Raw genomic sequence first — 56340 nt, forward strand, 5'->3', positions numbered from 1 at the left:
GGCGTTTTGGGTGAGGAGAGTGCGTTTCGTCATTTACCCCAATGACTAAAGCATAAGTTTCACGACTTGTTCGGAAGGATCGCGTGATTTGCCTGCTTTTCTCAGCTCCAGCAAATAGTCTTCCCACAGCGCGTCCTGGCGTCTGGCCAGTTCGTAGAGGTATTCCCAGGTGAATAAACCGCTGTCATGACCGTCGTCGAAGGTCAGTTTCAGGGCGTATTGCCCGGCGGGTTCGATCTTGAGGAGGCCGACGCCCAGTTTGCCGAATTGCAGGATCGGCTTTCCATGGCCCTGGACTTCGGCGGAAGGCGAGTGCACCCGTAGAAATTCGGCCGGCAAATGATAAGCCTCGTTCGACCCGTATTTGAGCGTCAGGGTCTTCGAGGCTTTGTGCAATTCGATGGCGGTGGGCATGGGGGGCATCAGGATAGCCTCAGCTGTAAGCGGCAAGCTTCAAGTGAAAGCAACTGTAAGCCGCAAGCACGATCAGCTTGCAGCTTACAGCTCGCCACTTGCAGCTCTTACAAAATATACCGGGACAGGTCTTCGTCGTTGGCCAACTCGCCCAGGTGGCTGTTGACGTAGTCGGCGTCGATCAGAATCGGGGCTGCATCCTGGCTGCTGGCCAGATCACCGGCGCTGAACGAAACCTCTTCAAGCAGACGCTCCAGCAGGGTATGCAGGCGGCGTGCACCGATGTTCTCGGTCTTCTCGTTGACCTGCCAGGCGATTTCGGCCAGACGCTTGATGCCGTCAGGCTGGAAGTCGATGTTCAGGCCTTCGGTCTTGAGCAGTTCGCGGTATTGCTCGGTCAGCGAGGCATGGGGTTCGCTGAGGATGCGCTCGAAATCCTGAGGCGTCAGGGCCTTGAGTTCGACACGGATCGGCAGACGGCCTTGCAGCTCGGGCACCAGATCGCTCGGCTTGCTCAGGTGGAAGGCACCCGAAGCAATGAACAGGATATGGTCGGTCTTGACCATGCCCAGCTTGGTGTTCACGGTGCAGCCTTCGATCAGCGGCAGCAGGTCACGTTGTACACCTTCGCGGGAAACGTCGACGCCACTGGAGTTGCCGCGCTTGGCGACCTTGTCGATCTCGTCGATGAACACGATGCCGTGCTGCTCGACGGCTTCCAGAGCCTTGACCTTCAGCTCTTCGTCGTTGACCAGACGGCTGGCCTCTTCGTCGCGCACCAGCTTGAGCGCTTCCTTGACCTTGAGCTTGCGGCTTTTCTTCTTGCCCTTGCCCATGTTGGCGAACAGGTTCTGCAACTGGTTGGTCATCTCTTCCATGCCGGGCGGCGCGGAGATATCGACGCCAACGGCTTCGCTGATTTCGATCTCGATTTCCTTGTCGTCCAGCTGGCCTTCGCGCAGGCGCTTGCGGAACAGCTGGCGAGTGTTGGAGTCGCTGGTCGACACCGGCTCTTCGTTGAAACCGGTACGGGCCTGGGGCAGCAGGGCATCGAGGATGCGGTCTTCGGCAGCATCTTCTGCGCGGTGGCGGACCTTGACGATTTCCTGCTCGCGCAGCAGCTTGATGGCCGCGTCGGCCAGATCACGGATGATCGACTCCACATCGCGACCTACATAGCCCACCTCGGTGAACTTGGTGGCCTCGACCTTCAGGAACGGAGCATTGGCCAGCTTGGCCAGACGGCGGGCGATCTCGGTCTTGCCGACACCAGTCGGGCCGATCATCAGAATGTTCTTGGGGGTCACTTCGACGCGCAGTTCTTCAGGCAACTGCATCCGGCGCCAGCGGTTACGCAAGGCAATGGCGACGGCGCGCTTGGCATCGTCCTGGCCGATGATATGGCGATTGAGTTCGTGGACGATTTCGCGGGGAGTCATGGACATGGTATTTGATGGTCCTCAGGCAGAAAGAAGTCGGCAGGGATGCGGGTGACGCAACCGGGCAGCGGCTTATTCAGCGAGGTCCTGCTCCTCAATGGTGATGTTGTGGTTGGTGAACACGCAAATATCGCCAGCGATGTGCAGCGCTGTCTCGGTGATTTCGCGGGCCGACAGCTCGGTCTTGAGCAGCAGTGCGCGGGCCGCAGCCTGGGCGAAGGCGCCGCCCGAACCCATGGCGATCAGGCCGTCTTCCGGTTCCACGACATCGCCGTTACCGGTGATGATCAGCGAGGCGTCCTTGTTGGCGACGGCCAGCATGGCCTCCAGACGGCTCAGGGAACGATCGGTACGCCAGTCCTTGGCCAGCTCGACGGCGGCACGTACCAGATGGCCCTGGTGTTTTTCCAGTTGACCTTCAAAGCGCTCGAAGAGCGTGAATGCATCGGCGGTGGCTCCGGCGAAACCGGCAATCACTTCACCGTGGTACAGGCGACGCACTTTTTTCGCGTTGCCTTTCATGACGGTGTTGCCCAGGGAAACCTGGCCGTCGCCAGCCATGACGACTTTGCCGTGGCGGCGCACTGAAACGATGGTGGTCAAGGGGAGAGTCTCCACGCAGCGGGGCGAAAATGCCCTGATGCAGACTCATATGGGGGTGGGCTCGGGTATTTCAACCGCCGGGGACAAATGGTCGGGTCGGTGCGAGAGCCGGTTTATTCGCGAAATGGCTGCCGGTGTGGCCTCTACGGGTTTTCGTGCAGGGGCAGGGCAAGGTCTGCCATGATGAGCGTCCATTGGTTGTCGCTCAGGAGTGAACATGAACTTCCACACTCGAAAGTGGGTAAAGCCCGAAGACCTCAACCCCAACGGCACGTTGTTCGGCGGTAGCCTGTTGCGCTGGATCGACGAAGAGGCTGCGATCTACGCCATTGTCCAGCTGGGCAACCAGCGTGTGGTGACCAAGTACATTTCCGAGATCAACTTCGTCAGCGCTTCGCGCCAGGGCGACATCATCGAATTGGGAATCACCGCCACCGAATTCGGTCGCACGTCGATCACCCTGACGTGTCAGGTCCGTAACAAGATCACGCGCAAGAGCATTCTGACCGTCGAGAAGATGGTGTTCGTCAATCTGGGGGAGGACGGCCAGCCAGCGCCGCATGGTCGTACGGAGATCCGCTATATCAAGGATCAGTTCGATATGCCGGAATAGAAGAGGAGTCCTGCCTCGGGTTGCGAGGCAGGACTTCGAGCGGTCAGCCCTGTAGCTGTCGCAGCCACGCCAGGCCTTCGCTGGTATCGCCCTTCGGACGATATTCGCAGCCTATCCAGCCTTCGTAGCCCAACTGGTCGATCACCTCGAACAGGTGGGCATAGTTCAGCTCGCCCAGGTCCGGTTCGTGACGATCCGGCACACCGGCGATCTGGATATGGCCAATCCCGGCAAAGTCACGACGCAGCTTGGCTGTCAGGTCACCTTCGACGATCTGGCAGTGGTAGCAGTCGAACTGGACCTTGAGGTTATCGGCCCCCACTTCCTTGCAGATGGCCTGCGCCTGATCCTGACGGTTGAGGAAGAAACCCGGCATGTCACGGGTGTTGATCGGCTCGATCAGCACCGTGACGCCGACACGCTTGGCCTGTTCGGCCGCGAACGCCAGGTTTTCCAGGTACACGGCCTGATGACGCTGGCGCAGATCTTCGCTGGGCAGCAAGCCTGCCATGACGTGAATCCGGTCGTTGCCCAGTACCTGAGCGTATTCCAGTGCGCGCTCGATGCCGCTGCGGAATTCGGCTTCGCGGCCCGGCAGGGTGGCAATGCCTCGTTCACCGGCAGCCCAGTCCCCTGGCGGAGCATTGAACAGGGCCTGAACCAGACCGTTGTCGCTCAGGCGTTGCTTGAGCTCCTGCGGGCTGTAGTCGTAGGGAAACAGATACTCGACCGCACCGAAACCATCGGCAGCGGCTGCGGCGAAGCGCTCAAGGAAATCATGCTGGGGGTACAGCATGCTGAGGTTGGCGGCAAAACGAGGCATGTTAACTCCAGTCTTTAAAGGTCAGACGAATGGCCAAAGCAGCAGGGTAATGACGAAGCCCAGTGTACCCAGCAGCGTGACCAGTACGGTCCAGGTGCGCAAGCCGTCACCGACGTTCAGGCCGGCCAGCTTGGTGAACATCCAGTAGCCCGCATCGTTGATGTGCGACATGGCCAGACCGCCACCGCCCATGGCCAGGCACAGCAGGGCCAGATGGTTGGCGCTCAGGTCCAGCGTGGCGATCAGCGGGCTGAGAATACCGGCCGTGGTCACCAGCGCAACGGTGGTGGAGCCTTGAACGGCACGCAGCAGCAAGGTCAGCAGGAAGCCCAGGGCCAGGACCGGCAGGCCGGTATTGCGCAAGGCTTCGGAAACCACGGCACCAATCCCGGTATCGACCAGCACTTTACCGAACACGCCACCGGCACCGGCGATCAGGATCACCATGGCCACGCCCGGCAGTGCCGAGCCAATCACGTCCGACACCTGGGTGCGGCTCCAGCCACGGCGCGAGCCCAGCAGCCAGGCGCACAGCAGCGTATCGATCAGCAGGGCAACCAGTGGCGCGCCCAGTACGGTCAGGACAGCGCGCAGCGTGGAGGTCGCAGGCAGCATGGTGGTGGCCAGCGTACCCAGCAGGATCAGAACGATAGGCAGCAGGATCAAGGCAATGATCAGCCCGAAGCCCGGAGCAGGCGCGGGTGGCAGCTTGCTTGCCAGACTGCTGGCGCTTTCTTCCACGCCGATGCTTTTAGTCTGGGTGGCTTCGCGAACGGCGGAGTAGTCGTTGCGTGCCCAGGCTTCCAGGTCTTCGTTGGTGACATGCGGGCCGTAGACTTCGGTACGGATGTCGTCGGTCATCGGGTAGGTCTTGCGTGTCATGCGACCGGCCACGAAGTAGCCGATGATGCACAGCACGGCCACGATCGGAATACCCAGCATCAGCACGCGACCCAGGTCGGCACCCAACTGGCTGGCAGCGGCAACGGCTCCCGGGTGCGGAGGCAGGAACGCATGCACGGCCAGCAGTGCGGCACACATCGGCAAGGCAAAGATCAGCAGCGGTTTGCGCGCAGCCCGTGCCACGCCGTAGGCCAGTGGCATGAGGATGATCACGCCCACCTCGAAGAACACCGGAATGCCGACCATGAAACCGGCCACGGTCAGCGCCAGCGGCGTGCGCTTGTTGCCGAAACGGTCGATCAGTGTCTTGGCCAGTGCTTCGGCACCTCCGGACAGTTCAATGATGCGCCCGATCATCGCGCCCAGGGCAATGATGATCGCGATATGGCCAAGGGTCTTGCCCATGCCGCCTTCGATGGTCGCGACCAGATCGGCAGGTTTTACACCGGCGACCAGGGCCACAATGATGCTGACCAGCATCAGGGCGACGAAGGGCTGGAATTTATATTTGAGAACCAGAAACAGCAGCAGTGCGATACCCGCGCCTGCGATGGTCATCAACATGATTGGAGTCATGCCCGGGCACTCCCGCACAGGGAGGAGGGGGCAAGCAGTGAGCAACATCTGACAAAAGCGAGGTATGAGTGAGTCATGCTCTTGAGTCCTGTTGTTATTGTGTTCGGCTGGGCCGGAGTTGATCGGGAATCGACAGGCGACTCCCGGTCAATTTTTCTGAATTACCACTTCGCGCCGAAAACCTGACGCAGCTCTTCGAGGGCTGCAGGTTCCAGTGGGGCTGGCTTGGGGTTGGTCATCAGCCAGAGACGAGCGGTTTCTTCGAGTTCTTCCAGGGCATAGCAGGCCTTGGCGACCGAGCTTTCCCAGACGACCGGGCCCAGTCGCTCCAGCATCACGCCACGCACACTGTTGGCCAGTTGTGCGACGCGCTCGGCGACTTTCGGGGAGCCCGGACGCTCATAACCGATCAGCGGGATGTGGCCGACTTTCATGACCTGGTACGGGGTCAGAGGCGGCAGAATGTCGTCTTCCTGCCAGACACCGGCCAGGGTCAGTGCAACCAGATGCGTCGAGTGGGTGTGCACCACGCCACCGACTTCAGGGTTGCGGTCATAGACCTGACGATGCAGGGCCAGGGTCTTGGACGGCTTGTTGCCGGAGACCCACTCTCCGGCCAGATTGACCTTGGCGATATCCGCCGGATCCAGACGGCCCAGGCAGGCGTCGGTCGGGGTAATCAACCAGCCATCATCGAGACGGGCGCTGATGTTGCCGGCGCTGCCGACCGTGTAGGCACGGTTGTAGAGCAGCCTGCCGACATCGCAGATTTCTTCACGCAGGGCTTTTTCGTTGCTCATTACGCTTCTCCTGCCAATTGCTTGAGTGCTTTGGCGAAGAAGTCGCGGGCACCGAAGTTGCCGGACTTGAGAGCCAGGGCCAGCGGTTGTTCGCCGCTGCTGACGGTTGCCGGAACGCCCGGATCGATCTGAGCGCCGATCTGCAGGAGTTGCACGCCCAGAGCCTGAACCACGGCTCCCGAGGTTTCGCCACCGGCCACGACAAAGCGGCGAACACCGGTTTCCAGCAGGCCTTTGGCGATCTGACCCAGGGCCTCTTCAACCATGGCACCGGAGCGTTCGACACCCAGTTCCTTTTGCACGGCCTTGACTTCGTCCGGCGTGCTGGTGGCGTAGATCAGGACGGTCTGCCCGGCGTCGCGAGCGAAAGCCAGAGCCTGCTCGACCACCGGTTTGCCAGCGGCCAGATCCAGCGGGTTGATGCGCAGTGCCGGACGGTTGTCTTCCAGCCAGGCCGCGACCTGACCGTTGGTGGCCACCGACGCGCTGCCTGCCAGAACCACTTCACCGCCGCTGACGGCGGTCTGTTTGGCTGCATCGATATCACGCAACTTGCCCGCCTTGCGGAAGTTGCCCGGCAAGCCCAGCGCCAGCCCCGAACCACCGGTCAGCAAAGGCAGGTCGGCACAGGCTTCGCCCAGCACGTACAGATCGGCGTCGGAGACGGCATCGGCAATCGCCATGCCCACGCCAGCGGCGCGCAATTCGGCGATCTTGCTGCGTACGGCATCCACACCATTGGCGACGGCGTCATAGCGCAGCAGGCCGACTTTCTTGCTTGTCTGCTCTTGCAGGACACGCACCAGGTTGGCGTCGGTCATCGGCGTCAACGGGTGGTTCTGCATGCCGGACTCGTTGAGCAACTGGTCCTGGACGAACAGGTGACCACGGAAGATCGTGCGACCGTTTTCCGGGAAGGCAGGGCAGGCCAGCGTGAAGTCGCTGCCGAGTTTTTCCAGCAACGCTTCGCTGACCTGACCGATGTTGCCAGCGGCTGTCGAGTCGAAGGTCGAGCAGTATTTGAAGAAGATTTGCTCGCAGCCGCGTTCGCGCAGCCAGTCCAGCGCCGCCAGGGATTCTTCGATGGCTTCGGCAGTGGGGGTGGTACGCGATTTGAGGGCGATCACGATGGCGTCGGCATCCAGACCGGCAGCCATTTCTGCGCTCGGAATACCGATGCTTTGTACGGTGCGCATACCGCCGCGCACCAGCATGTTGGCCAGGTCCGTCGCGCCGGTGAAGTCATCGGCGATGCAGCCCAGCAGCGGGCGAGAGGAAGTCAGGGTCATGGGGCGTTCCTCAGGCTTTTTCAGACTTGGCTTTCGGCAGTTCGATGCCCGGGAAAATCTTGATCACGGCCGAGTCATCTTCACGGCCGAAACCGGCACTGGAAGCCTGCATGAACATCTGGTGAGCGGTAGCCGACAGCGGCAGCGGGAATTTGCTGGTGCGTGCGGTATCCAGTACCAGGCCCAGGTCCTTGACGAAAATGTCCACCGCCGAGAGAGGGGTGTAGTCCGCATTGAGGATGTGCGGCACGCGGTTCTCGAACATCCAGGAGTTACCGGCGCTGTTGGTGATCACTTCATACAGGGCGTCGGCATCGACACCTTCGCGCAGGCCCAGGGCCATGGCTTCGGCGCTGGCGGCAATGTGTACGCCGGCCAGCAACTGGTTGATGATTTTGACTTTCGAGCCCAGGCCATGGACGTCGCCCAGGCGATACACCTTGCCCGCCATGCCATTGAGGACGGCTTCGGCCTTGGCGTACGAGTCGGCCGGGCCGGAGGTCATCATGGTCATCTGGCCAGCGGCGGCCTTGGCAGCGCCTCCGGAGATCGGGGCATCGAGGTACAGCAGGCCTTTATCGACCAGACGCTGGCCCAGCTCGACGGCGAAGGTCGGGGCCACAGTGGCGCAACCGATGACCAGGCTGCCAGGGCGCAGAGCGTCGATGGCACCGTTCTCGCCAAACAGGACGGTTTCGGTCTGCTCGGCGTTGACGACCACGGTAATGATCACATCGCAGGCGGCCGCCATGCTGGCAGGCGAGGCGCAGGCAACGCCGCCTTCCTGGGCAAAGGCTTCTGTCACGCTGGTGCGAACATCGCAGGCATGCACGTTGAAGCCGTTGCGCAGCAGCGAGCGGGCAATGCCAAGGCCCATCGCGCCCAGGCCGATAACGCCAACATTCTTAGTGGTCATGAAGTAATCCTCGAGTCTGTGCCGATGTTTATCGTGCCAGCAAAACGGACGATATTGTTCTGATCTGTGAATCGGATAGTGGATCAGTGAGTCAATAATGTGAAGTCTTTTTTGTTTTTAACAAATATTCACATCGCAGGGGCTTTTTCAGGCAGACATAAAAAAAGCCCCGAAAAGGGGCTTGCTGTAGGAGCGAATCGGGCGGCGATCCGCTTATTCGCGAGACATCATGGAAGACGATAGGTTTTCTTCTGTCTCACGGGCCTCTCGCGAATGAATTCGCTCCTGAGAAGGGTTTGTAAATCATACGGGCATCAGAATGAGTGCGACTGTTTGCGTCTGCGCCACTGGCCCAGTGCTTCTTCCAGGCGAAGCGGGTTGTCGATCTGCTGTCGGCGGGCATGGCTGAACAGGATCAGTGCCAGCTCGGCGGTCACCAGAGCATCGGCGCTGGCATGGTGCCGTTCTTCGGCGTGCAGGCCGAAAAAACGTGTCCAGTCGTCCAGCCCCGCCTGACGCAGATTGGCGTGAGAACAGAGCATCGGGGCGATTTCTGCCACATCGAAAAACGGGTTTTGCAGGCGATAGTCCAGGCTGTCTTTCAAGGCCCGCGACAGCATGTGCTGATCGAACGGCGCATGGAAGGCGAGTATCGGGCTGGTCCCGGCGAAGGCCATGAAGTCCAGAAAGGCTTCCACTGGCTCGCTACCGGCTGCGATCGCACTGGGTGCCAGACCATGGATCAGCACGGCGGGGCTGACCTTGTGATCGACCCGCAGAATCGTGCGCTCGAACTGCTGACCCAGGTCGATGGCGCCATCCTCGATCACGACGGCCCCAATGGACAGGACCTGATCGCGGTTCATGTTCAGGCCGCTGGTTTCCAGGTCCAGCACGACCCAGCGTTGCTGATGCAGTGGCTTGTCGTTCAGCGGGGCAAAGGCTGGCAGCTCGGCAAGCCGTTGCAGTTGATGGCTGTCCAGAGGTGTCTTTTTCGGGCGTGGTCGCAACCATTCGAACAGATTCATAGTTGATAACGCAGGGTCAGGCTGGTTTGCAGGCGTTGTGCCTGGCGGAAGGATTCGCGCAGGATGCGTCGGTCCAGATGGTTGAGCGTATCCGGGTCGATGCGGTTGGAGTACGGCAGGTTCTGTCGGCTTTGCAATTGATGCTGGAGCATGCGGGTCTGCTGAATGAAGTGATAGGCCTCTTCATAGGCGGCACCGTCCAGCGGGTCGATGACTTCACGCTCGACCAGTTGCCGCAGACGTTCCAGGGTGTTGTTGGCACCGACGCCATTGGCCAGGGCAAGCAGGCGGGCACCGTCGACGAAAGGCGTAAGGCCTTCGGTCTTGAGGTCCAGCGTGTCCTTGTCGCTGCCTTTGCGCGCCAGCACGAAATCCTTGAAGCGACCGACCGGAGGACGCTGGCGCAGGGCATTGTCCGCCATCATGCGCTGGAACAGACGGTTGTCTGCCACTTGATCGAGGATGCCGCGCCGCAACTGTTCACACCCGGCTTCATGACCCCAGACCACGCGCAGGTCGAAGTAGATGCTCGAGGCCAGCAGGTTTTCCGGCGTGGCCTCGCGAATGAATGCCGAAAAGCGTCTGGCCCATTCACTGCGGGACAGGCACAGGTCGGGGTTGCTGGCCATGATATTGCCTTTGCACAGGCTGAAACCGCATTGGGCAAGGCTCTGATTGATACGCTCGGCGATGGGGAGCAACCGGGCGCGAATCTCGGCGGCCTGTACCGCATCGCTGGCCTCAAACAGAATGCCGTTGTCCTGATCGGTGTGCAGCGTCTGCTCGCGCCGTCCTTCACTGCCGAAGCACAGCCAGCTGAAGGGCACGCCGGGATCGCCTTTTTCTTCCAGCGTCAGTTCAATGACTCGGCAGACGGTGTGATCGTTGAGCAGGGTGATGATCTGGGTGATCTGGGTCGAAGACGCGCCATGGGCCAGCATGCGGTCCACCAGTTGAACGATATCGCCCCGCAGGTTGCTCAAGGCTTCGATGCGTGGCGCATTGCGAATGGTACGGGCCAGATGCACCAGGTCCACACGCTGCAACGAGAACAGATCACGCTCTGAAACCACGCCACACAGACGCTCGTTCTTGACCAGGCAGACATGGGCGATATGACGTCCGGTCATGGCGATGGCCGCGTCGAAGGCGCTGGCATCGGGGCTCAGGTGGAACGGTGCCGGGCTCATGGTGTGTTTGATCGGCTGGCTGAAATCGGCATTCACATCGGCAACTGCTTCGCGCAAATCCCGCAGGGTAAAAATCCCCAGAGGGGCCTGGTGTTCATCGACGATCACGATGCTGCCGACTTGTTGCTCATGCATCATCTTGACGGCTTCGCGCATGGGCGTTTCAGGGCTGCACATCACTGGATGGCGCATGGCCAGTTCGCCAAGGCGGGTGTTCAACGAATATTGGGTGCCCAGGGTTTCCGCAGCACGCTGCTGGACTTGCTGGTTGACCTGATCCAGCAGGCTGCTGACCCCGCGCAAGGCGAAATCGCGGAAGGTGGTGGACAAGGCGAACAGCTTGATGAAGGCCTGTTTGTTCAGCTGCAGGCAGAAAGTATCTTCTGCGGCCAGATGCTCGGTCCGTGTGGCGCGTTCACCCAGCAAAGCCGCCAGCGGGAAGCATTCTCCGGTCGTGATTTCAAAGGTGGTTTCGGTGCCGCCCTTGGCCGAATGTGGTCGTTCCCCTACCACTCGGCCTTGCTTAACGATATAAAAGTGCTCTACTGGACCGTCGGCTGGCTTGATGATGCTTTCGTCGGCGGCGTAAAAACGCAGTTGGCATTGTTCAACCAGGTACGCGAGATGGGCGTTTTCCATCTGATTGAACGGCGGGAATTTTTGCAGGAACTGCATGGTGCCGTGGATGTTCTGCAACACCGCTGTCTTGCCTGCCTGGGTGAAAGCGTCTGCTTTACTCATGACCTTTACCGCGTTTTTGTTATTGGTGGTCATGGTCGGCCGCTTCCGGCGCAGTGCCCATTGGACGTAAGTCTTACGCTCGTGGATAGTGCCCGGGTAGCCGCGGTTTTTGTAAAACTGTTTTGACGAACGCATGGGATCGCGCTCGATCACCGGCCGGGAAGCCGATAAAGTGCGCCGCAGATTGACGCTGATCTGCTGTCAGAATGAGTCCAGGGAATGATGAGACTGCTGCAATGAGTGACCATGACATCTTGAGCGATGAAGAGCGCGACGCCCTGACTGAGGTCATGCTCCAGCCCAATCGCGACTTGCCGCAGCGTGTCCTGATTGTCGATGACGACAGCGATGCGCGTGAGCTGCTGGCCGAAATCCTGAGTCTCAATGACATCAGTTGCATGACGGCCGGGGGGGGTAACAGTGCGATGGAGTTGTTGCAGACGCGTCAGTCCATCGGGTTGTTGATTACCGACCTGCGCATGGCCCCCTGTGATGGCCTGGACCTGATCCGCCGGGTCCGTGATTCCGAACGTGCCGCCTTGCCGATCATCATCGTTTCAGGCGACGCGAACGTGCGTGATGCCATCGACGCCATGCACCTGAGCGTCGTGGACTTTCTGCTCAAACCGCTCAATACCAAGCAGCTTGTCAGGTTGGTCAAGCGTGAGTTGGGGATGGCCTGAGGCCTGATCATTCGCGAATGAATCCGCCCATGTAGGAGCGAATTCATTCGCGAAAACCTGTCAGCGATTCCGCGCCTTGAACTCACGACGCCGACGATGCAGCACCGGCTCGGTGTAGCCGTTAGGCTGTTTGGTGCCTTCTATCACCAGTTCGACGGCGGCCTGGAACGCGATATTGCTATCGAAGTCAGGGGCCAGCGGACGGTATAGCGGGTCATTGGCGTTCTGCCGATCCACCACCGGCGCCATGCGCTTGAGGCTTTCCAGCACCTGAGCCTCGTTGACCACCCCGTGACGCAGCCAGTTGGCCATGTGCTGACTGGAGATGCGCAACGTTGCACGGTCTTCCATCAGGCCGATGTCGTTGATATCCGGCACCTTCGAGCAACCCACGCCCTGATCGATCCAGCGTACGACGTAGCCCAGAATGCCCTGGGCATTGTTGTCCAGTTCGTTCTGGATCTCTTCCGGCGTCCAGTTGACCTGAGGAGCCAGTGGGATGGTGAGGATGTCATCCACCGACGCAGGCGCTCGCTGGGCCAGTTCTGCCTGACGAGCGAACACGTCGACCTTGTGATAGTGCAAGGCATGCAACGCAGCAGCGGTCGGTGAAGGCACCCAGGCGGTGTTGGCACCTGCCAGTGGATGGGCGATTTTCTGTTCCAGCATCGCAGCCATCAGGTCCGGCATGGCCCACATGCCCTTGCCGATCTGGGCCTTGCCTTGCAGGCCGCATTTGAGGCCGATATCGACGTTGGAGTTTTCGTAGGCACCGATCCACTTCTCGGCTTTCATCTGTGCCTTGCGCACCACCGGGCCTGCCTCCATCGACGTGTGGATTTCGTCGCCGGTGCGGTCCAGGAAGCCGGTGTTGATGAACACCACGCGCTCGCTCGCCGCCTGGATACAGGCCTTGAGGTTGACCGTGGTACGGCGTTCCTCGTCCATGATCCCGACTTTCAGCGTGTTGCGCGGCAAGCCCAGGACTTGCTCGATACGGCCGAACAGCTCGTTGGTGAACGCGGCTTCTTCGGGACCGTGCATCTTCGGTTTGACGATGTACACCGAGCCGCTGCGGCTGTTGTGACGCGAAGTATTGCCGTTGAGGTTATGGATCGCGGCCAGGCTGGTCACCAGACCGTCGAGAATGCCTTCCGGCACTTCATTGCCCTGCTTGTCCAGAATCGCATCGATGGTCATCAGGTGACCCACGTTGCGGATGAACAGCAGCGAGCGGCCGTGCAATGTCACTTCGCCGCCTTCGGCGGTGGTGTAGACGCGGTCAGGGTTCATGGTGCGGGTGAAGGTTTCACCGCCCTTGGACACCTCTTCGGCCAGATCGCCTTTCATCAGGCCCAGCCAGTTGCGATACACCACGACCTTGTCGTCGGCATCGACGGCGGCGATGGAGTCTTCACAGTCCATGATGGTGGTCAGCGCGGCCTCCATCAGGATGTCTTTCACACCGGCCGGATCTGTCTGGCCGATCGGGCTGGAAGCATCGATCTGGATCTCGAAGTGCAGGCCGTTGTGCTTGAGCAGCACGGCGAAAGGCGCAGACGCGTCGCCCTGGAAACCGACCAGTTGGGCATCGTCCTTGAGGCCGGTATTGCTGCCGCCCTTGAGGCTGATGACCAGTTTGCCATCGATCAGTTTGTAAGCCGTCGAGTCGGCATGCGAGCCGGCTGCCAGGGGCGCGGCTTCATCGAGGAAGGCGCGGGCGAAGGCAATGACCTTGTCGCCGCGAACCTTGTTGTAGCCTTTGCCTTTTTCGGCTCCGCCTTCTTCGCTGATGGCGTCGGTGCCATAGAGTGCGTCGTACAGCGAGCCCCAGCGGGCGTTCGAGGCATTGAGGGCGAAGCGGGCGTTCATCACCGGCACGACCAGTTGCGGGCCAGCCATGGCGGCAATTTCTTCATCGACGTTTTGCGTCGTGATCTGGAAGTCCGCCGCTTCTGGCAGCAGATAACCGATTTCCTGAAGGAAGGTCTTGTAAGCCGGGGCGTCGTGGGCCTTTCCGGCATTGGACTGGTGCCAGGCATCGATTCTTGCCTGCAAGTCATCACGTTTGGCGAGCAGGGCTCTGTTCTTCGGCGCAAGCTCGTGGATCAGTTTGTCCGCCCCGGCCCAGAACGCTGCGGCATCGATGCCGGTACCAGGGGTGGCTTCGTTCTGCACGAAGTCGAACAGGACTTTGGCGACCTTCAGGTCACCGACTTGAACGTACTCAGTCATTGCACTTGCCTCACTCTGCTCAGCAGGTCGAGCTCACTCAGGAGCGCTCTCTTATGTGATGTCGATGTTTTGTAGTTCGCGCTGCGGAATACTACATGAGGAGCAGCGGTGGAGGCTCAATATGTCACCAAACGACCGGATTATCACGACCGGTCACGCTGCAACCCCGAATGTTCTCAAAAATGACGTCGATTGTTCCAGATAATTATCAAAACGGTACACGGTCTGCGGTTTCCGGTGCCTGGAGGAACCTTGCCTATACTTTTGCGACAGTCGCCGTGTTCTGGCGGCCCCTTTTTGCAAGCAGAGGACGTCACCTGTGGATCATCTCGTAGTCACCGTGGTTGCCCCCGACAAGCCCGGGCAGGTCGAGCGTATCGCTCAATGCATTGCCGAACATGGCGGCAACTGGCTGGAGAGTCGCATGTCGCGCATGGCCGGGCAGTTCGCCGGCATTCTGCGAGTGGGCGTTCCTCCCGAAAACCACGATGAATTGATCCAGGCACTTCAGGTGCTGTCGGTTCACGGCATCCATGTTCAACTGGCCGAAAGTGCCGTCGAGACCGCCTGCACCTGGAAACCCATCAGCATGGAACTGGTGGGCAATGACCGGCCGGGCATCGTGCGCGATATCACCCGCCTGCTGGCCGAGCAGGGTGTCAACGTCGAAAGCCTGGTGACCGACGTCACCCCGGCCCCCATGAGCAGCGAGCTACTGTTTCATGCCGACGCCATGCTGGGTGTGCCTCTGACACTTTCACTGGATGACCTGCAGGCCCGGCTTGAAACACTGGCGGACGATTTGATGGTGGAGCTGGTGCTGAAGACGGATGTGTGAAGAGGGGTTATCCAGATTAACCGTGCATCCGTCTGTGGATAACCTGGGGAGACTGTCTTGGGTGCCACGCCGATCAAGGCTTTGCGGGATTTGATCAAAAATTCAACAGTTTCAAGGGCTTGTGCACAAATAACGTGAGCCTGCCTGTGGATAACCCTTGGAGAACCCTTTGCAGGCCACGTGAATCATGGCTTGCAAAGGATTGTGTGTTTTTTGATCAGGTGCGTTTGCGCAAGCTCAGCCAGGCATCGACGCTGTAGACAACCAGTCCGGCCCAGATGCAGGCAAACGTGATGACCGTGTTGCTGCTCAGATGCTCTCCGTACACCAGAACGGCCAGCGCCAGCACCAGCGTTGGTGCGACGTATTGCAGAAAGCCCAGCGCGGTGTAGGGCAGGTGGCGGGCCGCGGCGTTGAAGCACACCAGCGGAATAAGGGTGACAGGCCCGGCCGCCGCCAGCCAGAGTGCCTGGGAGGTGGTCCAGAATTCAGGCTGTGCGGTCTGTGCCATGGGGTTGAGCAGCAGCCAGGCCAGAGCCAGCGGGACCAGCATCCAGGTTTCCACGACCAGACCGGGCAGCGCCGCGACGGGAGCCTTCTTGCGGATCAGGCCATAGACGGCGAAGGTCAGCGCCAGTGCCAGAGAAACCCAGGGCAGGCTGCCGACATGCCAGACCTGTTGCGCCACCCCGGCAGCGGCAAGGCTGACTGCCAGCCATTGCAACCGCCGCAGGCGTTCGCCCAGGATCAGCATCCCCAGCAAGACGTTCACCAGCGGGTTGATGTAGTAACCCAGGCTGGCTTCGAGCATGCGCCCGTTGTTCACGGCCCAGACATACACCAGCCAGTTGCTGGCGATCAGGCTGCCGGAGAGCGCCAGTACGGCGAGGCGCCCTGGATTGTCACGCAGTTCGCGCCACCAGCCGGGGTGTTTCCAGACCATGAGCAGCAAGGAGCCGAACAGGGCCGACCAGAGTGCGCGATGAATGATGATCTCGAGCGCGGGAACGGCAGAAATGAGTTTGAAGTAGATCGGGAACAGGCCCCAGATGATGTAAGCACTCAGGCCAAGAATGTATCCACGGCGTGGATTGGCAGCTTGCATGTGGTGTCCTTGCACGGAAAGGCGGTTTTCTGTTTTTTATAGTGATCGGGTATGCGCCGGGTGCCTTGGGCGGGCGGCGCACAGACCGGATCAGAACAGCTTGAGAGGTTCTTCGTTCAGCGCCGACAGTTGCTCACGCAAGGCCAGGATATGGTCGCCCCAATAGCGTTCGGTACCGAACCACGAAAAGCTGCGCGGAAAGGCCGGGTCGTCCCAGCGGCGGGCCAGCCAGGCGCTGTAATGCATCAGGCGCAGGGCTCGCAGCGGTTCGATCAAGGCCAGCTCGCGTGGGTCGAAATCGTGGAATTCGTTGTAGCCGTCCATCAGTTCCGACAATTGTCCCAGGCATTCCTGACGGTCGCCTGCCAGCATCATCCAGATATCCTGTACGGCAGGTCCCATACGGCAATCGTCCAGATCCACGATATGGAAAATGTCGTCACGACACATCATGTTACCGGGATGGCAGTCGCCGTGCATGCGGATAGTGGTGTGTGGCGTTGCGGCGTAGGCATCTTCGATGCGTTTGAGCAGGTCACGGGCGACGGACTCATAGGCCGGAAGCAGGCTACGTGGAATGCAGTCGTTTGCCAGCAGGTAATCCACGGAGTCCTGACCGAAGTTTTTCACTGCCAGGGCTTCACGGTGCTCGAAGGGTCTGGCGGCACCGACAGCATGAATGCGGCCCAGCAACTGGCCCAGACGATACAGTTGATCGAGGTTGCCCGGCTCCGGCGCTCGCCCGCCACGGCGCGGAAACAGGGTGAAGCGAAAGTCGCCGTGCTCGAAGAGCGTCTGCCCGTCATGAACGAGCGGGGCTACGACGGGTATTTCGACTTCGGCCAGCTCGAAGGTGAAGCTGTGCTCTTCGAGAATGGCCTCGTTGCTCCAGCGCTGCGGGCGATAGAACTTGGCAATCAAAGGCTGATCGCCCTCGATGCCGACTTGATAGACACGGTTCTCGTAGCTGTTGAGGGCCAGCACGCGAGCGTCGCTGAGGAAACCGATGCTTTCGACGGCGTCGAGAACCAGGTCGGGGGTGAGTGTTGCAAACGGATGGGCCATGCTGACTCCTGCGCGCAGCAGGTTGCCGCGTTGGGCCACTGATGTTAACGCAGACTGATCGTGGCTGGCGTACGCAGGAGCGAATTCATTCGCGAAGAGGTCGGTACATTCGACGCATTTCTGCCTTTGGAATGAGCCTTTCGCGAATGAGTTCGCTCCTACGGTAACGGTCTTCAGGCGCCGATGACGCCGCCGTCCTCGCGGGTAATCACCATCACCGAGGAGCGGGGCTTGCCGTTGGGCAGGTGCTCGGGGAAGGTGGAACCTCCGTTTTCGCCAGGGTGCTGGATGCCCACGAACATCGTCTTGTAGTCCGGCGCAAAGCTGATACCGGTAACTTCACAGCCGATGGGGCCGACCAGGAATCGACGGATTTCACCGGTGTGCGGATCGGCGCAGAGCATCTGGTTGTTCCCCATGCCTGCGAAGTCTCCCTTGTTGCTGGAGTCGCCGTCGGTCTGTATCCACAGACGACCGGCTTCGTCGAAGCTTAGTCCGTCCGGGCTGTTGAACATGTTCTGAGCGTTGACATTGCTCGACCCGCCTTGCGGCGTGCCAGCATGCACGGCCGGGTTGCCCGCGACCACGAACAGGTCCCACTCGAATTCCATGGCCGACGCATTGTCCTCGGCTTCCCGCCAGCGCAGGATCTGCCCGTACTGGTTCTTGGCGCGCGGGTTAGGCCCGCCAACGGGTTGACCGTCTTCACCACGCTTGGAATTGTTGGTGAGGGTGCAATAAACCTGGCCATCCTTGGGACTGACCACGATCCACTCCGGACGGTCCATGCGCGTGGCTTTTACGACACTGGCCGCCAGGCGTGCATGGATCAGCACTTCAGCCTGGCTGTTGAAGCCGGCCGCCGCATCCAGGCCGTTCTTGCCGTGGGTCAGTTCGATCCACTGGCCTGTGCCCTTCGGGCGATCCGGGTTGTTGTCGCCACCGTCGAACTGCGCCACATACAAGGTGCCGTGATCCAGCAGGTTGCGGTTGGCCTTGGGGTTCTGATGGTCGATCTTGTCGCGGCTGATGAATTTGTAGATGAACTCGCCGCGCTCGTCGTCGCCCATGTAAACCACGGCACGACCGCCCTTGGTCTCTGCCAGCGCAGCGTTTTCATGCTTGAAGCGGCCCAGCGCGGTGCGTTTGACCGGCGTGGATTTTGGGTCGAACGGATCGATTTCGACAACCCAGCCATGGCGGTTGACCTCATTGGGGTTTTTGGCCACATCGAAGCGCGGGTTGTGTTGATGCCAGTTGATGTCCTTGCTGGCGGCCACGACGCCGTAACGCTTGAGGCCCGCATCGAACTTCTGTTCCGGGTTGCTGCTGCCGAAACAGTCGGTGAAGTTTTCTTCACAGGTCAGGTAAGTGCCCCACGGCGTCTTGCCGTTGGCGCAGTTCTGGAAAGTGCCCAGGGCATGTTTACCGGCCTTGTCGGCGTCGGTCTTGAGCCAGTCATGTCCGGCAGCCGGGCCGCTCAGGTCGATGGGCGTGTTGCCATGAATGCGGCGGTTGTAGCGGGAGTCCTGCACGAATTGCCACTGGCCGTTCTTCTGCTGGACTTCGATGACCGAAACACCCTCGGCGGCGAGCGCCTTTTGCACCTCTTCGGCCGATTGCGGCTCCTTGCCGTGATCGTAGAGGTAGCGGTAGTTGGTGTATTCGTTGTTGATTGCCATCAGCGCCCGGTCTTTATGGCCGGGCATGGGGAACAGGCTCATGCCGTCGTTGTTGTCACCGAACTGGACTTCCTGCGCCACGGCTGTGCCTTTGCCGCTGGGGTCGAAGGCCGGACCGTCCGTTTGCAGGGGCTGGCCCCAACTGATGAGAACCGATGAGGTGTAGCCAGGCGGCAGGCTGATGCTGTCGGCCGTGGCGGCGGGAATACTGTCAAAGCCCAGCAGCTTGCCCGATGCTGCGCTGACGCTGGTGGCCAGTGCGCTACGGGTCAGCAGGTTGCCGCCCAGAAACATCGCAGCGCCGCACAGGGCACCTGCGCCGATGAATCCACGGCGAGTGAGGCCGACCATCTTCTCGAGGTCGGTTGATTGATTTTCTTCTAATAATTTCATCATCACGGCTCCCACAGAGGTGGCAGCCACGATAATTGCCGTGCATGACGAAATTGTGTCGGTTACATGACGGCGCAGCCGCTTACAACGGCGTCCCCAACAATACAAAGGAAGGCGCAAAGCAGACCTTCACCTGACAGTCGGCAGCCAGCCCCAGGGCCTGAAGTCGTGCAGTGGGTGTCAGGGCGCACAGTGTCTGGCCGCCGGGCAGCGTAATCCGTACTTCACAGGGGCCGTCCTCGGCTTCCAGTACCGTATCTATCCGACCGGACAGGCAATTGTTTCCATTTGTTTCGACGTGATCGTGTGGATGCAGCTCCAGCCAGCCGGCCTTGATGAGGGCGACTACATCCGTGCCGATTTTCAGCTCCAGTCGCTGGGTGCTGTCATGGGTGATCCGGGCTTCGATGAAAACCTCATCCGTCATGTGCAGGCGAATGTAATCGTTATGCCCCTGCCGGACGATGCTCACGATGCGCCCCAGCAATTGATTGCGGGCACTGGTGCGCAAGGTCAGGCGATTGAGCAGTTCCAGGTCGCCACTTTCCTCGGTGGCTTCCAGCACCTGAGCCTGTAATGCCTGCAAGCGTTTATAGAGACGCAGCACGCGCTCACCTTCGGCGGATAACTTCGCTCCACCACCTCCGCGTCCGCCGACACTGCGTTCCACCAACGGTTTCTGCGCCAGGTTGTTCAGCTCGTCGATGGCATCCCAGGTCGCCTTGTAGCTCAGGCCCGCGCTTTTGGCGGCACGGGTGATCGAGCCTTGCTCGGCGATATGGCGCAGCAACTCGATGCGCTGAGGACGGCGAACCATGTGTTGCGTCAGCAAGGTCGGTAAAGGCATGGCAGTGAAGGCGGGTGGCTGATGGAAAGTGGGCAGTGTAAGGCAAGTCAGCCTTCCGGTCTGGGGGTTCTGGCCAGGCAATAGACATCTACCTGCTGCGCACCGTTCTTGAGCAACACGCGGGCAATGACATCCGCGGTAGAACCCGTGGTCAAGACATCATCGATCAATGCCAGGTGTTTGCCTTTCATCCAGGCAGCATCGCGCACCGCAAAGGCTCCCTTCAGGTTGCGCTTACGGGTTTTGGCATCCAGCCCCTGTTGCGCTGTGGTTTCCCGAATACGCAGCAGTCGACGTTCATCCACCGGCAGGTTCAGGGACTGACCCAGCCAGTGGGCGAGCATGGCCGACTGGTTGTAGCCACGCTGGCGCAGGCGCTTGCTGGCCAGTGGCACGGGTAAAAGGCAATCGGGCCGGGCAAGGCCTTCGTCGAAGCGGTGTTGCAGGAACTGCGCTGACAGCTCCGCCAGCAAGCGCCCCATGGGCCATTGCTGCTGGTGTTTGAAGCGAGTGATCAGGCTGTCGACCGGAAAGTCATATCGCCAGGGGGCGACGACCTCCGTGAAGGCGGGAGGGTGCCTGACGCACTGGGCACAGGTCAGGCCGGACATGGGTAATGGCAGGGCGCAATGCAGGCACTGATCGTCCAGCCAGGGCAGTTCGGTTTCGCAGGGAACGCAAAGGGGCAGAGAAGCGTCGCTGATTTCATCGCACAGCAAACAGGATTGTTTCTTTTTTAACCAGATGTAAACCTGATGTTTGCAATGCGGTTGACAGTGCATGGCTCTTCCTTAAATATGCCGAACATCCGTGTAGCGCTTGTGGGCTTTTTTCGCCTTGGCGCATTGCCCAAAAAAACCAAGGAGCCGCCCGATGAGCGCCAGCACCACCGCCACTTTGCGTCACGACTGGACTTTAGCTGAGGTCAAGGCGCTGTTCGTACAGCCATTCAATGACCTGCTGTTTCAGGCTCAGACCGTTCACCGCGCTCATTTCGATGCCAACCGCGTCCAGGTTTCCACCCTGCTGTCGATCAAGACCGGTGCCTGTCCCGAAGATTGCAAGTACTGCCCGCAGTCCGGCCACTACAACACCGGTCTTGAAAAGGAAAAGCTGCTGGAAGTGCAGAAGGTGCTCGAAGAGGCGGCTCGCGCCAAGGCCATCGGTTCGACCCGCTTCTGCATGGGCGCGGCCTGGAAACATCCATCGGCCAAGGACATGCCGTACGTGTTGCAGATGGTCAAAGGCGTCAAGGCCATGGGCCTGGAAACCTGCATGACACTGGGCCGTCTTGATCAGGAACAGACCGAGGCGCTGGCTCAGGCCGGGCTGGATTACTACAACCACAACCTGGACACCTCGCCGGAGTTCTACGGCAACATCATTACCACCCGCACTTACAGCGAGCGCTTGCAGACCCTGGCCTATGTGCGCGATGCAGGGATGAAGATCTGCTCTGGCGGCATTCTGGGCATGGGCGAGTCGCTGGACGATCGCGCCGGTCTGTTGATTCAACTGGCCAACCTGCCTGAGCATCCTGAATCCGTGCCGATCAACATGCTGGTGAAAGTGGCCGGTACGCCGCTGGAGAACGCCGAAGAAGTCGACCCGTTCGATTTCATCCGCATGCTGGCCGTGGCCCGTATCCTGATGCCGAAATCTCATGTCCGCCTGTCGGCCGGTCGCGAGGCCATGAATGAACAGATGCAGGCTTTGGCGTTCTTCGCGGGCGCCAACTCGATTTTCTACGGCGAAAAATTGCTGACCACGGCCAACCCGCAGGCCGACAAGGACATGCAGTTGTTCTCGCGCCTGGGCATCAAGCCCGAAGCCCGTGAAGAGCACGCCGACGAAGTGCATCAGGCGGCCATCGAGCAGGCTCTGGTCGAGCAGAAGAGCAGCGCCATGTTCTACGACGCCGCGTCTGCCTGATCTTCCCGAACGGGCCGGTTGCAACCGGCCCGCTGTGAATCACTTTTCTGAAGACCGGGGCCTGCATGTCTTTCGATCTCCGCACGCGCCTTGAAGCGCGTCGCGCCGAACACCTCTATCGTCAGCGTCCGTTGCTGCAAAGCCCGCAAGGCCCGCAAGTGACGGTCGATGGCCAGCCGCTTGTAGCGTTCTGCAACAACGATTACATGGGGCTGGCCAATCATCCTGACGTGATCGCGGCCTGGCAGGCAGGGGCCGAGCGATGGGGCGTCGGAGGTGGCGCCTCGCATCTGGTGATCGGTCACAGTGGCCCGCATCACGAACTGGAAGAAGCGCTTGCCGAACTTACCGGCCGACCACGGGCGTTGCTGTTTTCCAACGGTTACATGGCCAACCTCGGAGCGGTCACGGCATTGGTGGGGCAGGGCGATACCGTGCTGGAGGATCGTCTCAATCACGCTTCGCTGCTGGATGCGGGCCTGCTCAGCGGTGCGCGTTTTTCCCGTTATCTGCACAACGATGCGAACAGTCTGAGCACACGTCTGGATAAGTCTGTCGGCGATACGCTGGTGGTGACCGACGGCGTGTTCAGCATGGATGGCGACATCGCGGACCTGCCCGCACTGGCGCGGGCAGCCCGGGCCAAAGGTGCCTGGTTGATGGTGGACGATGCCCATGGCTTTGGTCCGCTGGGTGCCAACGGGGCCGGGATCGTCGAGCATTTCGGTCTGGGCATTGACGATGTGCCGGTGCTGGTCGGTACGCTGGGTAAATCCTTCGGCACGTCAGGGGCCTTTGTGGCTGGCAGTGAAGAACTGATCGAAACCCTCATCCAGTTCGCCCGCCCTTATATCTACACCACCAGCCAGCCGCCTGCACTGGCCTGCGCCACGCTCAAGAGTCTGGAGCTGTTGCGGACCGAACATTGGCGACGCGAGCATCTGACACGTCTGATCCAGCAGTTCCGCCGGGGTGCCGAGCAGATCGGTCTGGAGTTGATGGACAGTTTCACACCGATCCAGCCGATCATGATCGGCGATGACGGTCGAGCCTTGCGCCTGTCGCAGATGCTGCGTGAGCGTGGTCTGCTGGTGACGGCGATCCGTCCTCCCACCGTTCCTGCTGGCAGTGCCCGTTTGCGCGTGACATTGTCTGCCGCTCACAGCGAGGCTCAGGTGCAGCTATTGTTGAATGCATTGGAGCAGTGTTATCCGCTGCTGGGTGCAAGTGAGCCGACGGAGTCCGGGCATGCGTAATCGCTTGATCCTGCTACCGGGCTGGGGCCTGGGCGTTTCACCGCTTGAGCCGCTGGCGGCCGCCTTGCGGGGGCTGGACGAGCATCTGCGGGTCGAGATCGAACCCTTGCCCGAACTCGACAGCGCGGATCTGCCAGAGTGGCTCGATGAACTGGATGTCAATATCCCGAGCGGTGTCTGGCTCGGCGGCTGGTCGCTGGGCGGCATGCTGGCGGCCGAGCTGGCAGCGCGCCGTGGCGATGAGTGTTGCGGGTTGCTGACAATGGCGAGCAATGCCTGTTTCGTGACACGTGGTGCATGGCCCCATGCAATGCCCCAGGACGATTTCGTCGCCTTTCTGGCGGGGTGTTCCGCCGATGCCGACGCGACGTTGAAGCGCTTCAGCCTGCTGTGTACTCAAGGGGCTGAAGATCCGCGTGGATTGTCCCGTCTGCTCAAGGCCGGTGCGCCCAAGACCTCGAGCCGCTCCCTGGTCGAAGGTCTGCGTGTTCTGGAGCAGCTCGACACCCGTAGTGCCTTGCAGACCTATCGCGGTCCGCAATTGCACCTGTTTGCAGGGCACGATGCATTCGTGCCAGCCGAGGCTGCGGGGGACTTGCTGGCCTTGCTGCCGGACGTCGAGGTGGGTCTGATTGAACAGGCCAGCCATGCCTTCATTCTGGAAAACCCTCACGGAGTGGCGGCGGCGATCCAGGCCTTTTTGCACGAGTCGGGCGATGACTGATCTTTCCCACGTCAAACTACCGGGTGGCTTGCCCGACAAGCGTCAGGTCGCTGAATCGTTTTCTCGCGCTGCTGGCAGTTATGACAGTGTTGCCGACCTGCAACGCGCTGTCGGCCATGAACTGTTCTCCCGTCTGCCCGACGGGCTCGATCCTTCGCGCTGGCTGGATCTGGGGTGCGGCACCGGTTATTTCAGCCGGGTGCTGGGGCAGGCTTTCAAGGACGGCGAAGGCATTGCGCTGGATATCGCCCAGGGAATGCTGCGTCATGCCCGGCCTCAAGGCGGCGCGCGTTATTTCGTGGCGGGCGATGCCGAGCGTATGCCGATGCAGGCGCAGAGCTGTGGGCTGATCTTTTCCAGCCTCGCCGTGCAATGGTGCGAGGACTTTGCCGCTGTCCTTCGTGAAGCCGGTCGCGTGTTGCAGCCTGGCGGCGTATTTGCCTTTTCCAGCCTGTGCGTCGGTACTCTGCATGAGCTGCGGGCCAGCTGGCAGAGTGTCGACGGGCTGGTCCACGTCAACCGCTTCCGGGAGCTGGAAGACTATCGCCAGCTGTGCGCGGCCAGTGGGTTGCGTGTACGCAGCCTGGAGGTTCGACCTCATGTGCTGTACTACCCGGATGTCCGCAGCCTGACTCACGAGTTGAAAGCACTGGGTGCGCATAATCTCAACCCTGGGCGCCCCGGTGGCTTGACGGGAAGGCAACGGATTCTAGGCTTGGTCCAGGCGTACGAGCGCTTTCGCCAGACCGAAGGGCTGCCCGCCACTTATCAAGTGGTTTATGCGGTGCTTGAAAAGCCCTGACGGGTTCATGTGATAAAGGGAAGACCGCTGAGATGAGTGTTGCGTATTTCATCACTGGCACGGATACGGATGCAGGAAAGACCACGGTTGCCGCCGGTTTGCTGCATGCCGCCCGATTGACTGGGCTGAGCACGGCGGCTGGCAAACCTGTTGCTTCGGGCAGTGCGATCACCCCGCAAGGGTTGCGCAATTCCGATGCCTTGGCCCTGTTGGCAGAATGTTCGCTAGACCTGAGCTACAACGATGTCAACCCATACACTTTCGAGCCTGCCATTGCTCCCCATCTGGCTGCCCGTGAAGCCGGGGTGCCGCTGATGGTGAACTCACTGCTGCAACCGATGCGAAGGCTGCTTGAACGGCGTGCGGACTTCACCCTCATTGAAGGTGCTGGTGGGTGGCGTGTTCCGCTGGCCGATCAAAGCAATCTGTCGGACCTGGCCATTGGCCTGGGACTGCCCGTCATCATGGTGGTGGGCGTGCGTCTGGGATGTATCAATCATGCCTTGCTGACGGCCGAAGCCATTGCCCGGGACGGATTGCAACTGGCTGGCTGGGTCGCCAATATCATCGACCCCAAGACTTCGCGTCTGGAAGAGAACCTGGCGACCTTGTCCGAGCGGTTGCCTGCGCCTTGTATCGGACGCGTACCTCGCCTGAAGAAAGCGAGTGCCGAAGCCGTGGCTGAACACCTGCATCTTGAGCTGCTTGATGGATTTTGAAACACATTCACTATCTACCTGATACACAAGGTGCTTTTGCCTTTCTCAAGACGCAACCTATCGTGCGGCGGAGTGCCATTAGTCTTTTTGTCGAGTATTTCCCTGCATTTGCTGGTTCAATAGCACCTGTTCGCTATTTGAACTGAGGACCGGCTTATGCAAATCACCATGAACAACACCCTCTATCCGGGTCTGAGCGCCATTCAGGTCGGACAGGAGCGTGTCGATCAGGCGGCCACCCAGATCGCCAGCACCAACATCGAAGTGTCGGGCAGAAGCCAGTCTTCGGACTTCCAGCTTGAGAACCTGCGCTCCGTCGATCGCAGCCAGCGTTCAGAACTGCCCGCCAATATCGTCGAGCTTGAAGCCGGCAAAGAGCAGATCCAGGCAGGCCTGGCTGCACAGAAAGCCAGCGACGAAGCGCTGGGTACGCTGATCGATACTTACGCGTGATCCCCCTCCACGCCGTGCCTTCCCGGCACGGCGTTATTTTTTGAATTGCCCCTCACCATCACGCTGTATCGTCTCCGCAACTTTCCGTCTCTCTACTAGACTCCACTGAATCGGTGCCTGAGTGCTGCACGCCTTTGCGTGTGCGGTCTGTAGCGTATCGAGGATAAGTGGTGTGCGAAGCGCTATTGACAAGGTACAGGCGTAAACGTATGTTTCAAACACCTGTTTGACCGTAAGGCACACGAGATTGTCTGGCGCCCTGGCGTATGCTCACGGCGACCGTCCGGTCATTCGTTCCAGGATTCATCAGCAGAGGTTTATCGCTATGCCTGAATACAAGGCCCCCTTGCGTGATATTCGTTTCGTTCGTGATGAGCTGCTTGGCTACGAGGCGCACTATCAAAGTCTGCCGGCCTGCCAGGACGCAACACCTGACATGGTCGATGCCATTCTTGAGGAAGGCGCCAAGTTCTGCGAACAGGTACTGGCTCCGCTGAACCGGGTTGGCGATACCGAAGGCTGCACCTGGAGTGAGTCGGGCGTGAAAACCCCGACCGGTTTCAAACAGGCATACAAACAATTCGTCGAAGGTGGCTGGCCGAGCCTGGCCCACGACGTTGACCACGGTGGCCAGGGCTTGCCCGAGTCGCTGGGTCTGGCCATCAGCGAGATGGTCGGCGAAGCCAACTGGTCATGGGGCATGTACCCCGGCCTGTCCCATGGCGCCATGAATACGATTTCCGAGCACGGCACTCCTGAGCAACAGGACGCTTACCTGACCAAGCTGGTGTCCGGTGAATGGACCGGCACCATGTGCCTGACCGAACCTCACTGCGGGACCGACCTGGGCATGTTGCGCACCAAGGCCGAGCCTCAGGCCGATGGTACCTATAAGGTCACCGGCACCAAGATCTTCATTTCCGCTGGCGAACACGACATGGCCGATAACATCGTCCATATCGTACTGGCGCGTCTGCCGGATGCCCCGGCGGGTACCAAGGGTATTTCGCTGTTCATCGTGCCCAAGTTCCTGCCCGCGGCCGACGGCAGCCTTGGCGAGCGCAATGCGGTGACCTGCGGTTCGATCGAACACAAGATGGGCATCCACGGTAATGCCACCTGCGTGATGAACTTCGATTCGGCCAAGGGCTTCCTGATCGGCCCGCCGAACAAGGGCCTGAACTGCATGTTCACCTTCATGAACACTGCTCGCCTGGGCACGGCACTGCAAGGTCTGGCCCACGCTGAAGTCGCATTCCAGGGCGGTTTGAAATATGCCCGCGACCGTCTGCAGATGCGTTCGCTGACCGGCCCTAAAGCGCCGGATAAAGCCGCTGACCCGATCATCGTTCACCCGGACGTGCGTCGCATGCTGCTGACCATGAAGGCCTTCGCCGAAGGTACTCGGGCCATGGTGTACTTCACTGCCAAGCAGGTCGATATCGTCAAGTACAGCGAAGACGAAGACCTGAAGAAATCGGCCGATGCGCTGCTGGCGTTCATGACGCCGATTGCCAAGGCCTTCATGACCGAAGTGGGCTTCGAGTCGGCCAACCATGGCGTGCAGATCTATGGCGGTCACGGTTTCATCTCCGAGTGGGGCATGGAGCAGAACGTTCGCGACAGCCGTATCTCGATGCTGTACGAAGGCACCACCGGTATCCAGGCACTGGACCTGCTGGGCCGCAAGGTCCTGATGACCCAGGGCGAGGCGCTCAAGGGCTTCACCAAGATCGTCCACAAGTTCTGCCAGGCTAACGAAGGCAGCGCAGGTGTTCAGGAGTTCGTGACGCCACTGGCCGCGCTGAACAAGGAGTGGGGCGAGCTGACCATGAAAGTGGGCATGGCAGCCATGAAGGACCGTGAAGAAGTCGGGGCCGCTTCGGTGGATTACCTGATGTATTCCGGCTATGCCTGCCTGGCTTACTTCTGGGCCGACATGGCGCGCCTGGCATCGGAAAAACTGGCTGCTGGCACCTCCGAAGAGGCGTTCTACACCGCCAAGCTGCAGACGGCGCGTTTCTACTACCAGCGCATCCTGCCGCGTACCCGTACGCATGTCGCCGCCATCCTTTCCGGTGCCGGCAACCTGATGGACATGAAAGAGGAAGACTTCGGTCTGGCTTACTGATCACGCCCTGCCGCTGTCAAAAGCCGTCTGGCCTTCGGGTCAGGCGGCTTTTTCATTCCAGATGAAAAGAGCGCGGAAACCCGGTCTTTGCTCATTCAAACGATAAACCTTTTCGATTACCTGCCGTTACAGAAACGTAGCCAGCTACCAATCCTGCTGAATGCATGGTTCACTGGATGAGGGCACAATGCCATCAAGCCAGATATTTACTCCGATGCCGAGTAGGAGATATCCCCCTTGTTGCGTCCATCTGCCGCACGATTGAGTCACTTTCTGCCTTCTGCCGCTTTGTTTTTTGCAGGGCTTGCGGCTGCCTATGTCAAAGACTTGAGTGTTTTCTTCACCTCCCTGTTCAATGTGCTGCCCACTCTGGTGTTGCTGTTGGGAGGCGCCTATTGCTGCGTGTATCGGCGTCAGCGTGAACTGTTTCTGATGATCACCGTTTACATTGCCTACTTCCTGCTGGATACCCAGACGGATTACTACCGGGACAATGGCAAGGTCCGGGAAGATGCGGCGGTCATCTTTCACCTTGTGTGCCTGTTGTTGCCGGTCCTGTTCGGGTTGTATGCGGCCTGGGAAGAACGTACGCATCTGTTTCAGGACCTTGTAGCGCGCATTGCGGTACTGGTTGCCGTGGGAAGCGTGGCCTTCGGTCTTGAGCAGAGTTATCCCGTCGAAGTCCAGACCTGGCTGGCGGATATCCGCTGGCCTGCGCTGCATGGTTCCTGGATGAGCCTGATCCAGCTCTCCTATGCCATGTTCCTGGCTTCGTTTGTCCTGCTGATCTGGCAATACCTGGAAAAACCACGGCCCTTGCATGCTGCGCAGCTCGTCGGATTGTTGGGGTTGTTCTGGGCCTTGCCCAAGACGTTCATTCTGCCGTTTACGCTGAATATCCTGTGCAGCCAGGTGATGCTGATGATTGCGGCGGCAGTCGCCCATGAGGCTTACCAGATGGCCTTCCGCGACGAACTCACCGGCCTGCCCGGACGCCGGGCGCTCAACGAACGCATGCAGCGCCTGGGGCGCAATTACGTGCTGGCCATGAGTGACGTCGATCACTTCAAGAAATTCAACGATACCCATGGTCACGATGTCGGCGACCAGGTGTTGCGTCTGGTCGCCAGCAAACTGTCGAAAATCACCAATGGCGGCGGTAAGGCCTACCGCTATGGCGGCGAGGAGTTTGCCATCGTGTTTGCCGGCAAGACGCTGGATGAATGCCTGCCTCACCTGGAGGCCATTCGTGAAAGCATTGCCAATTACGAGATTCTGTTGCGCAACAAGGACAATCGCCCCAAGGACGATCAGCAAGGGCGCCAGCGACGGGGCGCGACTGCTGCCAGCAGTGTTTCCGTGACCGTCAGTATTGGTGTTGCCGAACGCCAGCCGGAACATCGAACCCCCGAAGAAGTGCTCAAGGCGGCTGACCAGGCGCTGTACGCGGCCAAGGGCGCAGGCCGCAACTGCGTCATCTCCCATGGTCAGCACAACAAACGCGGAGCAGTACGCACGGCCGAAGCGGTTGGTTGAGTCTGAGTATTCGTTGAACGATCGGTGCAGGTGTTTGTGACTATTTTATGATAAATGGTCATGTCTTGACGCTATGTCTCTGAAACGTTGTTCGGTTAGACTCAGGGACATTGTCACCCGATCCGGGCATGCTGCATGTCGGGATCGCCTTTTCAGGTTTACTGCTCCTGCTTGCGAGGTTTGCCATGGCTGACTACAAAGCGCCGTTGCGCGATATGCGTTTCGTTCTCAATGAAGTGTTTGAGGTGTCCCGGCTCTGGGCTCAATTGCCTGAGCTGGCTGAAACCGTCGATGCCGAGACGGTCGACGCAATTCTTGAGGAAGCCAGCAAGGTCGCGAGCAAGAGCATCGCTCCCCTCAGCCGTAACGGGGACGAGGAAGGTTGCCACTGGAACGATACTGTCGTGACCACCCCGGCAGGTTTCCCCGAAGCGTATAAAACCTACGCAGAAGGCGGTTGGGTCGGGGTTGGCGGCAACCCGGAGTTCGGTGGGATGGGCATGCCCAAGGTGGTGTCGGCCCAGGTCGAAGAGATGCTCAACTCCGGCAGCCTGGCGTTCGGGCTGTATCCGATGCTGACCACCGGTGCCTGCGTATCGATCAATACCCACGCCACGGAGGAGCTCAAGGCCACTTACCTGCCGAACATGTATGCCGGGACCTGGTGCGGTTCGATGTGCCTGACCGAAGCCCATGCCGGTACCGACCTGGGCATCATCCGTACCAAGGCTGTCCCTCAGGGCGACAACACCTACAAGATTAGTGGCAGCAAGGTGTTCATCACCGGCGGCGAACACGACCTGACCGAGAACATCATTCATCTGGTTCTGGCCAAGCTTCCGGATGCCCCCGCAGGCCCTAAAGGCATTTCGCTGTTTCTGGTGCCCAAGTTCATGGTCAACGAGGACGGCAGCCTGGGTGAGCGCAATACCGTCAGTTGTGGCTCCATCGAACACAAGATGGGCATCCAGGCTTCGGCCACCTGCGTGATGAACTTCGACGATGCGGTCGGCTATCTGATCGGCGAGCCCAACAAGGGGCTGGCCGCCATGTTCACCATGATGAATTACGAGCGCCTGGGTGTGGCTATCCAGGGCCTGGCTTCCGGCGTGCGTTCCTACCAGAACGCTGTGGAATATGCCCGTGATCGCTTGCAAAGCCGCGCCCCGACCGGCGCGCAGAACAAGGGCAAGGCGGCTGACCCGATCATCGTTCACCCGGACGTGCGTCGGATGTTGTTGACCATGAAAGCCTTCAACGAAGGCGGGCGTGCCTTCTCCAGCTATGTAGCCCTGCAACTGGACACCGCCAAGTACAGTGTCGATGAGGTTGTTCGTCAGCGTGCTGAAGATCTTGTCGCGCTGCTGACGCCGGTCGCCAAGGCCTTCCTGACGGATATCGGGCTGGAAACCACGGTTCATGGTCAGCAGGTCTTCGGTGGTCACGGCTACATCCGTGAGTGGGGGCAGGAGCAACTGGTGCGTGACGTACGCATCACCCAGATCTACGAAGGCACCAACGGCATCCAGGCGCTGGATCTGGTGGGACGCAAGATTGTCGGGTCGAACGGCGCGTTCTACCAGTTGTTCTCCGATGAAGTGCGTGCATTCGTGAAGGGGGCCGACAGCTCGCTGACCGAGTTCACCAAGCCTCTCGGGGCCGCGCTCGACATGCTGGATGAACTCACTCGCTGGGTGCTGGACCGCTCACGGACCAACGCCAATGAGATCGGTGCTGCGTCGGTGGAATACCTGCATCTGTTTGGCTACACCGCATACGCTTACATGTGGGCCATGATGGCCAAGGCAGCCCAGGGCAAGGAAGAGCAGGAAGAGTTCTACGTCAGCAAACTGGGCACGGCGCGTTTCTACTTTGCCCGCCTGTTGCCGCGCATCCACTCCCTCAATGCCAGTGTGCGTGCGGGTAGCGAGTCTTTGTTCCTGCTGGATGCTTCGCAATTCTGAGGATTGAGGTCTGTAAGCATTTGCTTACACGTTGTGTTGGCTTTTTGCCTCTTCCCTAAAAATGGATCCAAAGTTACTCTAAATCCATGGACGTAGCGCAGGATGCGCAACAAGACATAACAGGGACACGAAGGGATGCCTGCCAGGATGGCGGGGTGAAAGGGATATCAGGGAAACAGTCTGGAAAACCTCGCTTAGGCGGGGTTTTCTTTGTGTCCGGGATTTGAGTAATGGCTGTATGCCAGAACGGGTGGAACCCTTGCCGATGCCAAGGGTCGATTAGCTACCTGGCCTAATAAAAGGTCATCCCATCAGGAGCTTACCCATGGACATCATTCGCATCATCTTCGCCATTCTGCTGCCACCACTGGGTGTGTTTCTGCAAGTCGGCTTCGGTGGCGCCTTCTGGCTCAATATTCTGCTGACTCTGCTGGGTTACATCCCCGGCATCGTCCATGCCGTCTACATCATCGCCAGCCGTAAGTGATCACGGTTGAAACCGCTCCTGCAGACCGTGTAGGAGCGAATTCATTCGCGAACGATCAACCATCCAAGACATCCCGATAGAAACGCCACTCGGCTTCCAGCGCGTCAGCCAGGTTACTGGCCTTGCGAAAACCGTGGCGTTCATCGGGATAGAAATGCGCTCGAGCCTCAATGCCGTTGTCCTGAAGGGCCTTGAGCATGGCGCGGGTCTGTTCCGGCACGACCACGGCGTCGAGTTCTCCCTGAAAGAAAATGACCGGTACGCTGATCCGCTCGGCATGCAGCAGAGGTGTTCTGTCCCGATAGCGTTCGGCATCCTCGGCCGGGTCGCCAATCAGCCAGTCCAGATAATCCCCCTCGAACTTGTGAGTCACTTTGCCCAGGGCGATGGGATCGCTGACACCATACAGGCTCGCTCCTGCACGGAAGACCTTGTGAAAGGCCAGCGCGCACAGCGTTGTATAACCACCGGCGCTTCCTCCGCGGATAAAAGCCTGATCCTTGTCGATCAGCCCCCGTTCTGCCAGGTGTTCAACGACTGCGCAGGCGTCTTCCACATCCGAAACACCCCAGTTCAGGTGCAGGCTTTGTCGATAGTCGCGGCCATACCCGGTGCTGCCACGATAGTTGAGGTCGGCGACGGCGAAACCTCGCTGTGCCCAATACTGGATGCGCAGGTCCAATACCGGATAGCAGGCTGAAGTCGGGCCGCCATGGATAAAAACCACCAAGGGCGGTTTTTCCGCGCCATTCATTGCCGGATAGAAATAACCATGGGCTTTGGCTTCGCCGCTGGCATAGCTCAAGGATTGCGGGCGGCTGATACGTTCCGCTGGCAAGGGGGACTCCCCGCCGGCCAGGACGCTTGTGCTGTGATCCTGGCGTGAGATGGCCAGTACGGCCGAGGGGCTGATGGCCGAGGCCGCGATGCAATAGATAAAGCTTTCATCCATGGCCAGGCTGCGAAACCGGGTGTAACCGGCGCTGAAGTCTTCGACCGAACCGTCCGCCTGGCGCAAACCCAGCACGCCCAATCCATCCTGCGACCAACTGGCCAGATAACCGTTGCCCGTCGGCAACCAGGTACAGCCGCCCAGTTGCCAGGGAGCCGGTGAATGGTCGGCCGCGGCGGCAGGGAAAGGTGTCAGGCCGGAAGGCGTTTCCTGCCATGGCTGCCAGAAACCGTCGCGATCCGTCAGGCAACACAAGCGTCCTTGAGCATCGAAGCGTGGTTGTTGCAGGGATTCCTGCTGCGGGCCATCGCCTGCCACGCAGCGTGCCGCCGACCAGGAGCCGTCACTCAGACGTTCGCTGCACATCAGCATCGTACAGGTCCAGGGCTGATGCGGGCGTTGCCATTGAACCCAGGCCAGTCGCTGTCTGTCCGGGCTCATGACGGGGGAGGCATAGAAGTCGGCCCCCTCGGCCAGCAGGTGACGCTGGCCGTCAGCCAGATCGATCGCCACCAGACGATGGGTGTTGTGATCCTCCTCGACGGCCAGGACCTGATCCGTGGCGAAGTGCAGGCCTCCGTAGCGTCTGTCGCCCTGCGTCAGTTGCCGGGGAGCACTGGCGTCCAGTGCCTGTCGATACAACTGCTGATCGCGCTCGTTGACGAACACCACGGCATCGTCCGCGATGCAGAACGACCCTCCGCCATATTCATACACCCGGCTGCGCACGCTGAAACCGTCCGGTGTCAGGCGACGGACCTGACCTTCGGCCCAGTGCCAGATACGGCAGGCGGCGTCTTCGGGCCGGTATTCGTTCCAGAACAGTCCGGCAGGGCTGAGATCCAGTTCAGAGAAGTCGATACCTGCGGCAACGGCCTGCGAGGCCGGGAACAGATCAGGAGGATTTGGCGATGAGGCGTGAGTTTCGTTCATTGCGAAAGGCCAACTGTTCGATGGTTTGAGTCGCGGTTTCCGATTCGTCGCGGGCCTGGGTAATCAGCCCGTGATGCGGGGATTTGCTGCAGACCGGGTCCGTATTGGCAGCATCGCCTGTCAGCATGAAGGCCTGGCAACGGCAGCCGCCGAAATCCTTTTCCTTCTCGTCGCAGGAGCGGCAAGGTTCGGGCATCCACTCGTACCCGCGGAAATGATTGAAACCGAACGAGTCGTACCAGATGTGCTGCATGCTGTGGTCACGCACATTGGGAAACTGGATCGGCAACTGACGCGCGCCATGGCAAGGCAAGGCCGTGCCGTCCGGGGTGACGGTCAGAAACAGGCTGCCCCAGCCATTCATGCAGGCCTTGGGGCGCTCTTCGTAGTAGTCGGGTGTGACGAAGATAAGTTTGCAGGGATGTTTCTCGGCTTCCAGCTTTTCACGGTACTGGTTGGTGATCGTCTCGGCACGTACCAGTTGATCCTTGGTCGGTAGCAGACCGACGCGGTTCAGGTGCGCCCAGCCATAGAACTGACAGGTGGCCAGTTCCACGAAGTCCGCTTCAAGGGCCAGGCAAAGCTCGATGATCCGGTCGATCCGGTCGATGTTATGCCGATGGGTAACGAAGTTCAGCACCATGGGATAGCCGTGCTTTTTTACCGCACGGGCCATTTCCAGTTTTTGTGCGAAGGCCTTTCTGGAGCCGGCGAGCATGTTGTTCACTTGCTCGTCGCTGGCCTGAAAGCTGATCTGGATATGGTCCAGCCCCGCCTTCTTGAAATCGATGATTTTCTGCTCGGTCAAGCCAATGCCTGACGTGATCAGATTGGTGTAGTAACCCAGGCGACGGGCTTCTGCGATGAGTTCGGCCAGGTCCTGACGCACCAGCGGTTCGCCACCGGAAAAGCCGATTTGCGCCGCGCCCATCTGCCGCGCCTGCTGCATGACGGTGAACCATTGCTCGGTGCTCAGTTCCTGACCCTGTCTGGCGAAGTCCAGCGGGTTGGAGCAATACGGGCATTGCAGCGGGCAGCGGTAGGTCAGCTCGGCCAACAGCCACAGCGGCAGGCCGACAGGTGGCGTTGGCGGTATGAGCGGACCCTGGGTGGTGTTTCGGGTATCAGGCAAGGTTTATCCAACTCTTTTCCTGGGCGACTCTCATGAAATCATCGACATCGGCACCCAGTTCCGGAACGTTTGGAAAGCGCTCCTGCAACGATGCAATGATGAGCGCCACGCTGCGTTGTCCATCCACCAGACTGCCGATCAGGCCGGCACTTTCGTTCAGTTTGATCATGCCTTCGGGATACAGCAGCACATGGCCGTTCTGGGCCGGCTCGAACTGGAAGCGATAACCCTGGCGCCAGCTGGGGACTTGTTGTCGATCGAATTTCATAGGCTGATTCCCTTATGCCATACATTCTGGTCGGTGACGCTGTGATAAGGCGGGCGGTTCAACTCGTACGCCATGCTCATGGCGTCCAGCATGCTCCATAAAATGTCGAGTTTGAACTGCAGGATTTCCAGCATGCGCTGCTGGCCTTCGTAGGTGGTGTAGTACTTGAGTGTAATCGCCAATCCATGTTCCACATCGCGACGTGCCTGACCCAGGCGAGTGCGGAAATACTCATAACCTGTCGGGTCGATCCAGGGGTAATGCTGGGGCCAGGTGTCCAGGCGCGACTGGTGAATCTGGGGGGCGAACAGTTCGGTCAACGAACTGCTGGCCGCTTCCTGCCAATTGGCACGGCGAGCGAAATTCACGTAGGCATCGACCGCAAACCGGACGCCCGGCAGGACCAGCTCCTGTGAACGCAACTGGTCCGGGTCCAGCCCCACGGCCTGACCCAGGCGCAACCAGGCTTCGATACCGCCGTCTTCACCCGGAGCGCCATCGTGATCCAGCAGGCGCTGTATCCATTCACGACGGATTTCGCGATCCGGGCAGTTGGCCAGAATCGCCGCGTCCTTGAGCGGGATATTCACCTGGTAGTAGAAACGGTTGGCGACCCACCCCTGAATCTGCTCGCGAGTCGCCCGGCCTTCATACATCGCCACATGGAACGGATGGTGGATGTGGTAATAGGCGCCCTTGGCACGCAAAGCCTTCTCGAACTCGGCGGGGGACAGCGCAGTGGTCTCGTTCATCATGTCTCCTAAAGCTCGATACTCATGCCGTCATAAGCCACTTCGACATGACGGCGCACCAGCTCGGCGCGCTCCGGAGAATCTTCGTCGAGAATCGGGTTGGTGTTGTTGATGTGGATAAGGACCTTGCGCTGTTCCGGGAACGCCTCGAGCACTTCCAGCATGCCGCCGGGGCCGTTCTGGGCCAGATGACCCATTTCCCGACCCGTACGGGTGCCGACACCGCGCCGCTGCATCTCGTCGTCGTCCCACAGCGTGCCGTCCACCAGCAGGCAGTCGGCGGCCTGCATTTTTTCCAGCAGGGATTCATCGACCTTGCCCAGACCGGGGGCATAGAACAGCTTGCCGCCTGTCCTGAGGTCTTCGACGATCAGGCCGATGTTGTCGCCGGGGTGCGGATCGAAGCGATGCGGCGAATAAGGCGGTGCCGCGCTGCGCAACGGGAATGGTGTGAAACGCAGATTGGGGCAGGCCGGGATGATGAAGCTGCCTTGCAGCTCGATACGATTCCAGACCAGGCCGCCGTTCCAGTGCTTGAGCATCTCGAACAGCGGAAAGCCCGTGCTCAGGTCTTCGTGGACCATATCGGTACACCAGACCTGGTGCGGGCAGCCTTCGCGCAGGCTGAGCAGACCGGTGGTGTGATCGATCTGGCTGTCCATCAGCACAATGGCGCTGATGCCGGTATCGCGAAGTGCGCGGCCGGGTTGCATGGGAGCGAAGCCTTGCAACTGGGCGCGGATGTCCGGGGAAGCATTGCACAGTACCCAGTTGACGCCATCGTCAGAGATCGCAATGGAGGATTGGGTGCGGGCCTGGGCACGCAGGCTGCCATCGCGAAAACCTGCGCAGTTGGCGCAGTTGCAGTTCCACTGGGGAAAACCGCCGCCCGCTGCGGAACCTAGAATCTGGATGTACATGTCAGCTCCATACCGGGGAGCGCTGAAAAATGAAAAAGAGCGCTATCCATAAAAAAAGCCCCGGCGAACCGAGGCTTTGTACCGTGTCGACATCAACGGTTCGCGAAGTACATGGTGACTTCAAAGCCAATACGCAGATCAGTGTAAGCAGGTTTGGTCCACATGGGAGACTCCTTCATATGATTGCAGCGGTTGTGACTACATCTTAGTGCGCCTGAGCAGGCATACGTTCAGATACTTAGGAAGCTATGTTACTCAATTTAACAATTTGGCAGGGCGGGAATTTAATGAAAGATGCTTGCCATCGGGCAGGAATACCCGTTTAGCCCATGGGGGCCGGGCGATTGGCCAGGATGAGCCAGCCTCCGTCGGCAGCGTTCAACTGGTGGGCAGCCGCGAGCAACGAGTGTTTTTCCAGATGTGACAATGCCTCGCGCAGTGCTTTGAAACCGTCTGCGTCATGCCCGTTCAGAAAGGCTTGCCAAAGCCATTGGGCGGCCTGTCCGGTTGGCATTGTGATGGGGTCGAGTTGATCGTCGAGTGTTTGGCGAAGATCGTCGATATCGGCGTCTTGAATCAGGTTCGGCAAATCCTCGATGAAGGCCTCGATGTGCCGGACAAGTCGTTCTGCGTTGCAGGTGGGCGATTGCACACCGAACAGCAATCCGGTGCGCCCGGCGATCTGGCGCAAACCGCTGAATACCGCATAGCCCAGTTGCAGTTCGACCCGCAGACGCTGATAGAACGGTGCCTGTATGAGGTGTGCGAGCAGGCGCCAGCGGGCTTCATCGTGAAGTGAGGTATCGGGTGTGGTGCAGAACAGCAGCACGGCATCTTCCGGTGACTCTGACCTTTCCATCTGCCAGCGTTTGCCCTGTCTTGTCGCAGCTACAGAGAGAGCCTGCGACTGCGGCAGCCCCGGCATGGCCTGCAGGGCGCTGTTCAGGTGTGATCGATGACGGAGAGGCAGGCCTGTGGCAAACCCGATCCAGCTGGCGCTGCGCCAGAGCGTCTGAAGATCATCGACAGATTGCCCGGTGGGGCTGGACAAAAAGTGATCAGGCAAGGCCTTGAGCAGTTGGCGAATCGGAATCAGGGCGGGCTCGCTCTCTGCTTGGCCATGACGCGCCAGCGCCTTGCTGTCTGGAGAGTGCAGCCCATGCAGCGCTTGTTCGACGATGGCTGGCATCGGCTCATGAAAGCCCGTGAAACTGAGTTCCCAGTGATTGCCGCAAGCGCTGAAGGACAGGGTCACACCGGCCTGTCTGGCTTGTTCGCTCAGGTTTTTCAGACCGTCATTGAGTGTTCGCCACCAGTGGGGCTGTGCGGTCGGCAATTGCCAGCGTAGAAAAACCGAAGCTTCACCGCTGTCGCAAGGCAAGGCGTCGCTGTAGACCAAAGGGCTCGTCAGGACAGGGTCGCCCTCGACGAGGGGTAACAGAAAAGGGTTGGCTGTGGGCAAGTGCCACTCGATGCGCCCGACAGACGGATTATCCACAGGCGACGCCGATAGAAGCGTGTGGGGCGTTAGCCTGTCGAGCAATGCATTGAGTGCCAGAGCACCTGCTTCGCTCAGGCCTGCCGGCACATCGCGGCAGAAATGATGCGCCATTTCCAGCGCGCTACAGGTTTCCAGGCGTCGATGTTGCACGCGGCGATACTCTTCGACCAGCGCTGGCCATCGGGTCTTGAAGAACGCGAGCCAGCCAAAGAAAAGCGTTGCAACCATGCCCGATGCGGCGGGGCGCGCGCCTGTGCATTCGACATCGAGCAGCACTTGCCCGCCAAACCGGTACAGCGGTGTGGCCTTGAGTGAGCCGATCAACCCTTGCCCCACCAGTTCGGCCACCAGACCACCCGGTTGGGCGTCCATCAACCAATGACAGAAAAACGCGACAGCCTCTTCTGTCTTGGCTGGTAAACCTTCGCAGGCAAACAGCAGGTGCACATCTGTCGGCTCTGGTATCGAGAGGCGAATCGGCGATTCATCGATCAGAGGCGGTGGCATCTGCTGCGTAACGGTCTGTCCGGTGCTGAAAGCGGCGCCATGTTCTGTGGCCAGGATTTCCAGCTCTGCCAGTGGCAGGGGGCCGCTCAGGCACAAGGTCATTTGCCCGGCCTGATAGAACCGCTGATAGAACGCCCGAAGGGCTTGCTGAAAGGCCGGATTGGGCACGGCGAGGCTGTAGCGATTGCCCGCATGAAAGCCCCGAAGCGGGTGCTGCGGGTTGAGGGTGGCCAGCAGACGGATCTGATGACGGGCCTGGGCATCCTGAGTCCAGGCGATGAACTCGGCATGCAACACTTCACGCTCGCGTAACTGATCGGCCTGAGCCATGCGTGGATGAGCAAGCATGTCGCACAGGCGCTCCAATCCCCGGGCGAAGGCTGGAGGCGGCAGCTCAAAGAAAAAGTCGGTGGTGCGCTCACGGGTGCTGGCGTTGATCTGCCCGCCATGGCGCTGCACGAAGGTCATCAGGTTCTGGTCGGAGGGAAAGCGCTCGGTTCCGAGAAAGAACAGATGTTCCAGAAAGTGCGCCAGTCCCGGCCAGGCTTGCGGCACATCATGACTGCCCGCCGCGACCCGCAGCGATGCTGCACAGCGCTTGAGCCGAGGTGCATGGCACAGCACCACATTCAGGCCATTGGGCAGGGTCAGTCGCTGGACATCAGGCATGAGCGTTTCACAGAACTGTGGGAGCGAACACATTCGCGATCACGCATTTTCGCGAATGAATTCGCTCCCACACAAGGCGAAAATGGCCCCCGGTAGGAGCGAATTTATTCGCGATATGGCAGATGTGTATCAGCCAGCCAGCAACCACACACCGGTTGCAGCCGAAGCAGCGCCGGCAATCCGCACCAGCGGTGCAGCGGCCTGAGGCAGGATTCGCACCACGGCGTAGCCTGCTGCATGCAGTACCGCCGTTGCTGCCACGAAACCGGCTGCATAGGCCCATGGGCTGGACATGTCCGGCAGTTCAAGACCGTGTGCCACACCGTGGAACATGGCAAACACCGCCGTGGCTGCAACGGCCAGTGCCAACGGTGGACGAACGGCCAGCGCGACGGCCAGGCCCAGCGCCAGTACCGAGGCGGAGATGCCGCTTTCCAGCGCAGGCAGCTCCAGACCCGCGAAGCCCAGCAGGCCGCCGATCAGCATGGTGCCCACGAAGGTGCAAGGCAGTGCCCAGCGGGCAGCGCCTTTCTGCTGGGCGGCCCACAGGCCGACCGCGAGCATGGCCAACAGGTGATCAAGGCCTCCAATCGGGTGTTCGATACCTGCAAGCAGGCCGTTGTCGCCATGGCCGGGGTGCGCCATCGCCAGGGTCGGAGTAAGCAGCAAGGCAATGACGCCGAGGGCTTTCTTGTAGTTCATGGACAGGTTTCCTAGGAGGGTTGAGTTCAGGCGCTGACTGTCAGCAGACCCTGGCGTTCGATAAAGGCAATGATCTGTTCCAGACCCTGGCCGGTTTTCTGGTTGCTGAACACGAAGGGTTTGTCGCCACGCATCTTCTTGGTGTCGCGGTCCATCATTTCCAGCGATGCGCCTACCAGCGGTGCCAGGTCGATCTTGTTGATCACCAGCAAGTCGGACTTGCAGATGCCGGGGCCGCCCTTGCGTGGCAGCTTGTCGCCCGCCGACACGTCGATCACATAGATCGTCAGGTCCGACAGTTCCGGGCTGAAAGTCGCTGAAAGGTTGTCGCCACCGGACTCGACGATGATCAGGTCCAGCCCCTCGAAACGACGGTTGAGTTGATCGACGGCTTCCAGGTTGATGGACGCATCTTCACGAATCGCCGTGTGCGGGCAACCGCCGGTTTCCACGCCAATGATGCGTTCCGGGGCCAGTGCTTCGTTGCGTACCAGAAAGTCGGCGTCTTCGCGGGTATAGATGTCGTTGGTCACGACCGCCAGGTTGTAGCGCTCACGCAGGGCCAGGCACAGGGCCAGGGTCAGGGCGGTCTTGCCGGAGCCGACCGGGCCTCCGATGCCGACGCGTAAAGGTTGGCTGTTCATTGAGTTCTCCATGGATGCTAGGACCGGAACAACCGGCTGTATTGACGTTCATGGGCCATGCTCGCCAGCGACAGGCCAAAGGCGGCGCTGCCGATCTGTCGGATGTCTTGAGCGGTGGCGTCTTGTTGGGCCTGCTGCAACAAGGGCAGCAGTTCACTGGTCAGGCGTTGCGCGGCTTGCTGACCCAGCGGCAGGGTTTTCATCAGCACGGCCAACTGGTTTTCCAGCCAGCTCCACAGCCAGGCGGCCAGCGCGTCCTGTGGGCTGATGTCCCAGGCACGTGCTGCCAGTGCCCAGCCCAGAGCCAGATGCGGTTCGCCGGTCTGTTCCAGAAACAGGCGGGCAGGACGATCCAGTTCAGGCAGGCCATTGAGCAACTGTTGCAGGGAGTAGCCCATCTGGCGGCTTTCCAGGTGCAGTTCGCGGGTTTCCCGGCTGGCGCGGTGTTGCTCGCTCAGTTGCAGCAACTGACCCCAATCCTCCTCGGCGGCCGCCGTGCAATGGGCGAGCATCAAGGGTGCCTCGAAGCGGGCAAGGTTGAGCAGCAACTGATCGCCGATCCAGCGCGCAGCGGTTTGCGGATCGACCACGATGGATTGCTCCACGGCCATTTCCAGCCCTTGCGAATAGCTGTAGCCACCAATCGGAAGCTGCGGGCTGGCCAGACGCAGAAGCGCCCAGGCACGATTCATTTACGCACGCCGAACTGGTGCAGGCGCGGTGCGTAGTTGAAGTCTTCTTCCCCGGCGCGCGAATGGTGGTGACCGCCTCCGTAAGCGCCGTGTTCCGGCTGGAAGGGGGCTTCGATGGTTTCGGTGGTGGCGCCCAGTTGGTCGAGCATGGCCTTGAGCACGTAATCGTCCAGCAGACGCAGCCAGCCATCGCCCACTTGCAGCGCCACATGGCGGTTGCCCAGATGATAGGCCGCACGGGTCAGCTCGAATGTGCTGCTGCAGGTGACATGCAGCAGTTGTTCAGGACGGGCACAAACGCGAACGATACGGCCGTCTTCGGCCTGCAGGAATTCGCCGTCATGTAGCGGCTGTTGCCCGCGTTGCAGGAACAGTCCTACGTCTTCGTTTTCGGCACTGAAGCAACGCAGGCGGCTTTTACTGCGCGCCTCGAAATTCAAATGCAGTTCGGCGTCCCATGTGGTCTGGGGGTCGATTCGTTTATGAATCACCAGCATCAGAAAGCTTCCAGCTAATTACGATGCTTCAAATCAGAGCAAGGGGCTTGCCAATAGTGCAGGAATCTACAAAAGGCAGGCGTGAGGGGTGCAATGATCAGAAAATATACAAATGTGCGCACCAGTGTAGTGCGTGTGTTTATTTGTGTTTCAGGATGGTGCGATTTTTCTGATCGTTGTGTCAGTCGTGACTGCCCAGGCCCTTCCAATGCTTGGCGCCCATGAAGATGAATCGCAGCTGCTGGGTAATCTTGGCCTGGGGGGTGAGGTGGGCCGCGAGTGTGGCGGAGGGCGGGTCAATCAGCTCCGGCAGCATGGCGAATACGCTTTTGACCACCAGGTCGGCAATGATCGAAAGGGCATTGGTATCGAGGTGTCGCCACTTGGGCATTTTCGCCAGGTCGGCGGTCAGGTCGGCGCTGATGCCTTCTCGCAACGCGCCCAGCGCCTGGCGCACCTTGAGCGAGCCACCGTACTGTTCGCGGGCCAGAAAAAAGAACTGCGAGCGATTGGCGGCCACCTGGTCGAGAAAGATCTGCACCGAGGCGTGAATCAAGCCGCCCATGACCAGTTCGTTATGCCGCACCAGACGAATGGTTTCGCGAAAGGTCTGGCCCACTTCGCTGACCAGTGCCAGTCCCAACTGGTCCATGTCTTCAAAGTGACGATAGAAACCAGTGGGCACGATGCCTGCCGTACGTGCAACTTCTCGCAGGCTCAGGCTGGCGAAACCGCGCCCGCTCTCCATCAACTGGTGAGCAGCGTCGAGCAAGGCTCTTCGGGTCTGTTGTTTCTGTTCGGCACGGGGCAGCATGGGCAAACATTTTGGGAGTGGACTGCGCAGCACTCTAACATGCGTCGAAAGGCTTTTGATTGAAGGACCGGCGACGGCTACTTTTTCTATCAGGAGGAACCTGGCGGGTTGTTTGCCAATCAGATCAAACCCTCGGCGTTTTCATCAGTCGAAGGAACATGTCGTATTCAACGCACCATGGCCGGGGCGTTGTTTTTTTGGAGTGTCGTGCAATGACGCGCAGCCGTAAGATTTTCGCCTGGACAGGTGCCACGTTGTTACTGGTGCTTGCCGTACTGGTCATTGTGATCGCCACTTTCGATTGGAACCGCATCAAACCCACCCTCAACGAAAAGGTCAGTGAAGCGCTGCATCGCCCGTTCGCGATCAACGGCGATCTGGCCGTGCTCTGGCAGCGAGAGCCGGAGTCCGGTGGCTGGCGCGCCTGGTTGCCCTGGCCGCATTTCGTGGCCCAGGACCTGAGCCTGGGCAACCCCGAGTGGTCGAAAACCCCACAAATGGTCACGCTCAAGCGTGTCGAGTTTCGTCTGGCCCTGCTGCCATTGCTGGTTCAGGAAGTGGTCATTCCGCGTATCGACCTGACCGGCCCCGAGGCGAAGCTCGAGCGCCTGGCCGATGGTCGGGCCAACTGGGTCTTCGACCTGCCAGCGTCAGACCCGAACGCAGAACCTTCCAGTTGGGTGCTGGATATCGGTGCAATCAAGTTCGACAAGGGGCTGGTCAGCTTCAATGACCAGACCTTGAACACGCGGCTGGATCTGATTATCGACATGCTGGGCAAGCCGATCCCCTTCGGTGACATTGTCGGCAGCAAAGAGGTGCAGAAGGCTCAGGAGAAAGGTGCGGTTCCACAGGATTACGCCTTCGGGCTGGCGGTCAAAGGTCAGTATCACGGCCAGAACCTCAGCGGCACCGGCAAGGTAGGGGGCTTGCTGGCGTTGAAGGATACGACGCAACCCTTCCCGGTTCAGGCCGACCTGAAAGTCGGTGATACGAAGATTGCCATCGCGGGTACCCTGACCGATCCGCAGAACCTGGGCGCGCTGGACCTGCGGCTGAAACTGTCCGGCGCGAGCCTGAGCCACCTCTATCCGCTGACGGGGGTAACCCTGCCCGATTCACCGGCCTATTCCACGGACGGTCGGTTGATTGCCAGCCTGCGTGACGCTGCCGGAGCGAACTTCAGGTACGAAGGTTTCAACGGCAAGATCGGGAACAGTGACATTCATGGCGACCTGAATTTCGTGGCCAGTCAGCCACGGCCAAAACTCAGTGGTGTGCTGGTCTCCAATCAATTGCTGTTCAGCGATCTGGCCCCCTTGATCGGTGCCGACTCCAATGCTGCCCAGAAGAAACGTGGAGGCGACAGCAAGCAGCCCAAGGGCAAGGTCTTGCCCGTCGAGGAGTTCCAGACCGACCGTTGGCGTGCCATGGATGCCGATGTGGAATTCACTGGGAAGCGGATCGTACAAAGCCCGGACTTGCCCTTTACCGACCTGTATACGCACCTGTTGCTCAATGACGGGCAGTTGAGCCTGCAACCGCTGCGCTTTGGTGTGGCGGGCGGCAAGCTGGATGCCGAGATACGTCTGGACGGCCGTATCCAGCCACTTCAGGGGCGGGCCAGGGTGTCGGCGCGCAACTTCAAGCTCAAGCAACTGTTCCCCACTTTCGAGCCGATGAAGACCAGCTTCGGTGAACTGAACGGCGATGCCGATATCAGTGGTCGCGGCAATTCGGTCGCGGCGTTGCTGGGCACGGCCAATGGAGAACTGAAGATGCTGGTCAACGACGGGGCGATCAGCCAGGGCCTGATGGAAATTGCCGGGTTGAACGTGGGCAACTATGTGGTGGGCAAGCTGTTTGGCGACAAGGACGTGAAGATCAACTGCGCGGCCTCCGACTTCGGCCTCAAGGATGGTCTGGCGACCAGTCGCCTGTTCGTGTTCGATACCGAGAACGCAATCATCTACATCGACGGCACCGCGAACTTCAAGACCGAGCAACTGGACCTGAAGATCAACCCCGAGTCCAAGGGCTTCCGGGTGTTTTCGCTGCGTTCGCCGCTGTATGTGAATGGTCCGTTCGCCAGTCCCAATGCGGGTGTGCAGTCCGGGCCGTTGCTGTTGCGCGGAGCCGGGATGGTCCTGCTGGGTGCAACGGTCGGGCCGGCGGCGGGGTTGCTGGCGCTGGTGGCTACCGGGGATAACCAGCCCAACCAGTGCGGCCCCTTGCTGGAGCAGATGAGGGCGGGCAAGGCGCCCAAGACGGTCAAGTAAGAGGCTGTTTTTCGCGGATGAATCCGCTGCTCGTGTCGGAGCGGATTCATCCGCGAAAGGTTTTAAAGGTCGTTCAGGATATCCGCCATATCATCGGCATGCTCTTCTTCCTGAGCCAGGATGTCCTCGAAGAGACGGCGTGTGGTCGGATCGGATTCGCCGACGTACTGGATGATTTCCCGATAGCTGTCGATGGCAATGCGCTCGGCAACCAGGTCTTCGTAGACCATTTCCTTGAGCGTCTTGCCTGCAATGTATTGGGCATGAGAGTTCTTCGACAGGGTGTCCGGGTTGAACTCCGGTTCTCCCCCCAGTTGCACGATACGCTCGGCCAGTTTGTCGGCATGATCGGCTTCCTGTTGGGCGTGCTCCAGAAACTCTGCGGCCGCCACATGGGCTTTCAGGCCGGTCGCCATGTAGTAGTGGCGCTTGTAGCGCAGCACGCAGACCAGCTCGGTCGCCAGTGATTCATTGAGCAAGCGCAGGATGGTTTCCCGGTCTGCGTTATAGCCCTCGGTGACGGCTCCGTTCTCGACATTGTGACGGGCACGCTCACGCAGGCTGCTGACATCGGATAGCTGTGGTGCAGAAATCATGATTCATCTCCATGGTTCATCAGGTTTACGCCCCGTTCTTTGTGTACTGCCCGGCGAGGTCGTTAATAGCTGTGAGTGATGAACGCGGAGAAAGTTTTATCGGATTTCGACCAGTCCATCGGCTGCTGTCGGTGTAAAAAATATAAGAAACGAGTGTGCAGCAGCGCGGTCCCTACCTTGAGACATTCATTTCTGGAGGCACCACATGCTCAAGTTTCTGGGAGGCACCGTCGGTATCATTTTTCTGATCGGCCTGATCGTGGTCATTGCGCTGTTCAAGCTGATTTTCTAATGCCCGGCCAATAAAAAAGCTCGGTGCCTGAGGCAACGAGCTTTTTCGGCCATTGCGGGCAATGCCTACATGGCGCGTTCGTTCGCTTCGCGCTGTTCACAGGTCATGAAGCCTTTGTTGGTCACACGACCGTCGCTGTTGAAACTCACGTGGTAGACCTGTTTATGGCCATCTTTGGTCATCACGTAGTTATTGCAGGTGCCCGGGCTGACCTTGCGCTCGACGGTGGAAGAGGGCTCACCGCCGATGGTCAGCACTTGCTGGCGAGTCATGCCGTTTTCGACCTGCTTGACCAGCGGTTCGTTGCGATAGGTCACGAAGTCCACAGGGTTCTGCACGGTGGTCGTGCCGCAGCCCGCCAATGTGCCCAGGACACAGGTTGCTGCCAGGATTTTCTTGTACATCGTTGTCTCTCCGAATGACAGAGCCGGTGTTGGCCCGATATTTCTTGGAGCGTGTCTCATACGTGAGAGTTCGATAATAGATGGCGATAAGGCAGCACGCGTGTTTGTCATGTTTTTCTGTCTTGCTGCCAAACACCGCTAAGGTTTTATCTATCGATCCACGTCCTTATCAGGAGAATGCATATGGCTAAAGAACAGGCTACGCGTTATCCGTTGTTGCTGGTTCCCGGGTTATTGGGGTTTGTGCGGTTGCTGGTGTATCCCTACTGGTTCGGCATCATCAAGGCGCTGGAGCGGGGCGGCGCAACAGTCATTCCGGTGATGGTATCCGGCGTCAACTCCACCGAGATCCGGGGCGAACAGTTGCTGAAGGTCATTGAGCAGACCATTCGCGAAACCGGCGTGGCCAAGGTCAATCTGATCGGCCATAGCCAGGGCGCTCTGACAGTCCGTTATGTTGCTGCCAAACGGCCGGATCTGGTGGCGTCGGTGACGTCGGTCGCCGGCCCCAATCATGGCTCCGAGCTGGCCGATTATCTGGAGCGTACCTTTCCGGTGGGCAGTCCGGGCGGGCGTCTTGTCAATGCGGTCATCGGGCTGTTGTCCTGGACGATCACGGTATTTGAAACCGGCTACCGCGGGCCAAAACTGCCCATGGACATCTCGGCTTCTCACCAGTCGCTGACGACCGCAGGCGTGGCGCTGTTCAACAGGCAATACCCTCAGGGCCTGCCGCAGACCTGGGGCGGACAGGGTGAGGAACTGGTCAATGGCGTGCGCTATTACTCCTGGTCCGGCATCCTGAAACCCGGCATTACCAATCGGGGGCGCAACCTGATTGACGGGACCAACGTCACATGCCGGATCTTTGCCCGCACGTTCACGAAGGAAGTCGGTGAGTGCGACGGCATGGTGGGGCGTTTCAGCTCGCACCTGGGGACGGTGATCGGCGATGACTTTCCGCTCGATCACTTCGATATCGTCAATCAAAGCCTCGGCCTGGTCGGCAAGGGAGCGAACCCTGTCGGGCTTTTTCTTGAACATGCAGCTCGATTGAAGGCTGCCGGCCTCTAGTGTCTTATGAAGCCCCGCCTCAGGCCGTTTGCCGCAACGGGGTTTTCCAGCGCTCGGCCAGAATGACACCACACAGGGTCAATGCTCCGCCCGTCAAATGATAAAGCGCCAGTTGTTCGCCCAGGGAGACCGCAGCAATCAGCGCGGTAGCAATGGGCATGAGGTTGAAGAAGAGTGTCGTCCGGCTTGGACCCAGGCGCATGATGGCGGTCATCCACAGCCAGGGGGCCAGCATCGATGTCGGGATGGCCGCATACAGGACCAGAGGAATATTGCTCGCATTCAGCCCCGTTCTGGACGAGAGGATGAACAAGGGAAACAACACGACGATTGCCACCAGAATCTGCAGATACAGCAACTGCAAGGGGGGCAGGCACAGCTGCCATTTCTTCAGCAGGGTGCTGTAGACCGCATAGGCCGCGGCGGCGACCAGAATCATCGCATCCCCTCGATTGACGCCCTGTTCGATGAGCCCCGTCAGGTTGCCCGCAGACACCACGATGACCACGCCGGTGAACGACAGCAAGGCCCCCAGCAATGCACCGAAGGTCAATCGATGGCCCAGACACGCAATGGAAAGTCCCAGCGCCATCATGGGCACCAGTGACTGAATGATCCCCATGTTGGTGGCGGTGGTCATGCTGGCGGCGAAATACGCCAGGCTTTGGTACGCCGCCATGCCCAGCACGCCCAGAATGACGATCTTGCCCGCCACCGGCTTGATGAGTGCCCGATTTTTCCAGACCGGCCCGAGCATGAAGGGCGTAAAGAGCAACCCTGCCAGCAACCAGCGATAAAAGCCTATTTCGGCAGGGAAGATCACTTCCGAGGCGGCCTTGGTAATGACGGTGTTGACGGCCCAGATCAGGATGGTCAGCAGGGGAAATGCGTATTGCATGTGGGAACCGATAGAAAGACGAGGGACTATTATCCGTTGGCCGGGCGCTCCCGGCTCGACATATATTGCAATATTCTTGGCTACACTGCTGTTCAGGCTGGGCTGATCGGCACAGTCGTACGGGAGAGTTGATTGATGAAGATGCTCGGTATTTCTGTATTGCTCGCAGGCCTGATGATGTCCGCCCAGGGTTTTGCCGCCACGGCGCAGCAGAACAAGATGACGACCTGCAACGCAGACGCCAGTGCGAAGTCCCTCAAGGGAGATGAACGCAAGGCTTTCATGAGCACCTGCCTGAAAGCTGCACCGCCTCCGGCACAAACCCAGCAGGAAAAAATGAAGAGCTGCAACGCGACGGCGACGGCTCAGGCGCTCAAGGGCGATGCCCGCAAGAGTTTCATGAGCGATTGTCTCAAGAAGAAATAATTTTCCGGCGTTGGGCTTCTGGCAATGGATGTCGGCCCAAGTGCAGTAAATACAGCTCTTGGGCCGGTTTTCCGATGTGGCTGTTGGCACACAGGGCAGGTTATCGCCGCATGCGGATCACTGGTCCTCGGCCTTGAACGCTGGCAGACTGCCGTCTTCTTTGGGCCGCCCGTTGAGGCTTTATGCCAACGTTTTCTGTGCGTCAGGTGTTATTGGCCAGCTGGATTCTGGTTTTTGGCGGTTTGCTGCTGATATTGCCCTTCAAACTCTTGCCGAGCCTGTTGGCGGGGTTGCTGGTCTATGAACTGGTCAACATGCTGACCCCCAAGCTGCAACGCCTGATTGCCGGTGAGCGTGCCCGATGGCTGGCCGTGGCTTTGCTGGGGACCATTGTCGTCAGCCTGCTGACCCTGATTTTCGCGGGCGCCATCAGTTTTGTACTGCATGAAGCCGAAAACCCCGGTGCGTCTCTGGACAAGTTCATGGGCCTGGTGGACCGCGCCCGTGGGCAACTGCCCCCTTTCATCGATGCGTACTTGCCCGCCAGTGCGGCTGAATTCCAGGTCTCCCTGGGCCAGTGGCTGCAAAAGCATATCGGTGAGTTGCAGATGATCGGCAAGGGCGCGGCGCACATGTTCGTGACCATGCTGATCGGCATGGTGCTCGGTGCGATCATCGCCTTGCAGCGGATCTCCGATGTCCATACCCGAAAACCCCTGGCCGCAGCCCTGTTCAATCGCCTGAGCCTGCTGAGTCGCGCGTTCCGCAATATCGTCTTCGCCCAGATCAAGATTTCCCTGCTCAACACCGCCTTCACCTCGGTGTTCCTGGCCGTTGTCCTGCCGCTGTGCGGGATTCACCTGCCGCTGACCAAGACCCTGATCATCATGACCTTCCTGCTCGGCTTGCTGCCGGTGGTGGGTAACCTGATGTCCAATACCCTGATCTTCATCGTCGGGATGTCGGTTTCGATCTGGGTGGCCCTGGCGGCCTTGTCTTACCTGATCGTGATCCACAAGGTCGAATACTTCCTCAACGCAAGGATCGTCGGCGGGCAGATCAATGCCAAGTCGTGGGAGCTGCTGCTGGCCATGCTGCTGTTCGAGGCGGCCTTCGGCCTGCCGGGCGTGGTGGCAGGGCCGATCTACTATGCGTATCTCAAGAGTGAGTTGCAGAAAGAGGGGTTGGTATAAAGCGCTTTTGCGAATGAATTCGCCCTTGTCATATGTATTGCCTAGACTCGAAGGTCTTGTGAGGCCTTTATCGGCTTTCCATGTTGTTTCTTCACTCAGCAAGGAGTCATTGCATGCGTCGCGTGGTGTTCAATCAGAAAGGGGGCGTCGGCAAGTCCAGCATCGCCTGCAACCTGGCGGCTGTCAGCGCTAACGAAGGTTATCGGACACTGTTGATTGATCTGGATGCACAGGCTAATTCGACTCAATACCTCACCGGTCTTACAGGCAACGATATTCCGATGGGGATTGCGGAGTTCTTCAAACAGACACTGTCGTCTGCGCCGTTCGGCCGCAAGAACCATGTCGATATCTATGAAACGCCCTACGACAACCTGCATGTGGTGACCGCGACCGCCGAACTGGCTGATCTTCAGCCAAAACTCGAGGCCAAGCACAAGATCAACAAGCTGCGAAAGCTGCTGGACGAATTGAGCGAGGATTACGAGCGTATTTACCTGGATACGCCTCCTGCGCTGAACTTCTATGCGGTTTCGGCCTTGATCGCGGCCGATCGTGTATTGATTCCTTTCGACTGCGACAGCTTTTCGCGTCAGGCCCTTTACGGCCTGCTGCATGAGGTTGAAGAGCTCAAGGAGGATCATAACGAGGGCCTTGAGGTTGAAGGGATCATCGTCAATCAGTTTCAGCCTCGTGCAAGCCTGCCTCAGCAAATGCTCGACGAACTGATTGCCGAGGGGCTGCCGGTCCTGCCGGTTCATCTCAATGCTTCGGTGAAGATGCGTGAGTCGCATCAGGCCAGCATGCCTCTGGTTCATTTCGATCCCCGTCACAAACTGACGCAGCAATTCGTTGAGTTGCACCACTGGCTGGAAGCCAGGGCGCCGGCGTAAACGTGGAGCCGGAGCGGGGCATGCCCCGTTCCGGCAAGGTTCACAGGCCCTGAACATCCGTTTTGAACAGGGCTGTATCGAAGGTGCCTTCCTTGATTGAGCGGGTAATACGTTCGATGTTCACGAGTGCCTGTTCGGCCATGTCTGCCGGGATGCGGATGGTTGCTTCCATATCGGCCCTGGTGTGTTCCTGTGACGCCGTCAGTCGATTGCTGCCGGGGTGGCATCCGCACTTGACCTCGTGCCCGTGTGTGGCAACGGCAACGCATCCGTTGATATAAGTCGGGTTACCCTCAGCGATATAACCCAGGCTCTTGCAGGCCGGACACCATACCGGATCACCCATACGCGCCACTCTGCGCTGATCTATCAATTCTGTTGCCGACGCTGACAGCACGAAGCCACCAGTGGTGGTTGGATCGCCTTCCCTGACTACGCATGACATGAGTCTGTCTCTTCTGTATTTGGACAGTACAGATGCTAGCTGGAAAGTTGGGTGGGTAAGTTCGGTTAAATAATATTAAGGAATAATCCTACAGATAAAACAGCCGGTTCTTTTGTAGGGTTTGGCGTCACTATACTTTCGGGTTATCCGTTCGGGTAGTTGAGCTGTTTTCTATATGGCTATAACCTTTTTTGTAATGACTGACAAAAAAGGAATTCAAATATGCATGTGTTGAAGGGAATGAAGTTGATTGCGGCTTTTGCTGCGCTCGTTGGTTCGGGAGTGGCACAGGCAGGGCCGCAGGTAACGGTTGTTTTCAAGAATAATGGCTCTTCGGAGGCGGTATATAGCCCTGTAGACAGTCATGAAACGCTGACAAGGTCTTTTGCCAAATCTGCACCGCGGGCTGCTGTTCCCAAAGGCGAGACAGACTCTTATGTTATTCAGGGGCGTCTTTCTCCCGATGCCAGTCACGCTTTTGTCCGGTACAGGATCGGGAATAAGGTCTGCAGGTTCAAGTCGACTTATGTGATGACGGCTACCCGATCCGCCAGGGTTCCGAAATGGATCAAGGAGGCGACGGCGAGTGGTGGTGCACGCTGCGATGCCAGAATAATTTCTGTCAATAATGCAACTCATGCATGGACTGTCGAGTTTGTGATGAGATAAACCGTGATGGTTCTCGATTACTTATTGCTTGGCTCTACGTGCCGAAAATAAAGATTTATTTTCGGTACGGCTAACGTGTTTCTCGATACTGGTTGGGCTGTCTATATGATAAAAAATATCGAAATGAGAACTGCGTCTTTGTCTGTCACCCCGATACTTGCAACTCAAGCACCGCTGAATATTAACAAAGCTGCCGACGTCTCAGGGGATGTATCCGATACAGCCACTGTCTCGTTACTTTCTCGTCAACTCAGTGAATGCGCTGCACGAGCCGAGGCACGTGATCAATCGCTTACCCGCAAAGAGTTAGGGCATCTGGCAGAAAGATTACAACGCCAGTTTAGCTCCGAGCCGTATACGCGCAGTAATGCAAGGGATGTTCTGGCAGACACTAGCGTCAGTGATCCAGTCCTGATGGAGCGGGATCGTCAAGCTCTGGACTATGTCATTCGCGATATGCACCATGCGCCGGGCGCCAGAAATCCTTTCGCTGGTTTGTCATATGAGCAGTTGACCTTGATTGCTTACGATGAAAGTGACACGTTCACTTTGAATGAAAGGCATGCGGCTTATCGTGCAGCCTGGGAAATTGAAACACAGTGGCGGATGAAAATTGGCCATGACAGTCAACAAGGCGCTTTCACTCAAGAACCGCATCTTTTTTATGCGGAGCATTTGGCCCACTTCCGTTCTCTTCCATTAATCGATCAAGCCCAATACATGGAAGATTATGAAGCCGACACAGAGTCCAGGATGCTCGAAGCCGCCCACTCCGTCGGCTACAAGCCCAATGATGAAATACTGACTCTGTTCGATCTCATCGCCGGCGCTATCCCCGGTAAAGACGGCAAGAAAAAAGAGAGTCTTGCGGAGCCCCAGGGTTCTGAGGCTCCTGTGACGGGGCAGCTCGCAGTCAAGACGAGCAGCTTATCTCCAGATGTTTCCCCCACTCCGGCGGGCGCTGTGCGTAGCTAGCCATGCCAGGTTGTTCGGTGAAAGGGTTGCAGAGCACTTCATGCAGGCGACGCACTTCGGTGTAGTCGCCTTTTTCTGCGGCCTCAATCGCGTTCTGGGCCAGGTAATTGCGCAGGATGTAGAGCGGATTGACGGCCTGCATGCGGGATTGGCGCTGTTGTTCGGTGCCGCTGTTTTCCTTGGCCAGGCGATTCATGTAGCTATCGGCCCAGCTGTCGAAGCCAATGATGTCGACAAAGTCATCGCGCAGTTTTTGCAGGGCATCGACAGCCGGTTCATCACTCAGTCGACGAAAGAAGAGGGTGTAATCGACGCCGCTGTTCTGCATCAGTTGCAGCAGGCGGCTGATCAGTGTGTCATCCTCGTCTTCGGCGCGTGTCAGGCCCAGGCGTCGGCGCATTAGGTCCAGGTAATGGGCCTGATACAGCGGTAGAAACAGGCCGATGGTTTCGCGCAGGGCGTCGACGCTGATGAAGGGCGTAAGGGCCTGGGCCAGCGCGCTGAGGTTCCACTGCGCAATCGGCACCTGATTGCTGAAGGAGTAGCGGCCTTCGTGGTCGGAATGATTGCAGATGAAGTGCTCGTCGAAGTCGTCCAGGAAAGCGAACGGACCGAAGTCGAAGGTAATGCCCAGAATCGACATGTTGTCGGTGTTCATCACGCCATGACAGAAGCCATAGGCCTGCCACTTGGCGATCAGTTCGGCATTGCGCTCGACGATTTCCCGGAACATCGCCAGATAAGGCTCGGGTTGTTCCTGGCATTGGGGGTAGTGCAGCGCCAGAACGTGGTCGACCAGCTCTTTCAGGTGTTCCGGCTGCTGGGTGTAATAGAAGTATTCAAGGCTGCCGAAACGGACATGGCTGTGTGCCAGGCGCAGGACCATGGCCGCTTGCTCCTGGGTTTCGCGCCAGACCGGTGTGCTCGAGCCGACCACGCAGGCGGCACGGCTGGTCGGAATGCCCAGGGCGTGCAGGGCTTCAGAGGCCAGAAACTCGCGAATCGAAGAGCGCAATACAGCGCGCCCGTCGCCCATGCGTGAATACGGGGTCTGGCCCGCGCCTTTGAGATGCAGGTCCCAGTACTCGCCCGCTTCGTTGCAGACTTCTCCCAGCAACAGACCGCGTCCGTCGCCCAGCCGTGGGTTATAGGAGCCGAACTGATGACCGGAATAGACCATGGCCCTTGGATCGGCATCGCTCCACAACTTGTGACCACCGAAGATTTCCGCGAACAGGGGAAGCTCGGCCTGGGCCGGGTCGAGATCCAGCAAGGCCAGGGCTGACTCGCTGGCCACCACCAGACGCGGTTCGGCGATGGGCTCCGGCAGGACCGTTGTGGAGAATACGTCGCCCAGTCGGGCAAAGCGGTTGTCGAAGATGAGTTCGTCGAGGGCTTTCAAGGGCCGTCTCCAGCAGAATGTCCGAGCATTCTGCTGGGATTAGCCCTGTCAGTCGAGCCTGACCTCAGGCGGCTCGGGAGCATCTTTGGGGGCTGGTGCCACTTTGGTCGTGACTGGAGGCGTACCGGGTTCGACAGGCAGGATGGTCTTGTCCGTGTTTTCGATGGGTACCATCTTGTATTCCTGACCGTGAAGGTTCTTGAGGTAGACCTCCATCTGGCGGAACGAGATGTTGATCTTTTGCTTCTTGAATTCACGGTTGATGAAGCGGTTGATCTCGTCCAGCACCGGGTTACGGTCGCCCAGATCGCGTACGTGCATGCGCAGTTCGTGGTCCAGGGTGCTTTCGCCGAAGTTCAGGAAGTAGACAATCGGTTCCGGTTCTTTCAGAACCCGTGGGTTTTCACGGGCGGCCTGAAGCAACAGGGTACGGACCAGATCGAGATCCGAACCGTAATCCACACCCAGTTTCAGGGTGACGCGGGTGATGGTGTCGGTCAGCGACCAGTTGATGAGCTGACCGGTGATGAAGGTCTTGTTCGGGACAATGATGTCCTTGCGGTCGAAGTCGGTGATGGTCGTGGCGCGGATGCGGATCTTGCTGACCGTACCCGACAGGTTGCCGATGGTGATGGTGTCACCGATCCGCACCGGACGCTCGAACAGGATCATGATGCCGGAAATGAAGTTGGCGAAGATTTCCTGCATGCCGAAGCCCAGGCCGACCGACAGTGCAGCGACCAGCCATTGCAGCTTGTCCCAGCTCACGCCCAGGGTCGAAAGGGTAGACACGAAGCCGATACCGGCAATGGCATAGGACAGCAATGTCGTGGTGGCATAGGAGCTGCCTTGCGCCAGATTCAGGCGTGACAGCACCAGAACTTCCAGGAGACCGGGCAGGTTGCCCGCCAGCACGAAGGTGATACCGACGATCACCAGTGCGCCGATCATGTCGCCCAGACTGATGGGCACCATGCTGATGTTGGTGCCTGTGCCGCTGGTGTATTCGTACAGGGTGATGTTGTCCAGGTACGCGAATACCGTGATCAGGTCGGCCCAGACCAGATAGAGCCCACCGATGAACCCGCCCAGCAAGGCCAGGCGAATCAGGCGCAGCGACTGCTGGTTGACCTGTTCGATGTCCAGTTTCGGTTCTTCTATCGCCGCTTCACCGTCGCCACTGTCACGCGCTGCCTGACGTTTGGCCAGTGCCCGCTGATAAGCCAGGCGTCGTGCGGCCACGCTCAGGCCACGCACGAAGGTGGCTTCGACCACCAGCCAGAGCATCAGCAGATAAAGCGTGTCGATCAGGCGGTCGCTGAGTTTGAGGGCGGTGTAGTAGTAACCGAAGCAGACTGCCAGAAACAGCGCGATGGGCAGGGCCGTGAACGCCAGGCCCACCGCCTTGCGGAACAGCGAGGCGTTGTGATGGGTCGGGCTGGAGAGCAGCAGGCGGCTGAGCAACAGTGTCATCAAGGCATAGCAGGTCAGCACGACTCCGATGCCCAGCACGTCGTCGGCCAGCGCTGCCGGTTGATGCTCCGCAACGGCAACCACCGCCACCAGCGCCAGTACCACGAGCCCCAGGCGACGTACCCAGCCACGCAGGAACTCCACCTGTGCC

At 59.3% G+C, this 56340-nt stretch carries 54 protein-coding genes (1 of these 54 cut by a window edge); 20 read left to right on the forward strand and 34 right to left on the reverse strand.

Translation table 11 applies throughout. The features are described 5' to 3' along the window. Positions 1–45 precede the first annotated feature (45 nt). The 3 genes from ACIPY9_RS11140 to hslV all read right to left on the reverse strand — a co-directional run bounded on the left by ACIPY9_RS11140 (position 46) and on the right by hslV (position 2456). Positions 46–423, reverse strand: a complete 378-nt coding sequence (locus ACIPY9_RS11140) for a gamma-butyrobetaine hydroxylase-like domain-containing protein (protein WP_400700474.1) — start codon at positions 421–423, stop codon at positions 46–48. Between the two features lie 98 nt (positions 424–521). Then, positions 522–1859, reverse strand: coding sequence for an ATP-dependent protease ATPase subunit HslU (gene hslU / locus ACIPY9_RS11145; RefSeq protein WP_400700476.1), 1338 nt, complete (start codon positions 1857–1859; stop codon positions 522–524). Between the two features lie 66 nt (positions 1860–1925). Beyond that, positions 1926–2456 (reverse strand): ATP-dependent protease subunit HslV, encoded by a 531-nt coding sequence (gene hslV / locus ACIPY9_RS11150; RefSeq protein WP_221610509.1) that lies wholly within the window; start codon positions 2454–2456, stop codon positions 1926–1928. Between the two features lie 217 nt (positions 2457–2673). Between hslV and ACIPY9_RS11155 the strand changes: the two genes are divergently transcribed. After that, complete coding sequence (locus ACIPY9_RS11155) at positions 2674–3069, forward strand: acyl-CoA thioesterase (RefSeq protein WP_400700478.1); 396 nt, start codon at positions 2674–2676, stop codon at positions 3067–3069. A 43-nt stretch (positions 3070–3112) separates the two neighbouring features. On the opposite strand, the gene otnI is transcribed toward ACIPY9_RS11155, so the two are convergent. The 7 genes from otnI to ACIPY9_RS11190 all read right to left on the reverse strand — a co-directional run bounded on the left by otnI (position 3113) and on the right by ACIPY9_RS11190 (position 11335). Next, positions 3113–3892 carry a 2-oxo-tetronate isomerase gene (otnI, locus tag ACIPY9_RS11160; protein WP_400700480.1) on the reverse strand — a complete coding sequence of 260 codons (780 nt, stop codon included), beginning with the start codon at positions 3890–3892 and terminating at the stop codon, positions 3113–3115. Between the two features lie 21 nt (positions 3893–3913). After that, on the reverse strand, positions 3914–5371 hold the full coding sequence (locus ACIPY9_RS11165) for an SLC13 family permease (protein WP_400700482.1): 1458 nt from the start codon (positions 5369–5371) through the stop codon (positions 3914–3916). A gap of 161 nt (positions 5372–5532) precedes the next feature. Then, a complete protein-coding gene (locus ACIPY9_RS11170; protein ID WP_400700484.1) occupies positions 5533–6171 on the reverse strand; it encodes an aldolase in 639 nt (212 codons plus the stop codon). Next, entirely contained in the window at positions 6171–7460 is a 1290-nt protein-coding gene (otnK, locus tag ACIPY9_RS11175; RefSeq protein ID WP_400700486.1) for a 3-oxo-tetronate kinase, read from the reverse strand. Before otnK ends, ACIPY9_RS11170 begins: the two co-directional genes overlap by 1 nt. A 10-nt stretch (positions 7461–7470) precedes the next feature. Beyond that, complete coding sequence (gene ltnD, locus ACIPY9_RS11180) at positions 7471–8475, reverse strand: L-threonate dehydrogenase (RefSeq protein WP_400700981.1); 1005 nt, start codon at positions 8473–8475, stop codon at positions 7471–7473. 215 nt (positions 8476–8690) lie between these two features. Beyond that, positions 8691–9404, reverse strand: coding sequence for a PolC-type DNA polymerase III (locus ACIPY9_RS11185; RefSeq protein WP_400700488.1), 714 nt, complete (start codon positions 9402–9404; stop codon positions 8691–8693). Further along, entirely contained in the window at positions 9401–11335 is a 1935-nt protein-coding gene (locus ACIPY9_RS11190) for a putative nucleotidyltransferase substrate binding domain-containing protein (RefSeq protein ID WP_400700490.1), read from the reverse strand. The genes ACIPY9_RS11185 and ACIPY9_RS11190 overlap by 4 nt, the downstream gene beginning before the upstream one ends. A gap of 236 nt (positions 11336–11571) precedes the next feature. On the opposite strand from ACIPY9_RS11190, the gene ACIPY9_RS11195 reads away from it, so the two are divergent. After that, on the forward strand, positions 11572–12018 hold the full coding sequence (locus ACIPY9_RS11195) for a response regulator (RefSeq protein WP_400700492.1): 447 nt from the start codon (positions 11572–11574) through the stop codon (positions 12016–12018). Between the two features lie 60 nt (positions 12019–12078). On the opposite strand, the gene ACIPY9_RS11200 is transcribed toward ACIPY9_RS11195, so the two are convergent. Continuing rightward, positions 12079–14253 carry a malate synthase G gene (locus ACIPY9_RS11200; RefSeq protein ID WP_400700494.1) on the reverse strand — a complete coding sequence of 725 codons (2175 nt, stop codon included), beginning with the start codon at positions 14251–14253 and terminating at the stop codon, positions 12079–12081. Positions 14254–14572: 319 nt separating this feature from the next. Between ACIPY9_RS11200 and ACIPY9_RS11205 the strand changes: the two genes are divergently transcribed. Beyond that, positions 14573–15091: a glycine cleavage system protein R gene (locus ACIPY9_RS11205; RefSeq protein WP_400700496.1), complete on the forward strand. Its 519-nt coding sequence runs from the start codon at positions 14573–14575 to the stop codon at positions 15089–15091. Positions 15092–15308: 217 nt separating this feature from the next. Here ACIPY9_RS11205 and rarD read toward each other — a convergent pair whose 3' ends face one another. From rarD to ACIPY9_RS11230, 5 genes are all read right to left on the reverse strand, one after another. Further along, positions 15309–16196: an EamA family transporter RarD gene (rarD, locus tag ACIPY9_RS11210; RefSeq protein ID WP_400700498.1), complete on the reverse strand. Its 888-nt coding sequence runs from the start codon at positions 16194–16196 to the stop codon at positions 15309–15311. 90 nt (positions 16197–16286) lie between these two features. Beyond that, complete coding sequence (locus ACIPY9_RS11215) at positions 16287–17261, reverse strand: serine/threonine protein kinase (protein WP_400700500.1); 975 nt, start codon at positions 17259–17261, stop codon at positions 16287–16289. A gap of 173 nt (positions 17262–17434) precedes the next feature. Further along, positions 17435–19336: a PhoX family protein gene (locus ACIPY9_RS11220; protein WP_400700502.1), complete on the reverse strand. Its 1902-nt coding sequence runs from the start codon at positions 19334–19336 to the stop codon at positions 17435–17437. Positions 19337–19418: 82 nt separating this feature from the next. Further along, positions 19419–20183: a TOBE domain-containing protein gene (locus tag ACIPY9_RS11225; protein ID WP_400700504.1), complete on the reverse strand. Its 765-nt coding sequence runs from the start codon at positions 20181–20183 to the stop codon at positions 19419–19421. Between the two features lie 47 nt (positions 20184–20230). Beyond that, entirely contained in the window at positions 20231–20965 is a 735-nt protein-coding gene (locus ACIPY9_RS11230) for a ComF family protein (RefSeq protein WP_400700506.1), read from the reverse strand. Between the two features lie 91 nt (positions 20966–21056). Between ACIPY9_RS11230 and bioB the strand changes: the two genes are divergently transcribed. The 10 genes from bioB to ACIPY9_RS11280 all read left to right on the forward strand — a co-directional run bounded on the left by bioB (position 21057) and on the right by ACIPY9_RS11280 (position 32187). Then, positions 21057–22115, forward strand: coding sequence for a biotin synthase BioB (bioB, locus tag ACIPY9_RS11235; RefSeq protein ID WP_400700507.1), 1059 nt, complete (start codon positions 21057–21059; stop codon positions 22113–22115). A 65-nt stretch (positions 22116–22180) separates the two neighbouring features. Next, positions 22181–23371, forward strand: a complete 1191-nt coding sequence (gene bioF, locus ACIPY9_RS11240; protein ID WP_400700509.1) for an 8-amino-7-oxononanoate synthase — start codon at positions 22181–22183, stop codon at positions 23369–23371. Beyond that, positions 23364–24095 (forward strand): alpha/beta fold hydrolase, encoded by a 732-nt coding sequence (locus ACIPY9_RS11245; protein WP_400700511.1) that lies wholly within the window; start codon positions 23364–23366, stop codon positions 24093–24095. The genes bioF and ACIPY9_RS11245 overlap by 8 nt, the downstream gene beginning before the upstream one ends. Further along, positions 24088–24897, forward strand: a complete 810-nt coding sequence (gene bioC, locus ACIPY9_RS11250) for a malonyl-ACP O-methyltransferase BioC (protein WP_400700513.1) — start codon at positions 24088–24090, stop codon at positions 24895–24897. The genes ACIPY9_RS11245 and bioC overlap by 8 nt, the downstream gene beginning before the upstream one ends. Before the next feature lie 32 nt (positions 24898–24929). Continuing rightward, positions 24930–25616 (forward strand): dethiobiotin synthase, encoded by a 687-nt coding sequence (gene bioD / locus ACIPY9_RS11255; RefSeq protein ID WP_400700515.1) that lies wholly within the window; start codon positions 24930–24932, stop codon positions 25614–25616. Positions 25617–25772: 156 nt separating this feature from the next. Next, complete coding sequence (locus tag ACIPY9_RS11260) at positions 25773–26069, forward strand: pyrroloquinoline quinone biosynthesis protein PqqE (RefSeq protein ID WP_400700517.1); 297 nt, start codon at positions 25773–25775, stop codon at positions 26067–26069. Positions 26070–26394: 325 nt separating this feature from the next. Further along, on the forward strand, positions 26395–28200 hold the full coding sequence (locus tag ACIPY9_RS11265; RefSeq protein WP_400700519.1) for a phenylacyl-CoA dehydrogenase: 1806 nt from the start codon (positions 26395–26397) through the stop codon (positions 28198–28200). 237 nt (positions 28201–28437) lie between these two features. Further along, positions 28438–29736: a diguanylate cyclase gene (locus ACIPY9_RS11270; protein ID WP_400700521.1), complete on the forward strand. Its 1299-nt coding sequence runs from the start codon at positions 28438–28440 to the stop codon at positions 29734–29736. A 185-nt stretch (positions 29737–29921) separates the two neighbouring features. Beyond that, complete coding sequence (locus ACIPY9_RS11275) at positions 29922–31700, forward strand: acyl-CoA dehydrogenase C-terminal domain-containing protein (protein ID WP_400700523.1); 1779 nt, start codon at positions 29922–29924, stop codon at positions 31698–31700. Between the two features lie 325 nt (positions 31701–32025). Then, positions 32026–32187, forward strand: coding sequence for a YqaE/Pmp3 family membrane protein (locus tag ACIPY9_RS11280; RefSeq protein WP_108237786.1), 162 nt, complete (start codon positions 32026–32028; stop codon positions 32185–32187). A 55-nt stretch (positions 32188–32242) separates the two neighbouring features. Here the strand turns inward: ACIPY9_RS11280 and ACIPY9_RS11285 are convergent, their stop codons facing one another. From ACIPY9_RS11285 to ACIPY9_RS11340, 12 genes are all read right to left on the reverse strand, one after another. Further along, entirely contained in the window at positions 32243–34072 is a 1830-nt protein-coding gene (locus tag ACIPY9_RS11285) for a S9 family peptidase (RefSeq protein ID WP_400700525.1), read from the reverse strand. Continuing rightward, entirely contained in the window at positions 34035–35204 is a 1170-nt protein-coding gene (pqqE, locus tag ACIPY9_RS11290; RefSeq protein WP_400700527.1) for a pyrroloquinoline quinone biosynthesis protein PqqE, read from the reverse strand. Before pqqE ends, ACIPY9_RS11285 begins: the two co-directional genes overlap by 38 nt. Continuing rightward, a complete protein-coding gene (gene pqqD, locus ACIPY9_RS11295; RefSeq protein ID WP_400700529.1) occupies positions 35197–35472 on the reverse strand; it encodes a pyrroloquinoline quinone biosynthesis peptide chaperone PqqD in 276 nt (91 codons plus the stop codon). Before pqqD ends, pqqE begins: the two co-directional genes overlap by 8 nt. Beyond that, positions 35469–36224: a pyrroloquinoline-quinone synthase PqqC gene (pqqC, locus tag ACIPY9_RS11300; protein ID WP_400700531.1), complete on the reverse strand. Its 756-nt coding sequence runs from the start codon at positions 36222–36224 to the stop codon at positions 35469–35471. The genes pqqD and pqqC overlap by 4 nt, the downstream gene beginning before the upstream one ends. 8 nt (positions 36225–36232) lie before the next feature. Then, positions 36233–37144: a pyrroloquinoline quinone biosynthesis protein PqqB gene (gene pqqB, locus ACIPY9_RS11305; protein ID WP_400700533.1), complete on the reverse strand. Its 912-nt coding sequence runs from the start codon at positions 37142–37144 to the stop codon at positions 36233–36235. A 92-nt stretch (positions 37145–37236) separates the two neighbouring features. Continuing rightward, positions 37237–37308 (reverse strand): pyrroloquinoline quinone precursor peptide PqqA, encoded by a 72-nt coding sequence (gene pqqA / locus ACIPY9_RS11310; RefSeq protein WP_003243383.1) that lies wholly within the window; start codon positions 37306–37308, stop codon positions 37237–37239. Between the two features lie 158 nt (positions 37309–37466). Then, positions 37467–39821, reverse strand: coding sequence for a pyrroloquinoline quinone biosynthesis protein PqqF (gene pqqF / locus ACIPY9_RS11315; RefSeq protein WP_400700535.1), 2355 nt, complete (start codon positions 39819–39821; stop codon positions 37467–37469). Positions 39822–39950: 129 nt separating this feature from the next. Continuing rightward, positions 39951–40523: a HupE/UreJ family protein gene (locus tag ACIPY9_RS11320; protein ID WP_400700537.1), complete on the reverse strand. Its 573-nt coding sequence runs from the start codon at positions 40521–40523 to the stop codon at positions 39951–39953. A 26-nt stretch (positions 40524–40549) separates the two neighbouring features. Beyond that, the gene (gene ureG / locus ACIPY9_RS11325; protein ID WP_400700539.1) at positions 40550–41167 is read right to left on the reverse strand and encodes an urease accessory protein UreG; all 618 of its coding nucleotides are present in this window, start codon (positions 41165–41167) and stop codon (positions 40550–40552) included. Between the two features lie 17 nt (positions 41168–41184). Further along, positions 41185–41859 carry an urease accessory protein UreF gene (locus ACIPY9_RS11330; protein WP_400700541.1) on the reverse strand — a complete coding sequence of 225 codons (675 nt, stop codon included), beginning with the start codon at positions 41857–41859 and terminating at the stop codon, positions 41185–41187. Further along, complete coding sequence (ureE, locus tag ACIPY9_RS11335) at positions 41856–42356, reverse strand: urease accessory protein UreE (RefSeq protein ID WP_400700543.1); 501 nt, start codon at positions 42354–42356, stop codon at positions 41856–41858. Before ureE ends, ACIPY9_RS11330 begins: the two co-directional genes overlap by 4 nt. Positions 42357–42537: 181 nt before the next feature. Further along, positions 42538–43170 (reverse strand): TetR family transcriptional regulator, encoded by a 633-nt coding sequence (locus ACIPY9_RS11340; RefSeq protein WP_400700545.1) that lies wholly within the window; start codon positions 43168–43170, stop codon positions 42538–42540. A gap of 212 nt (positions 43171–43382) precedes the next feature. Between ACIPY9_RS11340 and ACIPY9_RS11345 the strand changes: the two genes are divergently transcribed. Beyond that, on the forward strand, positions 43383–45449 hold the full coding sequence (locus ACIPY9_RS11345) for an AsmA family protein (protein WP_400700547.1): 2067 nt from the start codon (positions 43383–43385) through the stop codon (positions 45447–45449). A 62-nt stretch (positions 45450–45511) separates the two neighbouring features. Here the strand turns inward: ACIPY9_RS11345 and ACIPY9_RS11350 are convergent, their stop codons facing one another. Further along, positions 45512–46045, reverse strand: a complete 534-nt coding sequence (locus ACIPY9_RS11350) for a bacterioferritin (RefSeq protein WP_400700549.1) — start codon at positions 46043–46045, stop codon at positions 45512–45514. 357 nt (positions 46046–46402) lie between these two features. Further along, positions 46403–46741: an osmotically-inducible lipoprotein OsmE gene (osmE, locus tag ACIPY9_RS11355; RefSeq protein ID WP_400700551.1), complete on the reverse strand. Its 339-nt coding sequence runs from the start codon at positions 46739–46741 to the stop codon at positions 46403–46405. Between the two features lie 183 nt (positions 46742–46924). Between osmE and ACIPY9_RS11360 the strand changes: the two genes are divergently transcribed. Beyond that, entirely contained in the window at positions 46925–47815 is an 891-nt protein-coding gene (locus tag ACIPY9_RS11360; protein ID WP_400700553.1) for an alpha/beta fold hydrolase, read from the forward strand. Between the two features lie 19 nt (positions 47816–47834). On the opposite strand, the gene ACIPY9_RS11365 is transcribed toward ACIPY9_RS11360, so the two are convergent. Then, entirely contained in the window at positions 47835–48713 is an 879-nt protein-coding gene (locus ACIPY9_RS11365) for a DMT family transporter (RefSeq protein WP_400700555.1), read from the reverse strand. 135 nt (positions 48714–48848) lie between these two features. On the opposite strand from ACIPY9_RS11365, the gene ACIPY9_RS11370 reads away from it, so the two are divergent. The 3 genes from ACIPY9_RS11370 to ACIPY9_RS11380 all read left to right on the forward strand — a co-directional run bounded on the left by ACIPY9_RS11370 (position 48849) and on the right by ACIPY9_RS11380 (position 51225). After that, complete coding sequence (locus ACIPY9_RS11370) at positions 48849–49139, forward strand: PsiF family protein (protein WP_400700557.1); 291 nt, start codon at positions 48849–48851, stop codon at positions 49137–49139. A gap of 182 nt (positions 49140–49321) precedes the next feature. Further along, on the forward strand, positions 49322–50332 hold the full coding sequence (locus ACIPY9_RS11375) for an AI-2E family transporter (protein ID WP_400700559.1): 1011 nt from the start codon (positions 49322–49324) through the stop codon (positions 50330–50332). Positions 50333–50445: 113 nt separating this feature from the next. Next, a complete protein-coding gene (locus ACIPY9_RS11380) occupies positions 50446–51225 on the forward strand; it encodes a ParA family protein (RefSeq protein ID WP_400700561.1) in 780 nt (259 codons plus the stop codon). Positions 51226–51265: 40 nt separating this feature from the next. On the opposite strand, the gene ACIPY9_RS11385 is transcribed toward ACIPY9_RS11380, so the two are convergent. Then, positions 51266–51670, reverse strand: coding sequence for a PAAR domain-containing protein (locus tag ACIPY9_RS11385; RefSeq protein ID WP_400700563.1), 405 nt, complete (start codon positions 51668–51670; stop codon positions 51266–51268). 222 nt (positions 51671–51892) lie between these two features. Between ACIPY9_RS11385 and ACIPY9_RS11390 the strand changes: the two genes are divergently transcribed. Together ACIPY9_RS11390 and ACIPY9_RS11395 are read left to right on the forward strand one after the other, a co-directional pair. Beyond that, positions 51893–52339, forward strand: coding sequence for a hypothetical protein (locus tag ACIPY9_RS11390; RefSeq protein WP_400700565.1), 447 nt, complete (start codon positions 51893–51895; stop codon positions 52337–52339). A gap of 75 nt (positions 52340–52414) precedes the next feature. Beyond that, positions 52415–53314, forward strand: a complete 900-nt coding sequence (locus ACIPY9_RS11395) for a hypothetical protein (protein ID WP_400700567.1) — start codon at positions 52415–52417, stop codon at positions 53312–53314. On the opposite strand, the gene selO is transcribed toward ACIPY9_RS11395, so the two are convergent. Continuing rightward, positions 53253–54716 carry a protein adenylyltransferase SelO gene (selO, locus tag ACIPY9_RS11400; RefSeq protein ID WP_400700569.1) on the reverse strand — a complete coding sequence of 488 codons (1464 nt, stop codon included), beginning with the start codon at positions 54714–54716 and terminating at the stop codon, positions 53253–53255. The genes ACIPY9_RS11395 and selO overlap by 62 nt on opposite strands. Before the next feature lie 48 nt (positions 54717–54764). Then, positions 54765–56340, reverse strand: the final stretch of a protein-coding gene (mscK, locus tag ACIPY9_RS11405; protein ID WP_400700571.1) for a mechanosensitive channel MscK. 1811 nt of this gene lie beyond the right edge of the window; 1576 of the gene's 3387 nt are visible here — the last part of the coding sequence; its start codon lies off the right edge, out of view; its stop codon occupies positions 54765–54767.

Origin of the sequence: Pseudomonas sp. NPDC089734 (assembly GCF_044748865.1) — a bacterium.
Classification (GTDB): Bacteria; Pseudomonadota; Gammaproteobacteria; order Pseudomonadales; family Pseudomonadaceae; genus Aquipseudomonas.

What these genes read in the sequence shown, in the direction of transcription:
- ACIPY9_RS11140 (WP_400700474.1), bottom strand. Translation starts at nt 423, where the DNA reads ATGCCCCCCATGCCCACCGCCATCGAATTGCACAAAGCCTCGAAGACC.
- hslU (WP_400700476.1), bottom strand. Translation starts at nt 1,859, where the DNA reads ATGTCCATGACTCCCCGCGAAATCGTCCACGAACTCAATCGCCATATC.
- ACIPY9_RS11155 (WP_400700478.1), top strand. Translation starts at nt 2,674, where the DNA reads ATGAACTTCCACACTCGAAAGTGGGTAAAGCCCGAAGACCTCAACCCC.
- otnI (WP_400700480.1), bottom strand. Translation starts at nt 3,892, where the DNA reads ATGCCTCGTTTTGCCGCCAACCTCAGCATGCTGTACCCCCAGCATGAT.
- ACIPY9_RS11165 (WP_400700482.1), bottom strand. Translation starts at nt 5,371, where the DNA reads ATGACTCCAATCATGTTGATGACCATCGCAGGCGCGGGTATCGCACTG.
- ACIPY9_RS11170 (WP_400700484.1), bottom strand. Translation starts at nt 6,171, where the DNA reads ATGAGCAACGAAAAAGCCCTGCGTGAAGAAATCTGCGATGTCGGCAGG.
- otnK (WP_400700486.1), bottom strand. Translation starts at nt 7,460, where the DNA reads ATGACCCTGACTTCCTCTCGCCCGCTGCTGGGCTGCATCGCCGATGAC.
- ACIPY9_RS11185 (WP_400700488.1), bottom strand. Translation starts at nt 9,404, where the DNA reads ATGAATCTGTTCGAATGGTTGCGACCACGCCCGAAAAAGACACCTCTG.
- ACIPY9_RS11190 (WP_400700490.1), bottom strand. Translation starts at nt 11,335, where the DNA reads ATGAGTAAAGCAGACGCTTTCACCCAGGCAGGCAAGACAGCGGTGTTG.
- ACIPY9_RS11195 (WP_400700492.1), top strand. Translation starts at nt 11,572, where the DNA reads ATGAGTGACCATGACATCTTGAGCGATGAAGAGCGCGACGCCCTGACT.
- ACIPY9_RS11200 (WP_400700494.1), bottom strand. Translation starts at nt 14,253, where the DNA reads ATGACTGAGTACGTTCAAGTCGGTGACCTGAAGGTCGCCAAAGTCCTG.
- rarD (WP_400700498.1), bottom strand. Translation starts at nt 16,196, where the DNA reads ATGCAAGCTGCCAATCCACGCCGTGGATACATTCTTGGCCTGAGTGCT.
- ACIPY9_RS11215 (WP_400700500.1), bottom strand. Translation starts at nt 17,261, where the DNA reads ATGGCCCATCCGTTTGCAACACTCACCCCCGACCTGGTTCTCGACGCC.
- ACIPY9_RS11220 (WP_400700502.1), bottom strand. Translation starts at nt 19,336, where the DNA reads ATGAAATTATTAGAAGAAAATCAATCAACCGACCTCGAGAAGATGGTC.
- ACIPY9_RS11225 (WP_400700504.1), bottom strand. Translation starts at nt 20,183, where the DNA reads ATGCCTTTACCGACCTTGCTGACGCAACACATGGTTCGCCGTCCTCAG.
- ACIPY9_RS11230 (WP_400700506.1), bottom strand. Translation starts at nt 20,965, where the DNA reads ATGCACTGTCAACCGCATTGCAAACATCAGGTTTACATCTGGTTAAAA.
- bioB (WP_400700507.1), top strand. Translation starts at nt 21,057, where the DNA reads ATGAGCGCCAGCACCACCGCCACTTTGCGTCACGACTGGACTTTAGCT.
- bioF (WP_400700509.1), top strand. Translation starts at nt 22,181, where the DNA reads ATGTCTTTCGATCTCCGCACGCGCCTTGAAGCGCGTCGCGCCGAACAC.
- ACIPY9_RS11245 (WP_400700511.1), top strand. Translation starts at nt 23,364, where the DNA reads ATGCGTAATCGCTTGATCCTGCTACCGGGCTGGGGCCTGGGCGTTTCA.
- bioC (WP_400700513.1), top strand. Translation starts at nt 24,088, where the DNA reads ATGACTGATCTTTCCCACGTCAAACTACCGGGTGGCTTGCCCGACAAG.
- bioD (WP_400700515.1), top strand. Translation starts at nt 24,930, where the DNA reads ATGAGTGTTGCGTATTTCATCACTGGCACGGATACGGATGCAGGAAAG.
- ACIPY9_RS11260 (WP_400700517.1), top strand. Translation starts at nt 25,773, where the DNA reads ATGCAAATCACCATGAACAACACCCTCTATCCGGGTCTGAGCGCCATT.
- ACIPY9_RS11265 (WP_400700519.1), top strand. Translation starts at nt 26,395, where the DNA reads ATGCCTGAATACAAGGCCCCCTTGCGTGATATTCGTTTCGTTCGTGAT.
- ACIPY9_RS11275 (WP_400700523.1), top strand. Translation starts at nt 29,922, where the DNA reads ATGGCTGACTACAAAGCGCCGTTGCGCGATATGCGTTTCGTTCTCAAT.
- ACIPY9_RS11280 (WP_108237786.1), top strand. Translation starts at nt 32,026, where the DNA reads ATGGACATCATTCGCATCATCTTCGCCATTCTGCTGCCACCACTGGGT.
- ACIPY9_RS11285 (WP_400700525.1), bottom strand. Translation starts at nt 34,072, where the DNA reads ATGAACGAAACTCACGCCTCATCGCCAAATCCTCCTGATCTGTTCCCG.
- pqqD (WP_400700529.1), bottom strand. Translation starts at nt 35,472, where the DNA reads ATGAAATTCGATCGACAACAAGTCCCCAGCTGGCGCCAGGGTTATCGC.
- pqqC (WP_400700531.1), bottom strand. Translation starts at nt 36,224, where the DNA reads ATGAACGAGACCACTGCGCTGTCCCCCGCCGAGTTCGAGAAGGCTTTG.
- pqqB (WP_400700533.1), bottom strand. Translation starts at nt 37,144, where the DNA reads ATGTACATCCAGATTCTAGGTTCCGCAGCGGGCGGCGGTTTTCCCCAG.
- pqqF (WP_400700535.1), bottom strand. Translation starts at nt 39,821, where the DNA reads ATGCCTGATGTCCAGCGACTGACCCTGCCCAATGGCCTGAATGTGGTG.
- ACIPY9_RS11320 (WP_400700537.1), bottom strand. Translation starts at nt 40,523, where the DNA reads ATGAACTACAAGAAAGCCCTCGGCGTCATTGCCTTGCTGCTTACTCCG.
- ureG (WP_400700539.1), bottom strand. Translation starts at nt 41,167, where the DNA reads ATGAACAGCCAACCTTTACGCGTCGGCATCGGAGGCCCGGTCGGCTCC.
- ACIPY9_RS11330 (WP_400700541.1), bottom strand. Translation starts at nt 41,859, where the DNA reads ATGAATCGTGCCTGGGCGCTTCTGCGTCTGGCCAGCCCGCAGCTTCCG.
- ureE (WP_400700543.1), bottom strand. Translation starts at nt 42,356, where the DNA reads ATGCTGGTGATTCATAAACGAATCGACCCCCAGACCACATGGGACGCC.
- ACIPY9_RS11340 (WP_400700545.1), bottom strand. Translation starts at nt 43,170, where the DNA reads ATGCTGCCCCGTGCCGAACAGAAACAACAGACCCGAAGAGCCTTGCTC.
- ACIPY9_RS11345 (WP_400700547.1), top strand. Translation starts at nt 43,383, where the DNA reads ATGACGCGCAGCCGTAAGATTTTCGCCTGGACAGGTGCCACGTTGTTA.
- ACIPY9_RS11350 (WP_400700549.1), bottom strand. Translation starts at nt 46,045, where the DNA reads ATGATTTCTGCACCACAGCTATCCGATGTCAGCAGCCTGCGTGAGCGT.
- osmE (WP_400700551.1), bottom strand. Translation starts at nt 46,741, where the DNA reads ATGTACAAGAAAATCCTGGCAGCAACCTGTGTCCTGGGCACATTGGCG.
- ACIPY9_RS11360 (WP_400700553.1), top strand. Translation starts at nt 46,925, where the DNA reads ATGGCTAAAGAACAGGCTACGCGTTATCCGTTGTTGCTGGTTCCCGGG.
- ACIPY9_RS11365 (WP_400700555.1), bottom strand. Translation starts at nt 48,713, where the DNA reads ATGCAATACGCATTTCCCCTGCTGACCATCCTGATCTGGGCCGTCAAC.
- ACIPY9_RS11370 (WP_400700557.1), top strand. Translation starts at nt 48,849, where the DNA reads ATGAAGATGCTCGGTATTTCTGTATTGCTCGCAGGCCTGATGATGTCC.
- ACIPY9_RS11375 (WP_400700559.1), top strand. Translation starts at nt 49,322, where the DNA reads ATGCCAACGTTTTCTGTGCGTCAGGTGTTATTGGCCAGCTGGATTCTG.
- ACIPY9_RS11380 (WP_400700561.1), top strand. Translation starts at nt 50,446, where the DNA reads ATGCGTCGCGTGGTGTTCAATCAGAAAGGGGGCGTCGGCAAGTCCAGC.
- ACIPY9_RS11385 (WP_400700563.1), bottom strand. Translation starts at nt 51,670, where the DNA reads ATGTCATGCGTAGTCAGGGAAGGCGATCCAACCACCACTGGTGGCTTC.
- ACIPY9_RS11390 (WP_400700565.1), top strand. Translation starts at nt 51,893, where the DNA reads ATGCATGTGTTGAAGGGAATGAAGTTGATTGCGGCTTTTGCTGCGCTC.